The sequence below is a fragment of the Microbacterium sp. IO18 genome, from assembly GCF_049099505.1.
Classification (GTDB): domain Bacteria; phylum Actinomycetota; class Actinomycetes; order Actinomycetales; family Microbacteriaceae; genus Microbacterium; species Microbacterium aurugineum.
The window spans coordinates 305402-362269 of sequence record NZ_JBMJAF010000002.1 but is presented as its reverse complement, the minus strand read 5'-3'; the positions used below and the strand labels follow the sequence as shown (position 1 = coordinate 362269).

Genomic DNA, 56868 nt, shown 5'->3' with positions numbered 1-56868 from the left:
GCACGCGACGCGACATCCGCGATCGTGCTCATCGGTCCTCCTCGACCTGATCACGCGGTTTCGTGGGCGGCGGCGTAGCGCGCGCCGGGTGTCAGCGTAGCCCGCGGACGGGGAAAAAGGAACCGGTTCCAGGCCTGAAGTGAGGGAGCGCTCCCAAACTCGGAGGTTCCGTGCGCCGAATGGTTGCGAGCTTGTGACCCTTGCGTGTTGTGCGGGGGTGCACAGGGACAGTAGGTTGGCCTGGAATCGGTTCCCTAACGATGCCGCGGGGTGGCGTCGCACCAGGAGGGAACCTGTACTCGAAGAGGAGAATTCACATGGCTCTGTCACAGCGTTCCCGGCGTTACGCGCCGATCGCCCTGCTGGGGGTCGCGGGCATCGCGCTCGCAGGCTGCGGGGCTCCCGGCGGTGCGCCGGGCACAGACGGTGGTGATGGTGGCGACGCCACTGTCACGATCTACGGCACGATCGTCGACTCGGAGGCGGAGCTCCTCCAGGAGTCCTGGAAGGACTGGGCCGACGAGAACGGCATCACCATCAAGTACGAGGGCAGCCAGGACTTCGAGACGCAGCTCGGTACCCGCGCACAGGGCGGGAACCCGCCGGACATCGCGATCTTCCCGCAGCCCGGTCTGTTCGCCGACTTCGCCAAGCGCGACTTCCTCAAGCCTGCTCCCGAAGAGGTCGAGAAGAACGCCAACGAGTACTGGACCGAGGACTGGGTGAACTACGGCACCGTCGACGGCACCTTCTACGGGGCGCCGCTGATGGCCAACGTCAAGGGCTGGATCTGGTACTCGCCGGCGAAGTTCGCGGAGTGGGGCGTCGAGGTTCCGAAGACGCTCGACGAGATGTCCGCGCTGACCGAGACGATCCAGACGGCGACCGGTACTCCCGCGTGGTGCGCCGGTTTCGAGTCCGGAACGGCGACCGGCTGGCCGGGAACGGACTGGGTCGAGGACTACGTGCTGCGTCAGTCCGGCCCGGACGTCTACGACCAGTGGGTCACCAACGACGTCAAGTTCACCGACCCGCAGATCAAGTCGGCGTTCGACTCGGTCGGCGAGATCCTGCTGAACCCGGCGAACGTGAACGCCGGTTTCGGCGACGTGCGCTCGATCAACTCGACCGCATTCGGTGACGTCGCTCCCGCCCTCGCCGAGGGCACGTGCGCACTGACCCACCAGGCGTCCTTCCTCTCCGGCTTCTTCCCGGAGGGCACGGAGATCGCTGAGGACGGCGACATCTGGGCGTTCATGCTCCCGGGTGAGTCCGAGGGTGACACGGCCGTGACCGGTGCCGGTGAGATCGTCGGCGGGTTCAGCGACTCCGAGGCGACCCAGAAGGTGCTCGCGTACCTGTCCAGCCCCGAGTGGGCGAACAGCCGCGTCAGCCTCGGTGGCGTCACGTCCGCCAACAACGGACTCGACCCTGCGAACGCGAAGGACCCGATCCTCCAGGAGACCATCAAGATCCTGCAGGACCCGGACACGACCTTCCGCTTCGACGCGTCCGACCTGATGCCTGGTGCCGTCGGCGCCGGGACCTTCTGGAAGGGCATGGTCGCGTGGGTCAACGGCACCTCGACCGATGAGGTGCTCACGCAGATCGAGACCGGCTGGCCGAGCAGCTGATCCGGGGGAGGGGTCGTCCCGCACGGGGCGGCCCCTCAGCCCCCGCGGCGCGCACACCGACGTGCGCGCCGGTGATCCGGTCCGCGTGATGAAGGGGAATCCGTGAACGCGACTAATTTCTTCCGTTGGATCGGCTCGCTCCCGCCGGTCCTGCAGGCCGTCGCCGTGGTCATCGCTTTCGCGGTGGTCGTGGCGATCATCCTGCTCCTGGTGGACATCGCTCCGCGCAGGGGAAAGCTCTACACCTTCGTCCGATTGGCGATGTGCCTGCTCATCCCCCTCGTGGTGATGTTCTTCTTCAACTCCTATTACTGGGCGATGGGAGTGGCCGTCGCCGTCGGCGCTCTGTTCTTCTGGCTCGACTATCGCTCCCGCGATGGCGCGGGGTATCTGATCCAGCTCGTGGCCTTCATGGCTCCGGCGCTGCTGCTGCTGCTCGTCGGCCTCGTCCTGCCGTCGATCCAGACGATGTTCTCGTCGTTCATGAACTCCTCGGGCAACGAGTTCGTCGGTCTGAACAACTACCTGTGGATCTTCACGCAGTCCGACGGCATCACGGCCGTGATCAACACGATCGTCTGGGTGCTCCTGGTGCCGACGGTCTCCACGATCGTCGGCCTCGCCTACGCGGTGTTCATCGACCGCACCCGCGGCGAGAAGATCTACAAGGTCCTGGTCTTCATGCCGATGGCGATCTCCTTCGTCGGGGCGAGCATCATCTGGCGATTCATCTACGAGTACCGCGGGCCGCAGTACGAGCAGATTGGTCTCCTCAACCAGATCCTCGTGTGGCTCGGGGGCACGCCGCAGCAATGGCTGCTCAATGAGCCCTGGAACAACCTGTTCCTGATCGTCGTGCTCATCTGGGTGCAGACCGGTTTCGCGATGGTCGTGCTGTCGGCATCGATCAAGGGAGTGCCGGCGGAACTGCTGGAGGCGGCGGAGCTGGACGGCGCGAACGCCTGGCAGCGGTTCGTGTCGGTGACCGTCCCCGCGATCCGCCCCGCGCTCATCGTGGTCCTCACGACCATCTCGATCGCATCGCTGAAGGTGTTCGACATCGTGCGGACGATGACCGCCGGTAACTACGGCACCTCGACTCTCGCGAACGAGATGTACACGCAGTTCTCGAAGTTCGAGGCGGGGCGCAGTGCCGCGCTCTCCGTCATCCTGTTCATCCTGGTGCTGCCGATCGTGATCTACAACGCACGCCAGATCAAGAAGCAGCGGGAGATCCGATGACCGACACCGTGAAGTCAGACGCCGCCCTCAGCACGCGCGCGATCACCACCGGCGGCGGGTTCGAGGGCGCCGCAGGCCGCACTCGCAAGAAGCTGTCCCGGCCGTGGGCATCGGTGGCGTCCATCGTCATCGCGTTCCTGTGGACGATCCCGACGCTCGGACTGTTCATCTCGTCGTTCCGGCCGCGGGATCAGATCCAGACCACGGGATGGTGGACGTTCTTCGCCGATCCGCAGGTGACGATCGAGAACTACGTCGACGTGCTGCAGTCCGGCACGACGCAGCTCACCATCCTGGAGTCGTTCGTCAACTCGATCGCGATCACGATCCCGGCGACCATCGTGCCGCTGATGATCGCTTCCATGGCGGCCTACGCGTTCGCCTGGATCGACTTCAAGGGCCGCAACGCGCTGTTCATCTTCGTGTTCGCGCTGCAGATCGTGCCGATCCAGATGGCCCTGGTGCCGTTGCTGAGTTCGTTCTCCCGCGGGCTCAACCTCTTCGGGCTGCAGGTCACACTGCCGCTCGATGCGTCCCAGGGCTACGCGCAGGTGTGGATCGCGCACTCGATGTTCGCGCTTCCGCTGGCGATCTACCTGCTGCACAACTTCATGTCGGAGATCCCCGGCGAGATCATCGAGGCCGCACGCGTCGACGGTGCATCCCGCGGGCAGATCTTCTTCCGTGTGGTGCTTCCGCTGACGATGCCGGCGATCGCCTCGGTCGCGATCTTCCAGTTCCTCTGGGTCTGGAACGACCTGCTCGTGGCGCTGGTGTTCGCCGACGGAGCCGCGGCGCCGATCACGAAGCTGTTGGCCGAGATCACGGGCACGCGAGGAAACGACTGGTACCTGCTCACGGCAGGCGCCTTCGTCTCGATCATCGTGCCGCTGATCGTGTTCTTCGCCCTCCAGCGCTACTTCGTCCGCGGCCTGCTGGCCGGATCGACGAAGGGCTGACACACTTCGGAAGACAGAGGGGCCTTTCGTGAGAACGGATGCCGCGGTCGGGAGAAACACAACCCCGCCCGCGGCATCCGCGCGTCTACCCTGAAGGCATGAAGTACGCAGACTCCATCGTCGACCTCGTCGGCGACACGCCCCTCGTGAAGCTCCGTCACGTCACCGAGGGCGTCGCGTGCACGGTCCTCGTGAAGCTCGAGTACCTGAACCCGGGCGGCTCGTCGAAGGATCGGATCGCCGCGCGGATCATCGACGCCGCCGAAGCCGCCGGCGACCTGAAGCCGGGCGGGACGATCGTCGAACCGACCAGCGGCAACACCGGTGTGGGTCTGGCGCTCGTGGCCCAGCAGCGCGGCTATAAGTGCGTGTTCGTGCTGCCCGACAAGGTGGGCGAGGACAAGATCGACGTGCTGCGCGCGTACGGGGCGGAGGTCGTGGTGACGCCGACCTCGGTCGCGCCCGACAGCCCGGAGTCGTATTACAGCGTGAGCGATCGACTGGCGCGGGAGATCCCCGGCGCGTTCAAACCGAACCAGTACGAGAACCCGAACGGCCCGCGCAGCCACTACGAGACCACGGGTCCGGAGATCTGGCGCGACACCGACGGCGGGGTCACGCACTTCGTCGCGGGGGTCGGCACGGGCGGCACGATCACGGGCACCGGTCGCTACCTGCGGGAGATCTCGGAGGGCCGGGTGCGGATCGTCGGTGTCGACCCCGAGGGCAGCGTGTACAGCGGGGGTACCGGACGGCCGTACCTCGTCGAGGGCGTGGGGGAGGACATCTGGCCGGGCGCCTACGACCCCACCGTGCCGCACGAGATCGTCGCGGTCGGCGACGCCGACGCCTTCGCGATGACGCGGCGCCTCGCCCGCGAGGAGGGCATCCTCGTCGGCGGATCCAGCGGGATGGCGGTGGTCGGTGCGCTGCGCGTCGCACGGGACCTCCCGGCGGATGCCGTCATGGTCGTGCTGCTGCCCGACGGAGGCCGCGGTTACCTGGGCAAGATCTTCAACGACGGATGGATGCGCTCCTACGGGTTCAGCGAAGTGGAGGACGGGGAAACCGTCGCCGACGTGCTCGCGGCACGTCCGCACAGACGGGGAGCGGCGATCCCGGACCTCGTGCACGCCCACCCGACCGACACCGTGCTCGAAGCCATCGGCATGATGACCGAGTACGACGTCTCGCAGTTGGTCGTGCTCAGCGCCGAGCCGCCCGTCATGATGGGCGAGGTGCTCGGCACGGTCGACGAGAAGGGGCTGCTCGACCTGCTGTTCCGCGGCGAGGCGAACGCGACCGACGCCGTGGGGGCACACGTGGGGGAGCGGCTTCCGCTCGTCGGCATCCACGCCTCGGTCGCACAGGCGCGGGCCGCGCTCGCCGAGGCCGACGCGCTGCTGGTGACGGAGGACGGCAAGCCGCACACGGTGCTGACCCGTCAGGACCTGCTCGCGTACCTGTCCCGTTGACGTCTTCCGAGGAGCGGGGCGACCCGTGGCGTAACGGGACGTCCGCGGCTCCGGGCGCGGACGTAGGCTGAGGTCATGTCCGACCACGCCTTCGCCACCCGCGCCATCCACGCAGGACAAGCCGCCGACCCGACGACGGGGGCGATCATCCCGCCGATCTACCAGTCCTCCACGCACGTGCAGGACGGCATCGGCGGCTTCCGCGAGGGTTACGAGTACAACCGTGCGGGCAACCCCACGCGTTCCTCCCTGGAGACCCAGCTCGCGGCTCTCGAAGGCGGAGTGAGCGCGCTCTCCTTCGCCTCGGGGCTCGCGGCGGAGGACGCCCTGCTGCGGGCAATCCTGAAGCCGGGGGACCACGTCCTGCTCGGGAACGACGTGTACGGCGGCACCTACCGGCTGCTCACCCGGGTGCTGGCTCCCTGGGGTGTGGAGACGACGACGGTCGAGCTCTCGGACGTGGACCTGCTCCGTGCCGCGATCCGTCCGGAGACGAAGATCGTGTGGCTGGAGACGCCGAGCAACCCTCTGCTGAAGATCGTCGACATCGCCGTGATCACCGAGCTCGCGCACGCGGCCGGTGCGATCGTGGTCGTGGACAACACCTTCGCCTCTCCTGCGCTGCAGCAGCCCCTCGCGCTCGGTGCCGATCTGGTCGTGCACTCCACGACGAAGTACCTGGGCGGGCACTCCGACGTGCTCGGCGGTGTGGTCGTGTTCGGCGATGACCGCTACGTCGAGCAGGTCAAGTTCCAGCAGTTCGCCGTGGGTGCGGTGTCCGCGCCGATGGATGCGTGGCTGACGACCCGTGGCATCAAGACACTCGCGCTGCGCATGCGGCAGCATTCCGAGAACGCGCAGGCGATCGCGGAGTGGGCGGCGGCGAAGCCGGAGTTCTCGCAGGTGTACTTCCCGGGACTCGCCTCGCACCCCGGGCATGAGATCGCCGCCGCGCAGATGAGCGGTTTCGGCGGCATGCTGTCGCTCGGCCTCGCAGCCGGCGCCGACGCTGCCCGTGCCTTCGCCGAGAGCACCTCGGTGTTCCAGCTCGCCGAGTCGCTCGGCGGCGTGGAGTCGCTCATCGGCTATCCGTCGGACATGACGCATGCGTCGGTGCGCGGAACGGAGCTCGCCGTCCCGGAGAACGTCGTGCGGCTCTCCGTCGGCATCGAAGACCTCGGAGATCTGATCGCCGACCTGGACGAGGCGCTGGCGCGCGTGAGGCGCGTGCGGGAGCAATAACGCGCCTGCGGGGTCGTTGCGAGGGACGTATTTGATCCCGCGACGGGGGAGACGGACGCGCTAGCATGGGGGCTTCCCCTTGGCGAAACGATTCGACAAGGCCACCCCCTCGAACGCTGGAAGGACGTCGTGTCCGACGCGCCCCGCACTGACTCCATCCCCGTCGCACCGTCGGAGCAGCAGACCGAAGAGACTCCGCAGCCCGCCCGCACCGCGACCGGGAGCATCCGCACCTCCACGGCGACCGGGGCGATCCGCACCCTCGGCGCGAATCCCGCGACGGCACCGATCATGCTGCACCCGGGAGATGCGATCTCCCTCGGCAGGCGCACGCTCTACATCGTCCTGCTCGGAGCTCTGACCGCGCTCGGTCCGTTCACGATCGACCTCTATCTCCCGGCTTTCCCGGTGCTGGAGGAGGACTTCCAGACCACGGCTGCCGCGATCCAGCTGACCCTGACCGGAACGATGATCGGCTTCGCCCTCGGCCAGCTCGTCGTCGGGCCCCTCAGCGACAAGGTCGGGCGCCGGGTGCCGCTGATCGTGGTCACCGCCCTGCACGTCCTCGCGAGCGTGGGGGCGGCCCTCGCGCCGGACCTCGGCCTGCTCAGCGCGGCTCGGGTCCTGATGGGGGTGGGAGCGGCCGCCGGTGGAGTGGTGGCCATGGCGATCGTGCGCGACCTGTTCGGCGGGCGGCGACTGGTCATCATGCTCTCGCGTCTCGCGCTAGTGTCGGGTGTCGCACCGGTCATCGCACCGTTGATCGGCTCGTGGTTGCTGACCCTGATGCCCTGGCGGGGGATCTTCGGCGTGCTCGCGGCCTACGGCGTCGTGATGCTGCTGTCCACGCTCCTGTTCATCCCGGAGACGCTTCCGGTCGCGCGTCGGCAGGGCGGCGGCGCCACGATGGCGCAGCGCTACCGCTCGGTGCTCTCTGATCGCGTCTTCCTCGGCGTGCTCGTGATCGGCGGCATGACTTTCTCCGGATTGTTCTCGTACCTCTCGGCGTCGCCGTTCCTCTTCCAGGTGACCCACGGGCTGGACGCCCAGCAGTACGGTCTGCTGTTCGCCGTGAACTCGCTCGGTGTCGTCGCCGGGGTGCAGACGGCCTCACGGCTCGCCGCCCGCTTCGGACCGCAGTGGGTCATGGCCTACTCGACCGCTGTGCTGCTCCTGGCGGGGGTCGCGATCATCGTCACCGATCAGCTCGGACTCGGGCTGTGGGGCACGGTGATCCCGTTGTTCGTCTTCATGACGGCGTGCGGCTTCACGTTCCCCAACGTGCAGGTGCTGGCGCTCGACCGGCACGGCAAGGCTGCGGGGACGGCGGCATCCATCATCGGGGCGACGAACTTCGGCGTGGCGGGGCTCATCTCGCCGCTCGCGGGCTGGCTCTCGCACGACGCCGGGATCACGGCGACGACCATGGCCTCCGTGATGGTCGGCTGTGCGGCGATCGGCGTCCTGTCGCTGTGGTTCGTCGTCCGTCCGCGCACCGTGGGGATGCTCACTCCCTGAGTGCCCAGGCATCGTCCGACAGAATAGGACGATGGACAGGCGGATGCTGCTGTGGTGGGGAGTGGGCCTCCTCGCGCTCGCAACGGCGCTCGGTGTGCTGGTCGTGTTCGCGTATCCGGAGACGCCGGGGTTCGACCGGTGGTGGAACGAGATGATCGCCGCAGCCCGTGCCGACGGCATGGTCGACTTCGCCCTCGTCCTGAACTGGATCGGCGGCGGCTGGGTGGCGATCTTCGCGGTGCCGCTGCTGACCATCATCGCTCTCGTGCTCGCTCGCCGATGGCGGTCTGCGGCGTTCGCCGCCCTCTGTTTCGCCGCGAGTGCCGGTGCGGTGCAACTGCTCAAGCTGCTCTTCGGACGGGCCCGCCCCGACGACATGCTGGTGGCGAGCGACTACGGCTCCTTCCCCTCGGGCCACACGGCGAACGCCGCGACGATCGCGCTCGTGGTCTGGGTGCTGTTCCCGCGGGTCTGGACGGCGATTCTCGGCGTGCTGTGGGTGCTCGCGATGGCACTCTCGCGCACCTTCCTGTCGGTGCACTGGGCCAGCGACACGCTCGGCGGCGCGCTCGTCGGCGCCGGGGTGGTCCTGGTCCTGGCCGCGTGGCTGCTCCCGTGGGTGCGCCAACCGAGGTCCGAGGTCGCGGCGCCGATAAGCTGAACGGGCCCGTCGTCCAGAGGAGTCCTTCGTGTCGCGCATCCGTCCCTACCGCCCCACCGACCGCGCCGCGCTGTACGAGATCTGCGTGAAGACGGCTGACGCCGGCGTCGATGCGACCGGGGTGCTCTCCGACGATGCGCTCTGGGGAGACCTGTTCGCGGTCCCCTACGCCGAGCGGCATCCGGACCTCTCCTGGGTGGTCGAGAGCGACGACGGGCGCACGATCGGCTACATCGTGGCGACCGACGACACCGACGCCTTCTACACCTGGTTCCGCGAGGAGTGGTGGCCGACGCGTCAGGAGCGGTACCCCCGGTCGGCCGAGGTGGTCACCCGCGAGGATCGGATGGTCGACTACGGCTACAGTCGCGCGCCCGGCATCGAGCCGAATGCCGCAGACCACCCGGCCCACCTGCACATCGACCTTCTTCCGGAGACGCAGGGGCAAGGGCTCGGCCGTGCCCTCATCGAGACCCTGTTCGCCGAGCTGACGCGTCGGGGCATCCGGGGCTTGCATCTGGGCATCGACCCGAACAACGCGGGGGCCGCCGCGTTCTACGAACGCCTCGGAATGACGCGACTCCCGGCGGAACCGGGCGGACAGACCTACGGCGTGCGCTTCGACGCCTGAACGCCGCATCCGGCGGTGACGGCGGGACTCCGGTGCTCACTGCGCTCGCTCCTCTCCGAATCCCCGGTGCCGGTTAAACATGAAAGAGCCCCCGCTGGCGCGGAGGCTCTTTCATGTTTGGCGGTGACGGCGGGATTCGAACCCGCGGTTGCTTGCACAACACACGCTTTCCAAGCGTGCTCCTTCGGCCGCTCGGACACGTCACCAAGGAACAACCTGTCCATCCTATCCGATCGGCGGAGCGCGACGTGACAGAGCGCTGTGGCGAAGCCCGGCATGCGGTCCTCTCCTGACCAATATGACGCGTATGGAATATATTGCTAGTTGTGTGAGTGCTCAATAGCCTCAGATGAGGACGGATCAACGCCGTACCGCATCCGACGCTACTGGGGGAGACCATGCGCGCCAGCTCGACCACGGCACGACCGGACAGTCACCGCACGGTGGCGGCCTTCGAGCAGTACGTGACCGCGGAGCGCGCGATTCCGGGGTGCGCGGTGTTCTTCCTCGAGTCCTCGGTGCACCTCGACGAGGTGCGGGCGCTCGCCGAACGCGACGATGTGATCTTCGTCCCTGCGGGGTCCCTCCCGAAAGTGGATCCGCGGGTCGTCCCGTTCGCCGGGGCGCTTCACGCGCCCGGCGATGAGATGAGCTTCGGCGGGCGCCACGCGTTCCAGCTGCAGGACTACCTCGCCGGTCGCTTCCGCTTCCGCGGCGGGCTCACGGTCGTCCGACAGGGGTCTGCGGAAGGACTCGCTGCATTCCTCCGTGATGCCGACACGGCCCGGGCGACCGGCATCTTCGCCGAACGGCTCCTCGACGGTGCCCTGCTGCTGGATTCCGCCGCGTCGTTCACCCGCGCGTATCCGGTACCGGATTCTCTGGTGCGCGTGCACGTGACCGCAGACGGCGAGTACCGGGACGGCCCTGACGGACTCCTGCTCGGACGGGTGGGCGACGGGCGCGCAGACATCGAGGCCGTGGCCACCGAGAACGCCGGTCGTGGTCGAGCATTCGCGCGCATCGTGGACCCCCGGGTCCTCGAGGCGGATCTCGACGATCGGCCGTGGATCGAGTTGTACGTGTCGCTCGTGACGGCGAGTCGACGGGACCGCGTCTGATGCGCGACGCACACCGCGGGCCCGGGGCGGACCTGGTCGGAGCCCGGGCGCTCCGGGAGTGGATCACCGGGATGCCGGACCGGTACGCGCGGGTGTTCCTGGTCGAAAGCGGTGCCCTGGCGGATCGTGTCGCAGGCGCAGCAGGACGAGACGATGTGATTCTTCTGCCCGAGGGGAGCGGGCCCTGTGCCGGACCGGCCCGTGTCGTCCCGTACACCGGCGCGCTGCAGGACATCGGGGATGAGTTGTTCTTCGGTGAGCGCGGCGTCGAACTCCAGGACTACGTCGCTGCGGCATTCCTGCAGTTCACCGGGCCGACCGCTCTCAGCCTCTTCGACGCGGTCAGCTGGCAGGCTCTCCTCGACGATGCCGAGCTCGCGCGACGGACGGGCGTGTTCCCCTCGGCACTGATCGATCCGCGAGTCCTCCTGGCGGACCGCGGCGCACTCACGGAACCGGGCGAGCTCGCGACCCCGAGCGCGATCAGAGTGCGGGCGGACGGCGGCGTCAGCGTCGGGGTCCAGGGCGATCCCCTCGGAACCGTCGACGAGCTGCCCGCCGTGCTCGCCGTGCCGCGACCCCGGGCCGTGGCCTTGGGAGGATCGGTGCCTAGAGAGGCGTTCGTCGCCGATCGGACGCTGCGCGAGGGGACGACGCGATACCTCTGCGCGACGGACCTCGTGAAGATGCTCCGCCTGGCCAACGGCGACGCCCGCATCTCGGGGTTCGGGTGGGCGCTCGTCGACGACGGCCTCGCGGATGCCGACCCCTGGGCAGCGGATCCGTTCCTGATCGAGACCGCGGACGGCTTCGTCCTCGCAGACACGCGGACGTTGCGTCGACAGCTGCTGTCCCCGGTGGCCGCGCAGGTGGTCGCCGTCACGCAGACGTCCACGACGCCGGAGGTCGCGGCGGAGCGCGTGGCTCGGCGGCTGGGCGGCTCCGTGGCCGACGCGCGAGCCCTGTGCCTCGAGGCCGTCACCATCCTCAACATCCGCTTCGGTACCCGAGCGGGCCTCGCTCGCCCGGCGAACGGTATCCGGCGTTGAGCGTGCCGAACGCCGTGTGGAGCTCGATGCTCCCCGCGGATGCGACCTTCCCTCCTGATCGCGTCGCCGTCCGCGCCGCGGGACATCGCATCGAGTTCGCCGACGGATCCACACGCCTGTGCGTGACGAGCGGGCTCTGGAACGTTCCGCTCGGGTACGGGAATCCGGTCGTCGGCGACGCCGTGGCCAGAGCCACACACGATGCGTCATACCTGACCCTGTTCCGCGCGTCGCATCGGTATGCCGAAGCCGCCGCGGAAGGTCTTCTCGACCTCGCGGACCCGACCAGGTACAGCCGCGTCATCTTCTCCACCTCGGGCGGCGCCGCGAACGATGCCGCCATGAAGCTCGCACGACAGTACTGGGCGCAGAAGGGCGCAGGATCCCGATCGCTCATCGTCGGGCTGAAAGGCAGCTACCACGGCACGATGTACGGCAGCCACGCGCTCAGCGGAGACGACCTCCTGCAGTCCGTCTACTCGGTCGATCGCAGGTCGGTGCGGCACGTCTCGTCCCGCGATGACGGTGAAGAGCTCGCCACCCTGTTGAAGCGGGAAGGGTCCCGAGTCGCTTCGGTCGTCGTGGAGCCCGTCCTGGGCAGTGGTGCATATGCCCTGACCGAGGCCTTCATCGATCGCCTCGTGCTGCTGCGTGAGGAATACGGGTTCCTGCTCGTGGCCGACGAGGTCGCGACGGGATTCGGGCGCACCGGCGCGATGCTCGCCACCGACGAGTGGCCGGCCGCTCCCGACGTCCTCCTCCTCTCGAAAGCACTGACGAACGGCGCGACGGGTGCAGCCGCGATCCTCGTGGGTCCCCGTGTCGCCTCCGAGTTCGCGCGAGGCGGGTGGACCTTCGTCCACGGGGAGACGCAGGCGGGAACGCCGGTGTGCGCGGCGGCCATCAGCGCGGTGCTCGAGGAACTGCGTCGGATCGACGTGGAGACGACGACGAAGGCACTCGGGGCCGAGCTGTTCCGTCTGGCGACGGCGCTGAAGTCCGACGGATTGATCACGGAGGTCACGGGGCGGGGCTGCTTCGTGGGGATGGGGCTCCGCCACCACGACGAGCGCCGGCTGTCCTCCTCCGAGGTTCTCCGTGTGGTCTCCGCCATCGCCGACCACGGCGTCCTGGTGCAGCCCGGCCCCAGCTCCATCGAGCTGATCCCGGCCTACGGATTCACCTCGGAGGAGCTTCGCACGGTGGAAGCCGCCGTGCGCTCCGGTCTCGCGCGAGTGCAGGAAGCGGCAGCATGACCGCGCACTTCACCGGACGCGTCCCGACCCTGTGGCACGGCCCCGGCGTCGCGCATCACGTGATGACGCACCTCACCGCGGGACGAGAGGTCCTCGTGATCGCGGACTCGGCGGTCACGGTTCCCTTCCGGGCCGGGTCTGCGGTGAGGACCATCACGGTGGACGCGCCGTCGGTGGATGTCACGTCGGTCTCCAGGATCGCGCGGCACATCGTTCGTCGGTCGCCCGAGGTCATCGTGGCCGTCGGTGGGGGCAGCGTGCTCGACGCCAGCAAGATCGCCGCGCTCGCGCTCGCTCCGGGGAAGGTCTTCGACTATGCCATCGGTCATGCGGAGAGGTCCGCGCTGACCGTGCTGCCGGATGCGCCGCCGCCCGTGGAGATCATCGCCGTGCCGACGACTCTGGGCACCTCGTCGGAGACGAACAGCGTCGGCATCCTCAAGAACGGGAACGGCTATCGGCTCATCGTCGGACGCTCGCTCAGACCCCGTCATGCCGTCATCGATCCACGCAACCTGGAGTCCCTCACCTACGGCGCCGTCCGTGAGGGAGCGCTGGAGGCGTTCCTGCGTCTCGCCGGTACGTCGACGAGTTCGCGACGAAGCGCCCGGGGGAACAGCGAGGCCGTCATCCTCGGGAGAGCCCTCCTCGAGACCGCCACCCAGGACGCCGGCTCGCCTGCGGGGCGGTTGCGCCTCGCACGGTTGAGCGCAGCCACCCAACGCGGTGCGGCTCTGCGCGGACAGGATCCCTACAGCGCTCGCCATTGGTATGTCGCGAACGAAGTGGCCTTCGTGCTCAGGACTCGCAAGATGGTCGCCACGGCGGCGGTGATCGCCGCGGTCTGGCGTCGTATCTGCGCGGGTGACACCCGCTGGGGAGATCGGCAGAGTCTCGAAGACTTCTGGTCGCGGGTCGCGAGCGGGGTGGCATTGCCTCTCGAACCGGCCGCGGGTATCGCCGCCCTCCTCGAGCGCTGGGATATCCCGCTTCCGTCGCGACCGACCACGCGGGAGGTCGGCCGCATCTCGATGTCCACCGAGGCGTCGTGGGGAGATCGCCGCCCGATGCTCACTGGCCTCGTCGCCGACGACATCCGTGAGGTCCTCCGCGGTTCCCGGTGGAGCGATCCGTGTGCCGGCGCTCAACGCCGGCCCTCGACTGCCGTGCAGAGGAGGTGAAGAGATGATCAAGGACGTGGAAGAGCGACTCCGGTTCCAGGAGCTGGACGACATGGAGGCTCCCAGCTGGGAGAGCTTCTATCAGGGCGCCATCAGTGCGCTGATCCTCATCGGGATCGGCGCTGCCGCTGCGACGTGATCCCGTCGCCCGACGGAGATCGAGACGAGGAAGGAGAGAGGTATGAACACCGAAGTGCAGAGGCTCGAATTCACGGAACTCGAGGCGATGGACGCTCTGAACAACACCGATGATTTCGTGCGGGGCTTCGCCGTCGGCGTCATCATCGGAATCCTCGCGCTGACCTAGGAAGCGCATCGCCACGTGATGAAGGAGGTACGAAATGCAGACTGATCTGCTGGAGTTCCAGGAACTCGAACGAATCGACGCGCCACTCGAGTGGTGGGAGCACGTCAGCTACATCATCGCCATCGTCGGCGGTGCCGCGGCGATCGCGACGTGACCGGTCGGGGTGCGGGCGGTTCCGCGCGCCCGCACCCCCTCACTCCCGCGGAGAGGTGTGGTGAATGTCAGGAACGATAACCGAAGCCATCGCGGCGCGACTCGACCGGGCGGGTGCGGTCCCTCGGGAACAGGACCTGTACACGGGCGAGGGGACCGACTTCTACGAGCGACTGGTCGGCGCCGATGCCGCGGAGATCCGAGAGGTGCTGGCGCTCGCGAGAGAAGCCGCGGGTCCGGTCCTCGATGTGGCCGCCGGCAGCGGGAGGCTGACCATCCCGCTGGTGTGCTCCGGCCGATCGGTGACCGCGCTCGATCTCTCCGACGACATGCTCTCGCACCTTCGTCGTGCCCTGCCCGACCATCCGAGGCTCGACTGTGTGATCGCCGACATGCGCGACTTCAGCCTGCCGCGTCCGTACGACCTCGTGGTCCTCGGTGCGACCTCCATCACCTTGTTGGACGGGGAGGGGAGGGCGCGCCTGTACGCGAGCGTGCGACGCCACCTCGCGGCGGGAGGGGTCTTCGCCTTCTCCGTCGCGGGAGGCGCCGCAGCGGAGAGCCTGACGGTGCCGAGCGAGCAGGAGATCCGTGTCCCCGGGCCCGGCCCCGGGCCCGGCGGCGAGGAGACCTATCTGTTCTCGCAGCAGATGGAGGAGGACGGCGCGGCTCGCCTGGTCAACTGGGTGCGCCTCGCCGACATCGTGGCGGGCGGCGACGTGTGCGTGCTCACGAGTCGGCTGCGTGTGCTCAGCCACGAGCTCCTCTCCAGCGAGCTCGTGGACGCCGGTTTCGCTGAACCTGCCGTCTCGCCCGTGCGGACGCACCCCGGAGCGGACATCCTTCTCCTCACGACGACGTGGGCCGGAACCCGGGACCGGGCGCGTGACGATGACACCGCCTAGTTTCGCTCGGCGGCGAGACTCGCGCGCCCCGGTGCCGCTCACGGCCGATGATCGTCCGCTTCTCGCCCCCGGTGTCGTGTTCGAGGAAGTGGGGGAGGCCGGGGTGTGGATCGCGCTGCTGCAGGGGGTGCCCTCGTCGAGGGTCTCGCGGGCCGTCGTCGATCTGCTCACGGCGATGGACGGCGAGACCACGCTCCGCGACCTGCGCACGCGCTTCGCCGCATCCGAGCCGCGGGACGACTTCCTCCTGCTCGTCCAGCGCTTCCGCGCCAGCGGGCTCCTGGCCGGTGACACGAAGGCCCCGCCCGGCAGAGTGACCTATCGGCCCCCGTTCACGCTGCAGTTCGCGACGCTGAGTGCACCCGCGTTCTTCGACCGCTGGAATCGCCTGATCGTCCCGCTCTCACGCCGAGGGGTTCTGGCATCCCTTCTGGTGGTGCTCTGCCTCGGCCTCGGCGCTGCGGCCCTGCAGACAGGTGAGGTGTGGGACGTCCTGACCATGCCGGTGTCGTTGCCCGGACTCGTGGGCGTCGTCATCGCGTTGTCCGTCATGACGCTGCTCCACGAGAGCGCTCATGGGCTCGCGCTCACACGGTTCGGCGGCGAACCGCGCCGCGCGGGTTTCATGCTCTACTACCTCACCCCCGCCTTCTTCGTCGATGTGACCGACGGCTGGCGCCTCTCCGATCGGCGGCAGCGTGTCGCGGTCGCGCTCGCCGGGCCGGCCGTGCACGCCGTCGCCGCCGCGGTCGCCCTCCTCGCCGCGCTCGTCCTTCCGGACCCTCTGATCCACCAGGCGCTGTTGCTCCTCGCCGTGTCCTGCGTCGCGATCGTGCTGGTCAACCTGATTCCGTTCGTGCGATTCGACGGCTACATCGCGTTCATGAGTGCGCTCGACGAACCGAACCTCCGGGACCGGACGATTCGCGACGGAGTGGAGTTCCTGACCCGGATCCTGTTCGGCGGTCCGCGGACCGCACGGAGCCTTGATCGGTGGTGGAGCGTGCCGTTCGGTCTCGCCTGTCTCGTCGCCCCGATCGCGCTCGTGCTGTTCGCGGTCTCCCGCGTGGTGCGAGCGATCGCCGGAGGCGGACCGGTGCTGGGGGTTCTCGTCGTCGTCCTGGAAGCTGCTGTGGTGCTCGTCGGCATCGTGATCCTCTCGAGGGCGCTGCGCCGCGTCCTTCGGTCGGGCGTCTCCCGGCTCCGCTTCGTCGCCGTCGGTGCGACGCTGATCGCGAGCATCGTGGTCGTGGGCGCCGTGATCCCGCTGCCGGTGACGGCGACGTACGGTTTCGTCACCCGCGGTGACCGGGTGCTCCTCGTGCAGCCGGGCACCGCCGCCGAGGCGGAGGTGCCGGACGGCGCCCCGGTCGAGCTGATGAGCGCCGGGCTCCTCGCGAGCTCGCGGGTCGGCGGGGGGACTATCAGGCCGGAGCCGCCGATGCCGACGGAGGTCCCCTGGGCGGTGCTCGTCCCCGTCGCGGCGGACGGCGTGGACGTCCCCGCAACGGTCATCGCCGGCGTGGACGTGGACGACGGCGGCGGGAGCACGCCGCCGACCGGACGGGCGCAGGTCGCGCTCGGCACGAGGAGTCTGTGGCAGACGCTCTGGGCGACCGGCGTGGTGTCGCCGCTGTCCGCCCTTCTGGACCAGAAGCACGAGAGGCAGGAAGATGACTGAACACGCGATCGAGGTCCGGGGCCTCGCGAAGAGGTACGGCCGCCGGACCGCCGTGGAAGACCTGTCCTTCGTCGTGCCGCGCGGGACGATCGTCGGGCTCCTGGGGCCGAACGGCGCGGGCAAATCGACGACGCTGCGCACGATCGTCGGCTTGCTCCGGCCGACGAGCGGCGAGAGCCTCATCGACGGTGTTCCGTTCTCGGCGCTCGACAACCCCGCATCGCACGTCGGTGTGCACATGGACGGCTTCGGTTTCGAGGCGGGCATCACTGCACGGCGGCACCTGGAGATCTGTCGGCTCGCGGCCGGTGCGCCGCGCGGCCGGACCGACGAGGTCCTCGAGGAGGTCGGGCTCACCGCCGACGCGCGTCGCCGCGTGAAGACGTTCTCGACGGGGATGGCTCAGCGGCTCGGCCTGGCCGCCGCCCTCATCGGTGCGCCGCCCACGCTCATCCTCGACGAACCGGCGAACGGTCTGGACCCCGACGGGATCCGCTGGCTGCGCAGGTTCCTCCGCCGCTTCGCCGAACGCGGCGGCACCGTGCTGGTCGCCAGTCATCAGCTGTCAGAACTCGAACACATCGTGGATGAGGTCGTGGTCATCAAACGGCGAGCACTCTTCGCCGGACGACTCGGCGACCTGGTCACGAGCAACGGCGACTCCCTGGAGAGCAAGTACTTCGAACTCGTCGAGGAGGTGCCGGTATGAGGGGCGCGATCCAGAGCGAGGCCCTGCGCTCCGTGAGCGGGCTCTCCCTCCTCGCCGTCTACCTCGTCGCGTTCCTCCTGCCCGCCTTCGTGCTGTTCTCCGACGGATCGCGCCTCGACGTGGCCGGCCTCGATTCCGCCGCGGGGACCACTCGTCTCCTGGAACCTCTCGCCTGGTCGGCGGTCTCCGCGGCGTTCGTCGGCGCGTACGGCGTCACTCGTGAGTACTACTACGGCTCGATGGACCGGACCCTCACCAGCGTCGGATTCCGGCGTGCGTTCGCCGGAAAGCTCGTCGCGGGCGTCCTCGTCGCGCTCGCCCTGTCCGTCGGCCTCTTCGTCGTGTGGACCACCGGTGTCGCCGTCTTCTTGAGCCGGAGCGGTCTGTCGCTCACTCTGACGCCGGACGGGTGGCGCCTCTGCGCGGGAGCTCTGGTCGGCGGCGTGCTCGGTGCGCTCATCGGGGGCTCCATCGGCTGGATCACCCGCAACTATTACGCGACGGCCGTCCTCGTCCTCGTCCTGCCGATGGTGGGGGAACTCGCACTGCTGCGCACGGTGCCGGAGGTGGCGAAGTTCTCGCCCGGGTTGGCGCTCGCGGCCTTGGGTGTGCCCGGGTATCAGGGCCGCCTGCTCGAGTTCGGCCCGGCGCTCGTCGTCGCACTCGCGTGGACCGCGGGGCTGGTCGCGGTGGCGTGGACCGGTGGTCGCAGGAGGGCGGGATGATCGTCCGCGCGCTCCGAGCCCACGCGCGCGGTGTGACCGGCGACATCGTCCTCCTCTGGGTGGTCGCGGCCGCCTTCGTGTTGTCGACTTCGATGGCGACGAGCGTTCCTGTGGAGCTCGCCGAGGCACCGGCCGGGGTTCGCGCCGCACTCAGTGCGCCGTTCAGCGCGGTGCTCGCGACCTATGGCGCGGTGCTCGCGGCGGTCTACGCTTCCTTCCGCTACACCGTCGACCGGCGGGATGGCGTCATCGCGCAGCGGCTGATGCTGCAACCCCGGTGGGTGACGCTGCTCAGCCGGACACTCGGGTCTGCTCTCGGCGGCGCCGTCGTCGCTCTCGCGGGACTCGCCGGTGGCCACATCGCGCTGGCCGTCGCGATGGGCGGTGTCCCGGTGGGCTGGGCATCGGTGGGATCCGCACTGGCCGTCGGCGCAGGCGCCGGCCTCTGGGGGCTGGGGGTGGGCATCGTCGTCCAGAACCATCTCGTCGCGCTCTTCGTCGCGTCCATGTCTCTGGGCAGCGCCGTCCTCGTCGCGATGTTCTGGAGCGCCGCTGCCCACGGCTTCCCGCTGATCGCGCTGCTCGACGCTTTCGGGTTCGACGTCACGGCTGTGGGGGTGTCGCCAGCCGACGGACCCGGTAGCTCTGTGCCGGTCGCCGTCGGATGGATGCTGGCGGCTCTCGTCGCGGGGGGAGTCACCTTCGTGAAACGCGATGTGACGTAGCGGTCTCGAGCCGCATCGGGGTTCGGAACCGCTCGGGGTGACGACGTAGGATCCCTAGGTGGCAACCCCCAAGATCGTCCTCTTCTACGCGTTCACGCCCCTCGCCGATCCCGAGGCCGTCCGTGTCTGGCAACGCGACCTCGGCGAGGCGCTCGGCCTGCGTGGGCGCCTGCTCATCTCGAAGGACGGGATCAACGGCACCCTCGGTGGCGACATCGGCGTGTTGAAGAAGTGGCTGCGATCGTTCCGCTCCTACGGCCCGTTCGCCGATGCGGACATCAAGTGGAGTGAGGGGACGGGGCTGGACGCGGACGGGCGCAGCCTCGATTTCCCCAAGCTCAGCGTGAAGGTGCGCGACGAGATCGTCTCATTCGGTGCGCCCGGTGAACTGCGCGTCGATGAGCACGGGGTCGTCGGCGGAGGCACCCGACTGACGCCCGAAGAGCTGCACGGACTGATCGACGAGCGCGGAGACGAGGTGGTCTTCTTCGACGGCCGGAACGCCCTCGAGGCGCAGATCGGGAGGTTCCGCGGCGCGGTCGTGCCCGACACCGAGACGACCAGGGACTTCGTGAGACTGCTCGACTCCGGTGCCTACGACGATCTCAAGGGCAAACCCGTCGTCACCTACTGCACCGGCGGCATCCGCTGCGAGGTGCTGTCGAGCCTGATGACGGCGCGCGGCTTCGGCGAGGTGTACCAGCTCGAGGGCGGCATCGTCCGCTACGGCGAGAAGTACGGCGACGACGGGCTGTGGGACGGATCGCTCTACGTGTTCGACGGCCGCGGTTCGGTCGACTTCTCGGACCATGCGCGCGTCATCGGGGAGTGCGTCGGATGCGGGGTGCCGACCAAGCGCACCGCGAACTGCCCCGACCTGTCGTGCCGCTCGCAGTTCGTGGTGTGCGAGACCTGCGTGGCCGTGCCCTGCACGGCCCATGCCGCGTGACCGCGCAGGAGACGCGCCCGCGTGCGGGCATGCTCAGACGGCGACCCCGGGTTCCGCGGCGCGGGGAGCGTACAGTGACCGGGGCAGCAGCGTCGCCCGCACCCGCGTCGGCCCATCCACACTCCGGCGCAATGCCTGCAGCACCTCGCTGAGCGGTTCGGTGAGATCCGTCTGCAGCTCGGCCGATCGCGCGTAGTTCGTCTGCTCGACCGCATCCGTCAGTCGTCGCATCGTCTCCGCGTCCACATGACGGTCGCGCACCAGGCCGGCAGCACGGACCCGCGGGGTGTCGGCGTCGGAGACCGGCAGCTGCAGGTCGATCAGGGTGTCGCGGAGCTCTGCCCAGGCTGCCGCGGGATCGCCGCGCCTCGCCTGCGTGAATCGTCTGCGACGCTCGATGATGCGGATCAGTGCCGGTACCAGGAGCAGCGCCACGGCGCCGAAAGCGATGAGCACGACCGGCGTCGGATCGAGACGACGCTGCGCGGCGCCGTCGGCCGAGACGCCCCCGGCGTCCGCACGGTCGATCTCCGGTCCCGAGGTCTCCTCGCTCTGCGGGGCCGTGGTCGGTGCGGGGGTGGCGGGTGATCCGGACTCGCCGCCCTGCGTCACTCCCGCACGGAACGCGGTGGGCACTCCCAAGGATGCGGTGGGCTCGAACGGCACCCAGCCGATACCGGGGAAGAGCACCTCCGGCCAGGAATGCAGCTGATCGCTGGTCACGGAGAAGACCGATTCGCTGCCGCGCTTCTCGTCGGTGAGCGAGCCGGGAAGATAGCCGACGACGATGCGCACCTGCATCCCCAGGCTCTCCGCCATGAGCGCGAACGCCCCTGCGAAGTGCACGCAGTACCCCGATCGCACGTCGAGGAACTGCGCCACGGCTTCGGCGCCGGTGCCGTCGAAGCCTTCTTCCACCGGCGTCTCCAGCGAGTACGCGAACTGCGAGCGGAACCAGTTCTGCAGGGCGATCAGCCGGTCGTAGTCGGTGCTCGCGGCGGCCGTCACCTCGGCGGCACGCTCCGCGATGATCTCGGGCAGCTCCACCGGCTCGGCGTCGGGATCGACCACGGGCGATGCCGCATCGATCGCACGGATCTGCTCGAGCGTCGGAACGAGGCGGGAGGAGGTGACGGTGTAGTCGTTCCCCACCGCGTCGGCGCTGCGCGAGAAGAGGGTGCGGTTGAGGGGGGACACCCGCCACGAGCCGCTCAGCCCCTGCACGTCGGTCGCCGGGTAGGGGACCGGCAGCCACGAACTCGACATGCGGAGCACGCGGATGGACGTGTTCTCCTCCTCCGTCGCGATCTCCGGTCCCCACTCCGGAGTGCCGAACCCGTCGTCCTGCGACTGCAGATCGCCCCGGTCCGGCTGCCACACCCGGCCGTCGAATCGGGAGAGTGTCGTCAGCCGCAGATAGGGGGCCACGTCGGTCTTCGCCGCGATGGTCAGCACTTCGACCGGATTGGGCTGGCGCAGATCATCGCCCAGACGCAACGAGGCATCGACCGTGACCCCGACGCCGGTGCCCGCCATGCTCGTCGCGACCGGTAGTGCGGGAGCGATCACCAGGGTCGTCACCAGAGCGGCGGCTCCGACACCGACGGCGACTGAGAGCGAGGACCTGCGGGGGGATTCCGGATGCCGCCTCGCGGTGTATCGGAAGAGGAAGAGTGCGACGAGGGCGAACAGCACGAACCACACGACGTTCGTGTCGCCGAGGGTGATGATCATCGGCACGGCGCCGACGATCCCTGTCAGCAGGGTCGCCAGCACCGCGGAGCGATGCGCCACCAGATGATCGACCAGGATCGCGACGCCCGCGAAGCCGGAGGCCATGGCGGCGGTGAGAGCCGGCGAGGCATCCAACGGCGCGGAGCCGAACACGATCGCTTCGAGGGCCGCAGCGCCGAGGGTGCCGAACACGGCGACGGTCGTCGGTGTCGGGAACACGCCGAAGAGCGCGGTATCGCCGGCCACCAGCAGCGTGACCATCGCGACCGCGACGATGATCTGACCGAGGAACGTCCCGGCGTCCCGGAGCCAGGCTGTCCGTCGGCGCAGCAGTCGCCGCAGGAGCATGCCCCCACCCGCTGCGGCGAGGATCACGATGAGGACCGAAGACGACCACGCTCCAGGGGAGATCACCGAGGTGTAGGGCCACATCGCCACGATCGTCGCCGTCGCGGCCAGCACACCGGGACCGACGACACCGGTCGGCTCCTCCTCGTCGCGGTGCCACGTCGGCGCCGTGTGCGCGGGGGGCGCGGTCGCCTTCGGGCGCTGCTCAGCGCGGAACATCGCCGACTCCGATCCGCGCCGAGACGGCGTCCTCCCACGCGTCCGCGATGACGGGCCCGAGCGTCGCCACCGTCCAGCCGTGTGGCGTGGCCGCCTCCGCGGCGCCGGGGAGAAGCTCCGTGCTGAACAGCATCGGCGCGGCGGCTCCGGCCGGACGCAGCCGGGCGGCGTCCTCCTCATCGAGCCGACCGGTGATGAAGACCAGAGGCCCGGGCGGGGTGCCGCCGATGAGTGCCGCCAGATCACGGCCCTCACCCCTGGGGGCGACCATCGCGAGCGCCACCAGCAGTCCGTCGCGATCGTCCTCGTGCCCGCGGAGCGCACCGAGCAGCGTGCCGGCGCTGTCGATCACATCGACGCTGTACCCCTCGGAGGCGAGGTGCACGGCCGCGGAGGCGCAGAGCGACACGGCGGTTTCGAAGGCCGGGTCGGCATCGGCGCCGGGCGCATCCCAGCGGCCCGCACTGCGATCGAGGACGACGACCGCGTCGGGGCTGGATTCCTCCTCCTCCTGGCGCACCATGAGCTGTCCGCGGTGGGCGGTCGCACGCCAGTGGATGCGGCGCATCGAGTCTCCGGGGATGTACCCGCGCGGCGAGAGGTTGTCGCTGCCCTGCCCGAGGCGCGTCGACGAGGTGTGCGCGGTGCCGCCGGCGGCTCCGACGCGCACGGCCAGCGGGGCGAGGGCGAAGACCTCGGGGACCACGGTGATGCTCCGGGTCTCGCCGAACGCTTGCTCGCGCTGTGCCAGGCCGAACGGATCGACGGTGCGCAGCATCAGCGGGCCGAGCGGCCAGACGCCCCGTCGCACACCGGTGATCGGGTACGTCAGCTGACCCGACTCGGGGGGATACTCACCGCCGGAATCGCCGGCGACCGCCGCGGGGAGGATGTCGTGCCAGAGCCCGTGCGGCACCCGCAGTGCGCGGAGTGAGATCCGCACCGTCACGCGCGACGTCTCCGACACGGTGAGCAGGTCGGTGGAGATCTGACGCGTGACCGTCCCCGAGCGGCGGGGCAGGCGGACGGCGAGGAGCGAGAAGAGCGTGAGGGCGGCCAGGAGCAGCCCGATGTAGAGCAGGATGCGGGTGCCGAAGACGTTGGCGGCGATGACGCAGCACAGGGCGGCGATGAGCGCGCCGGCTCCACGGCCGGTGAGAGGTCGGCGTCTTCGCATGATCGACCCGATCAGGAACGCGTCGCGACGGGGACGCGCACCCGCTCGACGATCTGGGTGAGTGCGGCCTCGACGGGCTGTGCGCCTGCACGGTGGGCACCACGCGCCGGCAGCAGCCGGTGGGCGAGGACCGGGATGAGCAGGGCCGTGATGTCGTCGGGGATGACATAGTCGCGGCCGTCCAATGCCGCCCACACCTTCGCGGCGCGGATCAGCTGCAGGGTCGCCCGCGGACTGGCACCGAGGTGCAGGTTCGGGTCGGAGCGGGTCGCCTGTGCGAGGGCGACCGTGTACTCCTCCAGCGCGGGGGCGACATGGACCGAGCGCGCCCAGGCGATGAGCTGGGAGATGGCGGTCGCGTCGGCGACGGGTGACACCGCGGCGAGCGGGTTCACCACATCGCGCTGACGGAGCATGAGTGTCTCGGCCTCCGCGTCCGGGTACCCCATCGAGATGCGCATCATGAAGCGGTCGCGCTGCGCCTCGGGGAGCGCGTACGTCCCCTCCATCTCGAGCGGGTTCTGGGTCGCCACCACCAGGAACGGCGTCGGCAGCATGTGGGTCGACCCGTCGACGGTGACCTGCCCCTCCTCCATCGCTTCGAGCAGGGCCGACTGCGTCTTGGGGGAGGAGCGGTTGATCTCATCGGCGATCACGATGTGCGCGAAGACCGCGCCGCGCTTGAACTCGAACTCCTGGTCGACCGGGTTGTAGACCGAGACACCCGTGACGTCGCCGGGCAGCAGGTCGGGCGTGAACTGGATGCGGCGCACGGTCGCGTCCACGCTCGCGGCGAGGGCACGCGCGAGCATCGTCTTGCCCACACCGGGGACGTCTTCGATGAGCAGGTGCCCTTCGGCGAGGAGGCAGACGAGGGCGCTGCGCACGGCGTCCGGCTTCCCGTCGATGACCCGTCCGATGGAGCCGAGGATCGCAGAGGTCTGCGCGGCGAACCGTTCGGCATCGATCATCACCGGGATCAGGGGGGCGTTCTCTGGCATGCGTTCCCTCTCACATCGGCGCTGCGGTGCGCGTTACTCGATCGTAACCCGGCGGCGCGGTCCCCGCTCTGGAAGCTTCCCCTGAGAGGGCGGTCGGCGGCGTCCGTACCCACCCGGTCCGTCGAGCGCTCGAGCGGTGTCGTCGCACCCCACGTGCTCGGGTTAGGATGGTTGACGGCTCTCCGCGTGACAGCATCCAGGCCAATTCCCCCAGGGCGGAAACGCAGCAAGGGTAACCGGGCTCTGCTGGGTGCGCGGAGAGTCTTTTTCATGTGCGGGCGCCCTGTCGTGACGCCCACTCGAACGTCAGCTGCACCTGAGACAATCGTCCGGTGACCGTCTCCCCGCCTCCGAAGGCGCAGCATCCGCTCGGCCGATTCGCCTCGCCGGTGCTGCTCCTCGTCGCGATGTGGATCGTGCAGTTCGCCGATGCGGTCCTTCCGGGGTCGTTCACCGGTTTCGGCCTGAGGTCCTGGGATGTCTCGGGTCTGGGCGGCATCGTGCTCGGTCCGCTCCTGCATGCGAACTGGCAGCACCTCATCGCGAACTCCGTACCCTTCCTGGTGCTCGGATGCCTGGTCGCCGTCGAAGGTGCCCGTAGGTTCTGGGCCGTCACAGCCATCGTCGCGATCGTGGGCGGCATCGGGACCTGGGTCGTGAACGCTCCGGGGACGCTGACGGTCGGCGCCTCCGGGCTCGTGTTCGGCTACTTCGGCTACGTCGTGATGCGGGTGTTCGCCCCCGGACGCGTCGCCCACCGCATCCTCTACGCCGTGATCGCTCTGGTCGTGATCGCGCTGTACGGCGGCTCGATGGTGGCCGGAGTGTTCGGTGCCGCAGAGGGCATCTCCTGGCAGGGGCACCTGTTCGGCGCGATCGGCGGGGGTGTGGCTGCGTTCGCCGGTCGCCCCCGCACGGCGCGCGGCAGCGTGGCGACATGACCCCGGGGCGCACGGCGTCCCGGCCGAAAGGTCGAGCGGCGACGAAGAAGACCGCGAAGAGCCGCAGGAGCGCGACGCGGCGACGCAAGACCGGCGCGCGCAGACGTGCCGCGATCCGGGCGCGCCGGAGGAAGATCCTGCAACGGGTGCTGCTCTCCGCAGCGGCGGTCATCGTCCTCGGGGGACTGCTCGCGCTGATCCCGCTGGGACTCGCCCGCGATCCCGCCCCGATCTGCCTCGACGAACCCCGGACGTTCCCGGAGGCGGGCATCCGCGGCTGGGGCGGGGAACAGCTCGACAATGCCGCGACGATCATCCGGACGGCGGGCGACCTCGGGTTCCGCCGCGACGGGCAGATCCTCGGGGTGATGACGGCGATGGGCGAGAGCAGCCTGCGCAACATCGACTACGGCGACTGGGAGACGAGCGGGTTCACCAACCCCGACGGATCGCGCACGACCAGCATCGGGCTCTTCCAGCAGCAGGAGTGGTGGGGGAGCGTCGAGCAGCGTATGGATCCGCAGACCGCGGCGACGCTGTTCTACGACCGGCTGGGCCGCCTGCCCGGATGGCAGGAGCTGGAGCCCTCGCACGCGATCCACCGGGTGCAGATCAACACCGATCGCGACTACTACGCGCGCTTCCAGGAAGATGCCGCCGCCGTCGTCGACGCACTGTCCGGTCCGTGCGAGTGAGACCCCGCGTTTCTCCCGGTGGTTTCCCCGGCGGCTTCCCGAACGCCGCGCCTAAGCTGGGCTCGTGGCGCGGAGCATCTACATCACCTCGGCCGAAGGTCATACCGGCAAGTCGACGATCGCCCTCGGGGCGCTCGACGCCCTGATGCGCGTCTCGCCGCGGGTGGGGGTGTTCCGCCCGATCGCGCGGTCCACGACCGAGCGCGACGAGATCCTCGAACTGCTGCTCGCCCACGACGGCGTACACCTCGACTACGAGGACTGCATCGGCGTGACGTACGACGATGTGCGCTCCGACCCGGAGAGCGCGCTGTCGACGATCGTCGCGCGGTTCAAGTCCGTCGAGGCGCAGTGCGATTCCGTCGTCGTCATCGGCAGCGACTACACGGATGTCGCGAGCCCCGCCGAGCTCGGGTTCAACGCGCGGATCGCCGCCAACCTCGGTGTCCCCGTGCTGCTCGTGCTCAGCGGTCGCGATCAGCAGCGCCAGGCCGAACAGCTCGGCACCACGACCGCCCGTGAGGCCGCGGCGATCGGACAGATCGCCGCACTCGCGCTGTCCGAGCTCTCCGAGGAGCGTGCGGAGTTGTTCGCCGTCGCGGTGAACCGTGCCGACCCCGATGCGCTGGATGCCGTCATCGACGCGGTCCACGCCGTGCTCCCCGAGGACCGCACGCCGGTGTGGGCGATCCCCGAGGACCGTGCGCTCGTGGCCCCGTCGATCCGTGACATCCTCGCCGCCGTCGACGGCACGCTGTTCACGGGCGACGAGGACCGGTTGACCAGGGAGGCGCTGACGATCGTCGTCGCCGGCATGTCGATGGTCAACGTGCTGCCCCGGCTCACCGAGGAGGCGGTCGTGGTGATCCCGGCCGACCGCACCGAGGTGCTGCTGGCCGCCCTGCTCGCCGATGCGTCCGGCACCTTCCCCCGCATCGCCGGCATCATCCTGAACGGCCCGTTCCCTCTTCCCGAGCAGATCGTGCGCCTGCTCGACGGCTTCGCGTCGTCGGTGCCGATCATCACGACCGATCTGGGCACCTACGACACCGCCGTGCGTGTGATGAGCACCCGCGGGCGCCTCTCCGTGGATTCGCGCAGCCGCTACGACCGCGCGCTCGGCCTGTTCCAGGCGCACGTCGACATCGTGGAGCTGACCGAGCAGCTCGGGCTCGCCGAGGCACACGTGGTGACCCCGCTGATGTTCCAGTACGGCCTCATCGAGCGTGCACGCGCACATCGGCGTCGCATCGTCCTGCCCGAGGGCGACGACGACCGCATCCTGCGGGCCGCGGCGACGCTTCTCGCGAGGGAGGTCGCGGATCTGACGATCCTCGGCGACGAGGCGGCCGTCCGTGCCCGCGCCGTCGAGCTGGGCATCGACATCGCGGCGGCCCAGGTGCTGAGCCCCACCGACCCTGAACTTGTCGAGAGGTTCGCCGCCGAGTACGCACGGCTGCGGGCGCACAAGGGCATCACCCTCGCCCAAGCGGCGGACACGGTGACCGACGTGTCGTACTTCGGCACGATGATGGTGCATCTCGGTCTGGCCGACGGCATGGTCTCCGGCGCGGCGCACACCACGGCGCACACGATCCGTCCGTCGTTCGAGATCATCAAGACCAAGCCGGGCGTGAACGTGGTCTCCAGCGTGTTCCTCATGGCGCTCGCCGATCGCGTGCTCGTCTACGGAGACTGCGCGGTGATCCCCGATCCGACGAGCGCGCAGCTCGCGGACATCGCGATCTCCTCCGCCGAGACCGCCCGCCGGTTCGGCATCGATCCGCGCGTGGCCATGCTGTCGTACTCGACCGGGGAGTCCGGCTCCGGGGCCGACGTCGACAAGGTGCGCGCCGCGACCGCGCTCGTCCGCGAGCGTGCCCCCGAGCTCCCGGTCGAAGGGCCGATCCAGTACGACGCGGCGGCGGATGCGGCGGTGGCCAAGGCCAAGCTCCCGGACTCGGCGGTCGCCGGGCGGGCGACCGTGTTCGTGTTCCCCGACCTCAACACCGGCAACAACACGTACAAGGCCGTACAGCGCTCAGCAGGAGCCGTCGCCATCGGACCGGTGCTCCAGGGGCTCAACAAGCCCATCAACGACCTGTCCCGCGGCGCGCTCGTCGATGACATCGTCAACACGGTCGCGATCACGGCGATCCAGGCGCAGGGAGATGAGGCATGAGCGCGATCCTGGTGATCAACAGCGGGTCGTCGTCGCTGAAGTACAGCCTGATCGACATCGAACAGGAGGACCTGCTCGCGAGCGGACTGATCGAGCGCATCGGGCAGGAGTCCAGTCCCGTGGCGCACACCGTCCGCCCCGCCGTGGACGCCGACGCCGTGCCGACGATGCTCGACGCGACGTACCGCAGCGAGCAGCCGATCGCCGACCACGCCGCCGCCTTCGAGGTGATGCGGGAGCAGTTCGCCGCGCACGGGCCCTCGCTCGACGAGCGTCGCCCCGTCGCGGTCGGACACCGCGTGGTCCACGGCGGCGCGCGCTTCTACGCCCCGACCCTGATCGACGCCGACGTGGAGCGTGAGATCGACGAGCTCGCGGTGCTCGCCCCCCTGCACAACCCCGCGAACCTCGCCGGGATCCGGGCCGCACGCGCCGTGTTCGATCAGGTTCCGCACGTGGCCGTGTTCGACACCGCGTTCCATCAGACCCTTCCGCCCGCCGCGTACACCTATGCGATCGACGCAGCGCTCGCCGCCGAGCACCGGGTGCGGCGATACGGCTTCCACGGCACGAGTCACCAGTACGTGAGCGAGGCGGCGGCGGCGTTCCTCGGGCGCGACCTCGCCGAGCTCCGGCAGCTCGTCTTCCACCTCGGCAACGGCGCCTCCGTGACCGCGATCGAGGGCGGGCGCTCGGTGGAGACGTCGATGGGGCTCACCCCGCTCGAGGGCCTGGTGATGGGCACGCGGTCGGGAGACATCGATCCGGCGGCCCTCGTCCACCTCTCCCGCCGTGCCGGGTACTCGATCGACGACCTCGACTCGCTGCTCAACACCCGCAGCGGTCTCGCCGGACTCGCCGGCCGCAGCGACATGCGCGACATCCTCGCCGGTGTGGACGCCGGAGACGAGTCCGCCGTGCTCGCCTTCGACGTGTACGTGCACCGCCTGCGGGCTTACGCCGGGGCGTACATCGCACAGCTCGGGGGAGTGGACGTCATCTCGTTCACGGCCGGTGTGGGCGAGAACGCCGCGCCGGTGCGGGCCGCTGCGCTGGCGACGCTCGGTTTCGCGGGCGTCGAGATCGATCCGGCGAGGAACGAGGCTCGTGAGCGCGGCATCCGCCGGATCTCCACGGACGCCTCCGCGGTGACGGTGCTCGTCGTGCCGACCGATGAGGAACTGCAGATCGCCAGGCAGACGGCCGAGCTCCTCTGATCCGCTCGCGGGGGTTACCCCGTGACGTGATGCCGCATTACGCTTGAGCGGTGGCACGGAGAGGTGCCGGCCCGCTGATCGCCCTTCTCCTGGAGGCTCTGTGCCAGACGCACTGCCCGACCTGTTCCACGCCGACGGCGTGCTCTTCGACCTCGACGGCGTCCTCACCCCGACCGCCGAGGTCCACATGCGCGCCTGGCAGGCCGTGTTCGACGATGTGTTCGCCCGGTGGAGCATCACCCCGCCGTACACGGATGCCGATTACTACGACTACGTCGACGGCAAGAAGCGCTACGACGGCGTCGCGAGCCTGCTGCGCAGCCGCAACGTCGAAGTCCCCTGGGGACACGTCGACGACGACCCCTCCGCCGAGACGATCTGCGGCATCGGCAACCGCAAGAACGCCGCCTTCGCGGCGTCTCTGCGCGCGCAGGGCATCGTTGCGTACCCGGGGTCGCTCGCGCTCGTCGGGAGCCTGCGTGACGCCGGAATCCCGCTCGGGGTCGTGTCGAGCTCGAAGAACGCCGAGGAGGTGCTGGCCGCCGCCGGCATCCGCTCCCTCTTCCGGGTCGTGGTCGACGGCGTCGTGGCGGAGCGCGATGGTCTCGCCTCCAAGCCGGCCGCCGACATGTTCGCCGCCGGCGCCGCGGCCCTCGGGGTCGACCCGAGCCGCTCCGTCGCCGTCGAGGATGCCACCTCCGGTGCCGCCTCCGCCTCCGCAGCCGGCTACCGCACCGTGATCGGCGTCGATCGCGGGGCTGGTGCCGACGCCCTGCGAGCCGCCGGCGCCACGATCGTCGTCGACGATCTCGCCGTCTTCGTCCCCGCCACCCGCACCGACATCCCGGAGACCGCATGATCGACCGCGACCGCTTCCCCGTCGACGCGTGGCGTCTGATCGACACGCACTACTCGGAGGAGGGCGTCAGCGAGACGCTGTTCTCCGTGGGCAACGGCTACCTCGGCCTCCGCGGCAACCACATCGAAGGTCGGGGTGCCCAGGAGCACGGGACCTTCATCAACGGACTGCACGAGACCTGGACGATCCGGCACGCCGAGCAGGCCTATGGATTCGCGGAAGTCGGGCAGACGATCGTCAACGCCCCCGACGCGAAGGTCATGCGTGTGTACGTCGACGACGAGCCGATCTCGCTCGACGACGCCGACGTGCGCGAGTACCGGCGCACCCTCGACATGCGCACCGGTGTCCTGGAGCGCCTGGTGGTGTGGGAGACCCCGTCGGGCAAGCGCGTGCGCATGCGTGACGAGCGCATCGTGAGTTTCGAGGAGCGCCACCTCGCCGTCCTCCGGCTCGAGGTCGTCGTCGAGAACGCCGATGCCCCGGTCACGATCAGCTGCCAGTTGCTGAACCGCCAGGACGGAGCCGGTGTGTACGCCGGGACGCCGATCGGCACGAAGGCGGCCGCTTTCGACCCGCGCAAGGCCGAGAAGATCGCCGACCGCGTGCTGGAGCCGGCCGAGCACTGGCAGGACGGACTGCGTTCGGCGCTGTCGTACCGGGTCGCAGACTCCGGGATGACCGTCGCCGTGGTCGCCGACCACATCGTCGAGACCGAGAACGAGTACAACGCACGCACGCTCGTCGAGCCCGACATCGCGAAGAACGTGTTCCGCGTGCAGGCCAAGGCCGGCGTCCCGATCACGGTCACGAAGCTCGTCAGCTACCACACCTCACGCGGGGTGCCGCCGCGGGAACTCGTCGACCGCTGCCGTCGTTCGCTCGACCGTGCGGCGGATGAGGGCGTCGAGACGGTGTTCCGGCGTCAGCGGGAGTGGCTCGACGCGTTCTGGGAGCGCAGCGACGTGCAGATCGGCGGGCGCGACGACCTGCAGCAGGCCACTCGCTGGTGCCTGTTCCAACTCGCGCAGGCATCGGCGCGCGCCGACGGCGCCGGGGTCCCCGCCAAGGGCGTCTCCGGGTCGGGGTACAGCGGTCACTACTTCTGGGACACGGAGATCTACGTGCTCCCATTCCTGACCTACACGACGCCGCGGTGGGCGTACAACGCGTTGCGCGCCCGCGCGGGCATGCTCCCCGCTGCGCGTCGTCGTGCGGCACAGCTCAACGAGGCGGGAGCGCTCTTCCCCTGGCGCACCATCAACGGCGAGGAAGCCTCCGCCTATTACGCCGCCGGCACCGCGCAGTACCACATCAACGCCGACATCAGCTTCGCGCTGGGCAAGTACGTGCGGGCCACGGGGGACGAGGAGTTCCTGCGGCGTGAGGGCGCCGACATCGCGATCGAGACCGCACGGCTGTGGGCGACCCTCGGGTTCTGGCGCGCCTCGCGTCTGGTGGACGAGGTGGACACCGGGGACGGCATCGAGACCTTCCACATCCACGGCGTCACGGGCCCGGACGAGTACACGACGGTCGTCAACGACAACCTGTACACGAACGTGATGGCGCGCTACAACCTCCGCTATGCGGCCAAGGTGGTGCGCGAGATCAAGGAGAGCCACCCGGAGGACTACGTCAAGCTCGTCGACCGTACGGGGCTCGGTCCCGGTGAGGCCGAGGCGTGGGAGCGGGCGGCGTCGGCGATGTTCATCCCGTACAGCGAGGGGCTCGGCATCCATCCGCAGGACTCGCTCTTCCTCGAGCGCGAGGTCTGGGATCTCGCCAACACCCCCTCCGAGCAGCGGCCGCTGCTGCTGCACTTCCACCCCCTGGTGATCTACCGGTTCCAGGTGCTCAAGCAGGCGGACGTCGTGCTCGCGCTGTTCCTGCAGGGCAACCACTTCACGCCCGAGGAGAAGAAGGCCGACTTCGACTACTACGACCCGCTGACCACGGGCGACTCCACCCTGTCGGCGGTCGTGCAGTCGATCATGGCCGCCGAGGTGGGCTACCAGGACCTCGCCAGGAAGTACTTCGAGCAGTCGCTGTTCGTCGACCTGCACGATCTGCACCACAACGCCGCGGATGGTGTGCACGTGGCCTCCGCCGGTGGGGTGTGGACCGCGCTGGTGTGCGGCTTCGGCGGCATGCGCGACTACGCGGGCGACCTCAGCTTCGATCCGCGGCTTCCGGTGGACTGGCCCTCCCTCTCGTTCCCGCTGCAGTGGCAGGGGTCCACGATGCAGGTGACCGTGACCAGGGACGAGCTCCGCGTGGAGGTGCGCAGTGGTCCGCCGGTGCCGTTCAGCGTGCGCGACACCGCCTACTTCGCCACCGCGGAGGATGCGGCCGTCGTGCCCCTCGCTGATCAGGGGCCGATGCTCCCGGGGCGTCCGACCCTGAGGCAGTTCGCCGATGCACGACGCGAGGACGGCACGCGCATGTCGGCATCCGTTCCGGTGATCACGACCGCGGTCCCGGTGATCGAACCGATCGACTGACCCTCCCTCCTCCTCTCCTTTCTCCTTTGTGCCGAGACCCCCGCTGGTCGTCGGCGCCCCCGCTGGCGCGCGCCGAAGCGAGGGGGCGCGGACGCTCAGCGGGGGTCTCAGCGGCGTGTGTGGACGGATCGGGCCGGGATGCCGGTCTCCCGAAGCGAAGGTCGGTGGCACGCCGTAGGCTGTTGAGGTGACCACAGCCCTCTACCGCCGCTACCGACCCGAGACCTTCGGCGAGATGATCGGGCAGTCCCAGGTGACCGATCCGCTGATGACGGCTCTGCGCGGCGATCGAGTCGGCCATGCGTACCTGTTCTCCGGTCCTCGCGGCTGTGGCAAGACGACCTCTGCCCGCATCCTCGCGCGCTGCCTGAACTGCGCTGAGGGGCCGACCGATGTTCCCTGCGGCGTGTGCCCGAGCTGCGTCGAGCTGTCGCGTGCCGGCGGAGGATCCCTCGACGTCGTCGAGATCGACGCGGCGAGCCACAACGGTGTCGACGACGCACGAGATCTGCGTGAACGGGCGACGTTTGCCCCCAGCCGCGACCGGTACAAGATCTTCATCCTCGACGAGGCGCACATGGTGACGCCGCAGGGCTTCAACGCGCTGCTCAAGCTCGTCGAAGAACCGCCGGAGCACGTCAAGTTCATCTTCGCGACCACCGAGCCCGAGAAGGTCCTCGGCACGATCCGCTCCCGCACGCATCACTACCCGTTCCGGCTCGTGCCGCCCGCCGCCATGCTCGAATACGTGGCCAAGCTGTGCGCCGAAGAGGGCGTGATCGTCGAACAGGGCGTCCTCCCGCTCGTGGTCCGCGCCGGTGGTGGCTCGCCTCGAGACACGCTGTCGCTGCTCGACCAGCTGATCGCCGGATCCGACGCCCCGGCCGACTCCGAGACGGTGACGGTGGGATACGCGCGTGCCGTGTCGCTGCTCGGCTATACACATGCCGCCCTCCTCGACGAGATCGTCGACGCGCTCGCCGCAGGAGACGCGGCCGCCGCCTTCCCGGCGATCGACCGTGTGGTGCAGACGGGTCAGGATCCGCGCCGCTTCGTCGACGACCTGCTCGAACGCCTGCGAGACCTCATCGTCATCGCGGCGGTCGGAGCCGGCGCCTCGGCGGTCCTCCGCGGCATCGCCGAAGACGATCTGGAGCGCATGCGTGCCCAGGCGGCCACCTTCGGGTCGGCGCGGCTCTCGCGCACGGCCGATGTGGTCAGCGCCGCCCTCGACGACATGTCGGGTGCGACCTCTCCGCGCCTTCACCTCGAACTCATGGTGGCTCGCGTGCTCGCCGCTGCGGCGGAGGCGTCGACGTCGGATCCGGCCCCCGCGGCCGCGCCCGAGCGTGCGGCCGCACCGGCCCGCTCGACTCCCGCGGCTGTCTCGACTCCTACGGCTGTCTCGACTCCTGCCGCCGTCTCGACCCCCGCGCCTGCCACGGGCTCCCCGGCTGCTGCCCCGGTGGCGACGCCGGCCGCTACCCCCGCTGTTGCGCAGACCGCCCCCGCCGAGGAGCCGGCCGCCGCGCGCACCGAGAACGAAGCGCCGAGCCCCGCACCCGCACCCGAGGCAGCACCCGCACCCGAGGCGGCACCCGCACCGGAGCCCGCCGTCGCGCAGGGTCCCGTCACCCTCGAACGCATCACCGCCTCGTGGCCCGCCGTGCTGACCCGGCTCGAGAGCATCAGCCGCACGTCCTGGTTGCTGGCGACCGCGGTGCAACCGCTCGCCTACGCCACCGATACCGAGGTCCTGACGCTCGGCTTCACGAGCCAGCATGATGTCGCGAAGTTCAAGGGCACCACTCCGGGCTCCGGACCCTCGGACCATCTGCGGTCGGCGATCGAGAGCGAGCTGGGCGTGCGGGTCAAGTACCTTCCTGCACCGATGCCCACCGGAGGAGCTCCGCGGCAGTCCGCGGCGTCCGGCCCGTCGGCACCCGCCGATCCTGCTCCCGCATCGGAGCCTGCGTCAGCGGGGTCGTCCCGTCCGCAGGTCCGCAGCGCGTCGGCCTCCACCGTGACGGAGTGGGCCGTCGCGCCGATCCCGTCCGCCGTGGAGCAGCCGAGCGTGCCGACCGCAGCCGCCGCTCCGCTTCCGGTCGACGACGAGCCCGAAGAGATCGAAGCGGCGGCATCCGCACCCCTGCCGCCGTCCGACGGTGCTGTCGATCGCGACGCACCGCCGCTTCCCGGTGATGACGAGGCCCCGGCATATGACGATGAGCCGCCCTACGACCCGTCGTACGAACCGCCGGTGGCGCGCCAGGCTCCGCCCGAACGGTCGGCACCGGCGCAGCGCACGGCGACAGCCCCTCCGGTCGTCATCGAGCGCGCTCCCACTGCCGGGGGAGTGCAGCGCTACGGTGAGGCCGTGATCCGCCAGGTGCTCGGCGCGACGTTCCTGCGCGAAGAGCCCTACGAGCCCCCGACGAGGTTCTCCTGATGTATGACGGCATCGTTCAGGAGCTGATCGACGAGTTCGGTCGGCTCCCCGGCATCGGCCCGAAGTCCGCACAGCGGATCGCGTTCCACATCCTCCAGACGCCGACGTTCGACGTCGCGCGTCTCGCCGAGCTGTTGAGCGAGATCCGACTCCGCGTGCGGTTCTGTGAGATCTGCGGCAACGTGGCCGAGCAGGAGCGATGCGGGATCTGCCGTGATCCGCGTCGCAGCCAGGCGCTGATCTGCGTGGTCGAAGACGCGAAGGATGTCGCCGCGATCGAGCGCACCCGGGAGTTCCGCGGGCTCTATCACGTCCTCGGCGGGGCCATCAGCCCCATCGCCGGCATCGGTCCCGACGACCTCCGGATCGCGCAGCTCATGACGCGTCTCGCCGATGGCACGGTGCAGGAGGTGATCCTCGCCACCAACCCGAACCTCGAGGGGGAGGCGACGGCGAGCTACCTGAGCCGACTGCTGACCACCATGCAGATCACCGTGTCCCGTCTCGCCTCCGGCCTGCCCGTCGGCGGCGACCTGGAATACGCCGACGAGGTCACGCTCGGGCGCGCGTTCGAGGGCCGGCGCGTCCTGTGACGCCGAGCGCGGGTATCTCGCGTCGCGGCTGGCTGCTCTTCGGGGCCATGGCCCTGCTGTGGGGCGTGCCGTACCTGTTCATCAGTGTCGCGGTCGAGTCGATCTCCCCGCCGGCGATCGTGGCCGGACGCACGCTGATCGCCGCGGTGCTGCTGCTGCCGTTCGCGATCCGGAGCGGCGCGCTGCGGGCCGCTCTGAAGCACTGGCCCTGGGTCCTCGCCTTCGGCGCGGTCGAGATGGCGGGTCCCTTCCTCCTGCTCGGCCATGCCGAGATGACGCTGACCTCCGGGATGACCGGGCTGCTGGTGGCAACGGTGCCGCTGTTCGCCGCTCTGATCGCTCTCGGCGGGGGCGACCGCGGGGTGCTCCGGCCCGCCCGCGCAATCGGCCTGCTCGTCGGATTCCTCGGTGTCGCCGTCGTGGTCGCGGGCCCGGGACTCTTCGGGGGCGAAGTGAGCCTTCTCGCTGCGGGGGAGGTGCTCCTGGTGGCCGTGCTGTACGCAACGGCTCCCTTCATCGTCGCTCGCAAGCTCAACGCCGTCCCGTCTCTGGGCACCATCACGCTGTCGCTGCTCATGATCGGGATCTTCTACCTCCCGATCGGCCTGCTCACGCAGCATCAGGTGCCCACGCTGCCGTCGATCGGGGCGCTGCTCGCGCTGGCCGTGATCTGCACGGCGGTGGCGTTCCTCGCGTTCTTCGCGCTCATCCGCGAAGTGGGGCCGGTACGCGCTCCGCTGTTCACGTACGTCAACCCGGTGGTCGCGATCGTCCTCGGGGCGATCGTCCTCGCCGAACCGTTGACGCCGGGTCTGCTCCTCGGGTTCCCGCTGATCATCGTCGGGTGCTGGTTCGCCGCCACGGGCGGTCGCCTGCGCCCCGTGTCTGCGCAGGCGCTCCCACCGACGCTCTGATCGTCGAGGCGCCGTTCCTCGCCGTCGGAAGCGATGACACATGCGCAGCAGGGCATACGCGCCGATCATAGAATGAGCGTGGGCGGATCCGCCCGACATCCCAGGGAGTGATCGTGGCCCTCATCGTGCAGAAGTACGGCGGCTCGTCCGTCGCCGACGCAGAGAGCATCAAGCGCGTCGCCAAGCGCATCGTCGACACGCGTCGTGCCGGTCATGACGTGGTCGTGGCGGTCAGCGCCATGGGTGACACGACCGATGAGCTGTTGGAGCTCGCGGACGAGGTCGCCCCGATCCCCGCACCGCGTGAGCTCGACATGCTGCTCTCCAGCGGAGAACGCATCTCGATGGCGCTGCTGGCCATGGCGATCCACTCGATGGGATTCGAGGCGCGGTCGTTCACCGGCAGCCAGGCGGGCATGATCACGGACTCCCAGCACGGTGCCGCACGCATCGTCGACGTGACGCCGATTCGTCTGCGCGAAGCCCTCGATGAGGGGGCGATCGTGATCGTCGCCGGGTTCCAGGGCTTCAACCGCGACACCAGGGACATCACGACGCTCGGCCGTGGAGGATCCGACACCACGGCCGTCGCTCTCGCCGCCGCGCTCGACGCCGACGTGTGCGAGATCTACAGTGACGTGGACGGCATCTTCACCGCGGACCCGCGCGTCATCCCGAAGGCGCAGAAGCTCGATCACGTCTCCAGCGAGGAGATGCTCGAGCTGGCCGCCAACGGCGCCAAGGTGCTGTACATCCGCGCCGTCGAGTACGCACGCCGTCACGGCGTCCTCATTCATGCTCGGTCGACCTTCTCGTCGGCCGAGGGCACATACGTTCTGGGCGAGGGCATGAAGAACCCGCGCGAAGCCGAGGGAGCAGTCATGGAAGAACCGATCGTCGCCGGTGTCGCCACCGACTTCAGCCAGGCCAAGATCACGGTCGCGGGCGTGCCCGACGTGCCGGGCAAGGCCGCGGAGATCTTCAAGATCGTCGCGAAGTCGGGCGCGAACGTCGACATGATCGTGCAGAACGTCTCTGCGACCGGACGCACCGACATCTCCTTCACGGTTCCCAAGGCGGATGCGGCGGCTGCGCTCAAGGCGCTCGCCGGCGATCAGACCGAAGTCGGGTTCCAGAACCTGATCCACGACGATCAGATCGGCAAGCTCTCGGTCGTCGGCGCGGGAATGCGCACGCACTCGGGGGTCTCGGCGACCCTCTTCGAGGCGCTGTCGGCCGGCGGCATCAACATCGAAATGATCTCCACCTCCGAGATCCGCATCTCGGTGGTGCTGCGCGACACCGACCTGACCGAGGCAGCGCGGACGGTGCACACCGCCTACGGACTCGACGGCGACGCCGAAGCCACGGTCCACGCCGGCACCGGCCGCTGATCTCTGCCGATCGTCGCCGTTTTCCTGACACAGGTGAGTGCTCTCGGAGCGCAGAGCCGACGGTCCGTCGCGGCACGGTAGACTCACCGAAACCCTGACACCGGCGCCAGGCGCAGCATCCACATCCCGACGCCGCGCCCGAAGCCTCGTACGCAGTACCGCACGACGCCAAGGAACATCATGACCCGCATCTCCGAATCAGGACTCTCCGTCGCCATCGTCGGCGCCACCGGCCAGGTGGGCACCGTGATGCGCGAGATTCTCGCCGAGCGGTCGTTCCCGATCCGCGACCTGCGGCTGTTCTCATCCGCACGCTCCGCGGGCACAGCCATCGAGTTCGGCGGCGCGACCGTCATCGTCGAAGACGTCGAGACGGCGGATGCCTCGGGCATCGACATCGCCCTGTTCTCGGCAGGAGCCACCGCGAGCCGTGCCTATGCGCCGCGTTTCGCCGCCGCCGGCGCCGTGGTCGTCGACAACTCCAGCGCCTGGCGGATGGACCCCGAGGTTCCCCTCGTGGTCAGCGAGGTCAACCCGCACGCGATCGACGATCGCCCCAAGGGCATCATCGCGAACCCGAACTGCACCACCATGGCGGCCATGCCGGTACTGAAGGCCCTCGACGCCGAGGCCGGCCTCGAGCGTCTCATCGTGTCCACCTACCAGGCGGTCTCCGGCTCCGGGCTCGCCGGCGCCCAGGAGCTCCTCGGCCAGGTCGAGGGAGTGCTCGCGCAGGGCGACACCCTCCGCCTCGTGCACGACGGTTCGTCCGTCGATTTCCCGGAGCCCGAGAAGTACATCGCTCCGATCGCCTTCGACGTGATCCCGTTCGCCGGCAATCTGGTCGAAGACGGGGACAACGAGACGGACGAGGAGAAGAAGCTCCGCAACGAAAGCCGCAAGATCCTCGAACTCCCCGATCTCCGGGTCGCGGGCACCTGCGTGCGTGTCCCGGTCTTCACCGGTCACTCCCTCTCGATCAACGTCGAGTTCGCCCGTGCTATCTCGCCCGAGCGTGCGCGCGAGGTCTTGAGCGCGGCTCCCGGCGTGGTCCTCGACGAGGTCCCCACGCCGCTGCAGGCTGCCGGCAAGGACCCCAGCTTCGTCGGTCGCATCCGGGCCGATCAGTCCGCGCCGGAGGGCAAGGGGCTCGTGCTGTTCCTCAGCAACGACAACCTCCGCAAGGGAGCCGCACTGAATGCGGTGCAGATCGCCGAGGTCCTCGCGGAGCGTCTCGCCGTCGTGCGCTGATCTCTTCGCCGCGGACACCGTCGCATGGTCCGCGGTGGCGTGCCCGCGAACTAGACTGGTTCGGTGACTGAAAACGTCGATGTCGTCCTGATCGGCGGTGGCATCATGAGCGCCACCCTGGGTACTCTGCTGCACGAATTGCAGCCGGAGTGGAAGATCGTCGCCTTCGAGCGACTCTCCGATGTGGCCCAGGAGAGCTCGAACCCGTGGAACAACGCCGGCACGGGTCACGCCGCCCTGTGTGAGCTGAACTACATGCCGCAGCAGGGGGATGCCCCGCTGGACCCCGCCAAGGCGGTGTCGATCAACGAGCAGTTCCAGCAGAGTCGCCAGTTCTGGTCGTCGCTCGTGGACCGCGGTGTGCTCGATGCGCCGTCGACGTTCATCAACGCGACTCCGCACATGACGTTCGTCCGCGGTGAGAAGGATGTCGCCTACCTCAAGGCACGCTACGAGGTGCTCAAGGAGCAGCCGCTGTTCGCGGGCATCGAGTACAGCGAGGACTCGCGCGTCATCAACACCTGGGCGCCTCTGCTGATGCAGCAGCGCCGCAAGGGCGAGCCGTTCGCCGCGACCCGCGTTCCCGCAGGAACCGACGTCGACTTCGGCGCGCTCACCCACCAGCTCTTCGACCACCTCACCGAGTCGGGCGTCACGCTGCGCACCAACCACGAGGTGCGCAGCCTGAAGAAGCAGAAGGACGGGACCTGGCTGGTCAAGTACCGCAACAGCATCGGCCACACGCCGAACGAGGTCAAGGCGCGCTTCGTGTTCGTCGGCGCCGGCGGCTGGGCCCTCAAGCTCCTGCAGAACTCCGGGATTCCCGAGATCAAGGGATACGGTGTCTTCCCGATCGGCGGACAGTTCCTCAAGACCACGAACCCGAAGATCGTGGCGCAGCACAAGGCGAAGGTGTATTCGCAGGCCTCGGTCGGTGCGCCGCCGATGTCGGTCCCGCACCTCGACACCCGCGTCGTCGATGGGGAGTCCTCGCTCATGTTCGGGCCGTTCGCGACGTTCAGTCCGAAGTTCCTGAAGAACGGATCGATGCTCGACATCGTGTCGCAGGTGCGGGCGCACAATCTGCTCCCGATGCTGCAGGTGGCGGTGAAGAACCCCGACCTCATCACCTACCTGGTGGGCGAGCTGCTGAAGAACCACGCCAAGAAGGTCGACAGTCTGCGGACCTTCATGCCGACGGCGAAGGATGAGGACTGGACCCTCATCGACGCCGGGCAGCGTGCGCAGGTCATGAAGAAGGACCCGCAGAAGGGCGGCATCCTGCAGTTCGGCACGGAAGTGGTCTCGTCTACGGATGGCTCGATCGCCGGGCTCCTCGGTGCCTCGCCCGGCGCGTCCACGGCGGTCCCGATCATGCTGGGTCTGTTGAAGACCTGCTTCCCGTCGGAGTACCCCGGTTGGGAGCCCGAGCTTCGCGCCCTGATCCCCACGTTCGGCCAGAAGCTGAACACGGATCCGGCGCTCGCGGAGGAATCCACGGAGGCGACCGCCGCCACCCTCGGCATCAACGCCTGAGTCCGACCCGTGGCGAAGCTCTACTTCCGCTACGGCGCGATGAACTCCGGCAAGTCGACCGCCCTGCTCCAAGCCGCGTACAACTACGAGGAGCGCGGACAGCACGTGCTGCTCGCGAAGCCGGAGATCGACACCAAGGGTGCGGCCGAGATCGAGAGTCGGCTCGGCGTCACCCGTCAGGTCGACTTCCTCGTCGGGCAGGCTGACGACGCCCGCGAGCTGTTCACCCAGCATCGTGACCGCCTCCGTCGTTCCACGGATGAAGAACTGCTCCCCGGCGGGCCCGTGGATGTGGCATGCCTCCTCGTCGACGAGGCACAGTTCCTCACTCCGTCGCAGGTCGACGATCTTTTCCGGATCGCTGTGGAGGACGGCGTGCCGGTGATGGCATACGGCATCCGGAACGACTTCCTCACGCACGCTTTCCCCGGATCCGCGCGGCTGCTCGCGATCGCGCACTCGCTCGAGGAGCTCAAGACCATCTGCCGGTGCGGGCGGAAGGCCGTGTTCAACGGCCGGGTGGTCGGCGGGCGCTTCGTCTTCGACGGCGATCAGGTCGCGATCGACGAGGGCGCGGTCGGAACGGCTTCCCCCGAGCTGACGACCTACGAGTCGCTGTGCGGGACGTGCTACCTCGACGAATCGGGTGGGCGCCTGGGCTGAGCCCCCTCCCGGGCCTGCTCCCGCGGTGGTTTCGCCGCCTCGTCGCGTTCACAACTCCGCAGATCCTCGACCGGATCCTGCGGTGACGCCGCTCCGCAGGGTGTTCCGTGAATTCTTTGCGGAGTTGTGAACCTGAACGAACCCGAGGCTGCCTGTGTTGCGTGGTCTGACCACAGGAGGATACGCTGTGGTCAGACCACAGGAGGATCGATGAGTGAACAGCCGGCGCGCGCCTGGCAGCTCGTACTCGAACACATCGAGCGCGACCTCCTCGACGCTCGTCTGGGCCCGGGGGACAGGCTCCCTTCGGAGCGTGACCTCGCGAGCGAGCTCGGTGTCGGGCGCTCCAGCGTCCGTGAGGCGTTCCGTGTGCTCGAGGTGATGGGTCTCATCCGCACCGCGACAGGCTCGGGTCCGCAGTCCGGTGCCATCGTCATCGCGACCCCGACCGGAGGGATGTCCGCGCTCCTCCGGCTGCAGGTCGCCGCACAGGGCTTCCCGTTGGACGACGTGGTGCGCACGCGCCTGGTGCTCGAAGACGCGGTGGTGACGGCTCTCGCCGCATCCGCAGATCGCGACACGACACGCGCGCACCAGCTGCTCGAGGCGATGGACGCGGCAGGTCTCGCTGCCGCGGAGTTCCTCGCCCTCGACGCCCAATTGCATCTCTCCCTCGCCGAAGCCAGCGGCAACACGGTCATCGCCGCGATGATGGCGGGCCTGCGTTCATCCATCGAGTCCTACGTGCAGGCGGGCGTCGCCGCGATCCCCGACTGGGACGCGATGGCGGAGCGGCTGCGATCCGAACACCGGGCCCTGGTCGCCGCGATCGACGAGGGCGATGGCGATGCCGCTCGCACTCTCGTCCATTCGCACATCACCGGCTACTACACGTCCGCGGGGCTGACCCGCGACCTCCATCCCCTGAACTGAGAGGCACACCATGGTGCAGCGCCAGCTCCCGAATCCCGTCGAACTCCTCGACCTCATGAAGTTCAAGAAGCCGGAGTTCGACGGCCGCAAGCGCCGTCTCGATGCCGCGCTCACGATCGACGATCTTCGTCTGATCGCCAAGCGCCGCACGCCCAAGGCGGCTTTCGACTACACCGATGGCGCCGCCGAGGGCGAACTCTCGCTCTCGCGCGCCCGGCAGGCGTTCCAGGACGTGGAGTTCCACCCGGGCATCCTGCGGCCCGCTCCCGACGTCGACACGAGCGTCGAGATCCTCGGCGGCCCCTCCGCGCTGCCCTTCGGGATCGCGCCCACGGGCTTCACCCGGTTGATGCAGACCGAGGGCGAGGTCGCCGGTGCCGGAGCCGCCGGCGCTGCGGGCATCCCGTTCACGCTGTCCACCCTCGGCACCACGTCGATCGAGGGCGTCACGGTCGCCAACCCGCATGGGCGCAACTGGTTCCAGCTCTACGTCATGCGCGACCGGGAGATCTCGTACGAGCTCACCCGCCGCGCCGCCGCGTCCGGCTTCGACACCCTCCAGTTCACAGTGGACACCCCGGTCGCGGGTGCCCGTCTGCGGGACAAGCGGAACGGCTTCAGCATCCCGCCGCAGCTCACGCTCGGCACGATCATCAACGCGATCCCGCGGCCGTGGTGGTGGTTCGACTTCCTGACGACTCCGAAGCTGGAGTTCGCCTCCTTGAGCACCACGGGCGGAACGGTCGGTGAGCTGCTGGACGCCGCGATGGACCCGACGATCAGCTACGACGATCTCGACGTGATCCGTGACATCTGGCCAGGGAAGATCGTGATCAAGGGCGTGCAGAACGTCGAGGACTCGGTGCGCCTGCGTGATGCGGGAGTCGACGGCATCGTGCTCTCGAACCACGGCGGACGACAGCTCGATCGCGCGCCGATTCCGTTCCATCTCCTGCCCGAGGTGCGACGGGCCGTCGGCGACGACTTCACGGTCATGATCGACACCGGCATCATGAACGGTGCCGACATCGTCGCCGCCGTGGCGCTCGGGGCGGACTTCACCCTGATTGGGCGCGCGTACCTCTACGGCTTGATGGCCGGCGGGCGCCAGGGGGTCGACCGGACGATCGCGATCCTGCGCAGTGAGATCGAGCGCACGATGCGTCTGCTGGGGGTCTCCTCACTTGCGGAGCTCGAACCGGGACACGTCACTCAGCTCACGCGCCTGGTGCCCGTGGCGAGGGCGGCTGCGGACGCGCGCACGCGCTGAGCGGGAGTGGCGGGGCGCCCCCCCGGACAGGCTCAGGCCTGCGGGGCGACGGCCCTGCGGTGCGGCGGCCACGGCACCAGCATCGACGTCGTACGGCGATACTCGGCGTAGGCCGGATACTTCGACGCGGTGATCGACTCGGTGAAGACCGTCGAGCCGATGAAGAGCACCGTCAGCAGGGCAGGGCCGATGATCGTCGGATTCAGGACGCCACCGAGCACACCCGCGCCCGCCGCAGTGGCGGCCGTCGCACCGATCGCGTAGAGGGCCCACCACTGTGCCTGCTCGAAGAAGAAGTTCGGGTGTCGGCTGTAGCGGAACAGCCCGGTGGTCGCGAAGCCGGGGGAGAGGGAGCCGCCCGCCTGCTTCTTGCGCTGATGGAAGGCCCACTGCTGCTGGTCGGCGATGGTCTCGCCGACCAGGAAGGCGAGGAACGCCGCGATGAAGAGCGCGTCCCACCCCGTGAGCGCCGAGGGCTTCTGCGCGGCGACGAGGGCCGGCAAGGTGATGAGGACGAGCAGTGTCATCTGATAGCCGATGATGAACAGCAGGTTGAAGATCTGGAACTGCCAGGGCCGCATGCGTGCGCGAAGAATCGCCCAGCGGTAGTCCTCCATGCCCGTGTAGCCGCCCTTGCGCGCGAAGTTGAAGGTCAGGCGGGCTCCCCAGGCGGTCACGAGCACCCCCATCAGCACGACGCGCGCCGATCCGTCGCCCTGTGCGAAGGCACCGGCGACGAAGATCCACACGTAGGCCACGGGCACGATCGACCAGGCACGGTCGACCCACGAGGTGTCGCGGGTGGCCAGGGACAGGATCCAGCAGGCCGCGCTGGTGGCCGCGGCGACGATGATCACGATCAGCAAGGCGTCCATGTCGCCATGCTAGGGCCACGCGGTGACGTCGCGCCGTGCGACACCGCGGCGGCTCAGAGCGAGCGCAGGAGCTCGTCGAGCTTGTCGGCGGTGTCTTCCCAGCCGTCGACGGCGACAGACGGCACGCCGATGGCCAGCACCGGGTAGTCGTTCCCGCCCTCGTCGAGCCGGTCGCCGTAGAACAGCATGTCCGTGAGAGGGATCCCGGTGTGAGCGGCGAGCTGCGTCATCCCGAAGGCCTTGTCGATGCCGGCGCGGGTGATGTCGATCGAGGTCGATCCGCCAGAGCGCACCTCGAGGCCGGGGAGGCGGGCGGCGACCGCATCCCGCAGAGCCGCGCGCTTCGCCCCGGTCGGATCCCAGTCGTGCTTGGCTTCGCGCGGGGCGCGCTGGCCCAGCGCGGAGAAGGTGATCTGAGATCCGCGGTCCTCGAGGATCTCGCCCCAGGGGTCCGCCTCCCAGAGCCCGAGACGCTCGGCCTCTTCGCGCAGAGCGGTCAGGGCCGCCTGCTTCTCCTCGTCGCTGAGGTCGTGCGCGTAGACGGGCACGAAGTCCGCCCCGTCGTGGCGCAGATACCGCGTGCCGCAGGTGGGCAGCAGATGGAGTCGTGCGAGCGCCGCAGGGTCCGCGTCACCGAGGCGGGCGACGACCTGCGAGCGGAACTGCGCCTCGTTGCCGCCCGAGATGATCGCGACGTCCACGGTGCGCAGCAGAGCCCGCAGCTGTTCGGCGATGCGCGGGTCGATCACTCCCTTGGACGGCGCGAGCGTGTCGTCGAGATCGAAGGCGACGAGGACAGGCGTGGTCATGGTGTCTCCAGCCTAGAAGGTGGGCGCGGGGAGGCTCGCGGCGCGAACAGCAGGGTGCACATGACAGCGAGGGCCACGCCGAACACGGCGCCCGTGGAGTTCGCCAGGACATCGGTGAGGGTCGCTGCACGATGGGGGAGTGCGAGGCGCTGAACTGTCTCGATCGCCAGGGAGAGCGCCGGTCCGACCAGCAGTGCGAGAGGCCAGACACGGCGGGGGAGCAGCACGAAGGCGAGTATGCCGACCGGGATGAAGACGAGGATGTTCGCCAGGATCTCGAGGCGGGTGAAGTCGAGCGACGCCCAGCCGAGGCGATGGGCCATGCCGAGGATCACGTCGAGCAGATTGGGCATCGTGTGTTCGACGCGGGAGGGCGTCAGCGTGAGCGCCGCGAGGACGAGGAGGAACGGGATGCCGAGGGCGAGAGCCCAGGCGCGGGTGAACCGGCGCGGCGGCGGGAGCAGAGACCCCATGCGTTCCCTTCGTGCGCGAAGCCGATACAGAGAAGGCCGCCCCTGAGGGCGGCCTTCCGGTGTCACTGGTCGGGGTGACAGGATTTGAACCTGCGACCTCTTCGTCCCGAACGAAGCGCGCTACCAAGCTGCGCCACACCCCGTTTGCAACCCTCCGAGTCTACAGGGAAATGCTCCGTGCGCCGAATCGAGACCGGGATCAGTTCCGGGCCGTGAGGGTGAGCAGCGTCGCCTCGGGGCGGCACGCGAAGCGGACCGGGGCGTAGATCGAGTGACCGCACCCCGCGCTGACGTTGAGCGGGACCGTGCGCCCGCCGTGCGACCAGGTGCTGAGGCCCTTGGCCTGTTTGAGCGGGATATCGCAGTTCGCGACGAGTGCACCGTATCCGGGCAGGCAGACCTGACCGCCGTGTGTGTGGCCGCCGAGGATCGCATCGGCGCCGAGGTCGGTGAATCCGTTGAGCACGCGCTGGTAGGGGGCGTGGGTGACGCCCAGCAACGGTGTCGCTGCGTTGCGCGGACCGAGGGCACCGATCGCATCGGGGAGCACGTCGAGGCGGTCCCAGTCCCGGTGCGCGTCATTCACACCGAAGGCGTCGACCACCGTGCCGGCGACCGCGAGGCGCGCTGCGGAGTTGTTGAGGTCGGTCCACCCCAGCTCGTCGGTGAAGTACCGGTCCATCGCCGCAGTGTCCAGCGGCGTCGGCTCATGATGCTTCTTCGACGGACCGAGGAAGTAACGCAGCGGGTTGCGCGGGGAGGGAGCGGTGACGTCGTTCGACCCGTGCACGAAGACGCCGGGGATACCGGCGAGCGGATCGAACGCCCGGCGGATGCCGGCGAGGCCGTCGAGGTGGCCGAGGTTGTCGCCGGTGTTGACGATCAGATCGGGCTTCAACTCCGCGAGCGATGCCAGCCAATCCTGCTTCCGATGCTGCCACGGCGCCATGTGCGCATCCGAGAGGTGCAGGATGCGGATCGGAGCTGAACCGGCGGGGAGGGCGGGGGCGGTGACCTCGCGCACCGTGAACAGGTAGCGCTCGATGCCGATGCCCCAGACGGCGGCAGCAGCACCGACGGCCCCCACCGCGCCGAGCGCGATGAGGGCCGGGTGGGCCGTGCGGCGCGAGGCTACTCGCACGTCACTCGCACGGCGGTGGACTTGCTCGTGGCGGAGCCGGGTGCCGGATCCGTGGAGCTCACGACAGCGTTCGGCGGGTTGCACGAGTTGTCGAAGTCGATCGACGTGAAGCCGGCGGCACCCAGCGCGGCCGCCGCGTCCGCACGGGACATCCCGGCCAGGTTCCCCGGAACCGTGGTCCCCTGCCCGTTGCTGGGGGAGATCGTCACGGTCGCGCCTCCTGCGGCCTGCCCGGAGGGATCCTGGGCGACGACGATGTTCGTCGGCTGGTCACTGTCGACAGCCGGCCCGTCGGTGACCGAGAAGCCCCGGCTCTCCAGCGTCGACCGCGCTTCGTCCATCGTCATCCCGACGACGTTCGGCACCTCGGTGAGCACCCGCCGGGTCAGGTTGTTGTCGGGGCGGGGGAAGGCGTCTCCGCCGTAGGCACCGTTGGCCGCAGCCTGCGCAGCCAACGCCAGCGGGTACCGCATGTTGTTGAGCTGGTAGTTCCCGGCCCACTTCTGGTAGATGTCGGACTGGCCCTTCCAGCGCCCGGCCCACACCGCAGTCGTGACCTTGGTGCTGGACTCGATCATCATGGTTGACCAGCGGTCGTGCGTTCCGGTCTTGCCGATGAGCGGCGTGCCGTCGAACGGGTTGGCGCGGGCACCGGTGCCGCCGCCGGACATCACACCCTGAAGTGCGTAGGCCGCGGTCGCCGCGACCTCCTTCGAGATGACGCCGTCGGTGCAGGACGACTTCGGGAGCTCGCGGTCCTTGCCGTCGGGGCCGACCACGCGGTCGATCGCGCGCGGCGTGCAGTACTTCCCGCCGCTGGCGACCGTGGCGTAGGCGTTGGCCATGGCGATCGGGGAGATGTTCTTCGGGCCGAGCACGTCGTACGGCACGTTCTCGTCCGTGACCTTCTTTCCGCTGGCGAGGGTGACGCCCATGCGGTCGGCGACCTGGTTGATCTCGCAGATGTCCAGCTTCGAGGCCATCGCGAAGTAGCCGCTGTTCAGGGACTGCCGGGTGAAGTCCATGACGCTCGCGGTGTAGCCGCCGCCGCCGCCGAAGTTGCCGATCTCCTTGGTGTTGGCGGTCTGCGGGCTCTCGCACACGGGGATCTTCAGGTTCGTCTGCACCCGGCCGTTGAGGACCTCGTTGACGGAGTGGCCCTTCTCGAGCCAATCGATCAAGGTGAAGAGCTTGTAGACCGAACCGACCTGGAACCCGCCCGAGTTGCCGTGCGTCGCGTCGCCGGCGAAGACGAGCGAGCTCTTCGCCAGGTCATCCGTGCTCGTCTCATCGAACTGCGTGTTCTGCGTGATCGACAGGATGCGTCCGGTGCCCACCTCGATCGACACTCCGGCAGCACCGAAGTAGTCGTTGTCGTAGTTGGCCGGCACGATGTCCTTCATCGCCTGCGCGGCGGGGTCCTGGATGCGGTAGTCCAGCGAGGTGTAGATCTTGAGGCCTCCGCGACGGAGCAGGTCTGCCCGGTCCTGCGGCTCCTTGCCGAACGCCTCGTCGTTCAGCACGATCGACTTCACGTACTGGCAGAAGTAGGCATTGGCGCCCGCGGAGGCGCAACCCTGCGTGGGCGGGTTGAGCGAGGGAGTGATCTCGGAGGCGTCGGCCTCGTCATACTGCGCTTGAGTGATCTTGCCATCCGCGAGCATGCGGCCGAGCACGTAGTGACGCCGATCCTTCGTGAGGGCGTAGCCGCTCTCGGCGGTGTTGAGCGCCTCGCCCTTCGAATTTGTGACGGTGCCCTCGGGCTTGTCGATGCGGTACGTGTTGGGGTTCTGCACGATGCCCGCCAGCGTCGCCGCCTGCGCGACCGTGAGCTTCGCCGAGGTCGTGTTGAAGTAGTAGTTGGCCGCGGCCTCGATGCCGTAGACCGTTCCGCCGAAGTTCGCGATGTTCAGGTAGCCGAGGAGGATGTCGTTCTTCGAGAAGTCCTTCTCGATCTGGATCGCATAGCGCATCTCCTGGAGCTTGCGCTCGATGCCGTCGGCGCCCGTCGCGTTGGTCGCGTCCTTCCAGCACTGCTGCAGATCCTCGTTGTGCGTCTCCGAGGTCGTGTCGACCTTCTGCTCGCACTCCTGGATCAGCACGTTCTTCACGTACTGCTGGCTGATGGTCGATGCACCGCGGCTGGAGGTGCCGCGGACGTTGTCGATCAGCGCCTTCACCGTCGCGCCGACGTTGACGCCGCCGTGGCTGTAGAAGCTCTTGTCCTCACTGGACAGGATCGCGTCGTAGAGCACCGGGGAGACCTGCTCGTAGGTCACGGGCACACGATTCTGCTCGTAGAACGACGCGAGGGCGACGTTCTTGCCGTCGGGCGTCGTGGCGTAGATCGTGGACTGCTCCATCGGCGTACCCGGGTTGAGGTTCTCGGGCAGCTGGTCGAAGAGCGTGAGGGCCTGGGTGCCGGCGAGGCCGGTCATCGTGAGGACGGGCGTGACGCTCGCTGCGACCAGGAGTCCGGCGACGGCACTCAGCCCGACGAGCCCGACGAGTCCGCCGAGCACGCCTCTCACCGTGCGATTCTTTTGGGGCATACGCTTGATCGTAGGGGAGTTCCCTGAATACCGCCTTTGACGAGCCCGACGCGGAATCACGGCGTCGCGCCCCGATCGACAGGAGTGCCATGACCACGTGGGAGTACCTCACCACGCCGCTGCTCATCCACAACACCGCCGCGATCCTCAACAACTGGGGCAAGCAGGGCTGGGAGCTCGTCCAGGTCGTGCAGGGCCCCGAGGGTGGGCTCGTCGCCTACCTCAAGCGCCCTGTCACGGCCGAGGCTTCTGCCAACGCCGGCCTCGCGGCGGCGGAACAGGCCGCCCGCCAGTTCGAGGGGGAGCAGGCATGACCGTCGCTTCCCGCCTGGCCGAGCTCGGCATCGAGCTGCCCGCGGTCGCCGCACCGGTGGCCGCCTACGTGCCCGCGGTCGTGCACGGCGGGCTCGTGTACACCTCGGGCCAGCTGCCGTTCATCGAAGGCGCGCTCCCCGCTGTGGGCAAGGTCGGTGCGGAGGTCTCCGCCGAGGATGCGAAGACCTACGCGCGGACTTGTGCGCTGAACGCCCTCGCCGCGGCAGCGGATGCCGCGGGTGGACTCGACCGCATCGCCGGTGTGCTGCGCGTGGGCGGATTCGTCGCCTCCGCCGAAGGCTTCACCGGGCAGCCCGGGGTCATCAACGGTGCCAGCGATGTGCTCGGCGAGATCTTCGGGGATGCTGGACGCCACGCCCGCGCAGCCGTCGGCGTCGCGGAGCTTCCCCTCGGCAGCCCGGTCGAGGTCGAGGTGGCCTTCCGCCTCGCTTGACCCGCCGCCCCTCCCGCGTGCGGGATCGAAAACGCGCCTCCCGGAAGCCCGGGAGGCGCGTTTTCGATCTTTCAGGGGGCTTACTTCACCTGGGCCGAGATGATGCTCATCACTGCGGTGTCGGCGAGGGTCGTCGTGTCACCGACCTCGCGGCCTTCGGCCACATCGCGCAGCAGACGGCGCATGATCTTGCCGGATCGCGTCTTGGGGAGTTCGCCGACGATGTAGACGTCACGCGGACGCGCGATGGCGCCGATCTGCTCGCCGACCCACAGCCGCAGCAGCTGGGCGAGTCCTGCGGGCTCATGCGCCGCGAGGTAGCTCTCCTTGATGATGACGAACGCCACGACGGCCTGCCCGGTGGTCTCATCCGATGCCCCGACCACGGCGGCCTCGGCGGTGGCTTCGTGCGCGACCAGCGACGATTCGATCTCGGCGGTGGACAGGCGGTGGCCCGACACGTTCATGACGTCGTCGACGCGCCCCAGCAGCCACAGGTCGCCGTCCTCGTCGAGGCGGGCCCCGTCTCCGGCGAAGTAGTAGCCCTGGTCCTCGAACTTCTCCCAGTAGGTTTCGCGGTAGCGCTCCGGGTCGCCCCAGATTCCGCGCAGCATGCTCGGCCAGGGCTCCGTGATGACGAGCAGGCCGCCGTTGCCGTTGCCGACTTCGACACCGCTCTCGTCGACCACATCGATCGAGATCCCGGGCAGCGGCACCTGGGCGGACCCGGGCTTGGTCTCGGTGACGCCGGGGAGGGCGGAGACCATGATCGCTCCGGTCTCGGTCTGCCACCAGGTGTCGACGATCGGGGTCTTGCCTGCGCCGATGACGTCGCGGTACCACATCCACGCCTCGGGGTTGATGGGTTCGCCGACCGAGCCGAGCAGGCGCAGCGACGACAGGTCGAACTTCTGCGGGACGCTGCGGCCGATCTTCATGAAGGAGCGGATCGCGGTCGGCGCGGTGTAGAAGATGGAGACCTTGTACTTCTCGATGATCTCCCACCAGCGGCCGGGGTGCGGGGTGTCCGGCGTGCCTTCGTAGAGCACCTGGGTCGCACCGTTCGCGAGCGGGCCGTAGGCCACGTAGCTGTGCCCGGTGATCCAGCCGATGTCGGCCGTGCACCAGAAGACATCGGTCTCGGGGTGCAGGTCGAAGACATACTTGTGCGAGTACGCCGCCTGGGTGAGGTAGCCGCCGGAGGTGTGCAGGATGCCCTTCGGCTTCCCGGTGGTGCCCGAGGTGTACAGGATGAAGAGGGGGTTCTCCGCCGGGAACGCCGATGCGGTGTGCTCGGACGACGCTGCGGGGACGACGTCGTGCCACCAGACGTCGCGGCCCTCGACCCAGTCGACGTCGTTCTCGCCGCGCTTGACGACCAGCACGTGCTCGACGGTCTGCTGCTCACCGTCGCCCCGATCGGCCAGTGCCTGGTCGACCGCGGGCTTGAGCGCCGAGACACGGCCTTTGCGGTATCCGCCGTCCGCCGTGATCACCAGCTTCGCCCCGGCGTCGTCGATGCGTGAGCGCAGGCTGTCAGCGCTGAATCCGCCGAAGACGACCGAGTGGATGGCACCGAGACGCGCGACCGCGAGCATCGAGGCGATCGCCTCGGGGATCATGGGCAGGTAGATCGCGACGCGGTCGCCCTGCCCCACTCCCAACCCTTCGAGCACGTTGGCGACACGCTTGACCTCGTCGGTCAGCTCGGCGTAGGTGATCCGGCGGGAGTCGCCGGGCTCTCCCTCCCAGTGCAGCGCGACGCGGTCGCCGTTGCCGGCCTCGACGTGACGGTCGAGGCAGTTGTACGCCACATTCAGCTCGCCGTCGTCGAACCACTTCGCGAACGGCGGATTCGTCCAATCGAGCACCTGCGTGAACGGCTTGTGCCAGTGCACGAGTTCGCGGGACTGCTCCCCCCAGAAGGCCTCGCGATCAGCCGCGGCGCGCTCGTACAGCTCCGGCGAGGAGATGGTCTGGGCGATGAATTCCTCCGACGGCGGGAATCGCCGGGTCTCATCGAGAAGGTGGTCGATCTGGCTGCTCATCGGCAGGCGCTCCTTTGCGGCATTCGGTCGTTCGAGCATGGTCGTGGGGTGGACGACCAGGTCAGGGTGAATCTATCCCCGCGGACTCCCCTCGCATACTGCCGAAAGTCGGTAGTGGTTTCGGTTTTGTGAGGACGGTTGCCTTGCGTACACTCGACGACAGCCGAAATCTCATTCCGGCCTTGGTGCGCCCGATTCCCCCGATCGTGGCCCACCGTGGGCGGCATCTCATTCCCCCCGTGAGGTGTCGCCCATTTCGTTTGGGAGCGCTCCCGCGTGATGGCTCCCGCGATGCCCGATCGACTCCTGCACGGGCGGTGGCGGATGGCACTTCTACACAGGCCTCGCTCCGCCCGTACTGGACCACGTTCTCGTGCCGGGGGCGCCGCCTAGCGTCGCTGTATGCCCGATTCGTTCGTCATCCAGCCCCGGGGAGCGGCCTCCGCCCGGACGGACTCCCTCCTCGACCCTCTGCACCTCGATCCCGCGTTCGGTCCCCTTCTCGCCCACATCGACGACACCGTGACCGATGTCTTCGTGAACGGCACGGCCGGGCTGTTCGTCGACCGCGGCAGCGGCGCGGAACCGGCGACGCAGTGGCGGGCCTCCGAGCGAGAGGTCAGGGATCTGGCGGTCGCTCTCGTCGGTCTTGGCGGACGACACCTCGATGATCAAGCGCCGTGCGTCGACGTCCGTCTCGCTTCCGGCATCCGCGTGCATGCCGTGCTCGCGCCGGTCTCGACGACGGGAACGGCGCTCTCGATCCGCATCCCGAGGGTGCGCGCGGCGGACCTCGCGGCGCTCGCCGCCCTCGGCGCCTTCGACGCGCGCCAGCAGGCCTGGCTGCTCGGGCTCGTCGCCGACCGGGCGAACATCCTCATCACCGGGGGCACCGGAACGGGAAAGACGACGTTGCTGTCCGCGCTGCTCTCCGAGGTCCCGCCGACCGAGCGCATCGTCACGATCGAGGATGTGGCGGAGTTGCGTCCCCGGCACCCGCACCACGTCGCGCTCGAAGCCCGCCAGGCGAATCTGGAGGGGGCGGGCGGGATCACCCTTGCTCGCCTGGTGCGGGAGTCCCTGCGTATGCGGCCCGATCGGCTGGTGGTCGGGGAGTGTCGAGGGGAGGAGGTGCGTGAGTTGCTCAGCGCGCTCAACACCGGGCACGACGGGGGAGCGGGCACGATGCACGCCAGCGGTCTGCGCGACGTGCCCGCCCGACTCGAGGCGCTCGGTGCGCTCGCGGGAATGGATGCCACCGCGCTCGCACGGCAGGCGGTGAGCGCGTTCTCCGTGGTTCTCCATCTCGATCGAACCCCGGATGGCGTCCGTCGGATACGCCAGGCCGGTCGCCTCGTGCTCGTGGCCGATCGCCTGGATATCGAGGAGGTGTCCCCGTGGTGATCCGACTCAGGCAAGCGCACCGCAATGAGTCGGCAGGCGCCGCGGAAGCCGCGACATCGGTGCAGACGCTGGCGGTGCTGTTGCAGGCGGGCGCGGTTCCTCTCACTGCGTGGCGACATCTCGCAGGCACCGGCGACCCGCATGCGGTGGCCGTGGTCGGGCGGGTCGACGAGGGCGTCCCTCTCCTCTCGGCGATCGAAGCCGAGCGGGGGGCGTGGACCGATCTCGCAGCCGCGTGGGAGATCGCGACGACCGTCGGCGCACCTCTCGCGGAGGTGCTCCGGATCATCGCGGAGTCGCTGCGCGATGCCGCCTCGGCAGCCGACGACGTCCGCATCGCCCTCGCGGAACCCGCCGGAACAGCCCGTCTGCTGCTGTGGATGCCGCTCGCGGGGCTCCTTCTCGGATTCGCGCTCGGCTTCGACACCCTCGGCGTCATCGTCGGCAACCCCCTCGGCGCCGGGTGCGTGGTCGTGGGCCTGCTCCTGGTGCTGGCGGCGCGACAGTGGACGAAGGGACTTCTGCGGCAGGCGAAGCCAGCGCCGGGCACGCCAGGGATGCGCGCGGAACTCGTGGCCGTCGCGCTCGCCGGAGGAGCGTCCATCGACCGGGCGCTTGCACTCGTGGACGACAGCTCCGCTTCCGGAGGGAGTGACGAGCGGATCCGCGCCGTGCTCGATCTGTCCCGAGCGGCGGGGGTGCCCGCGGTGGAACTGCTCCGCGCGTCCGCGGCGCAGGACCGCCATGCCGCTCGGGTCGGAGGCCGTCTCCGCGCGGCGAAGCTCTCGACACGACTCCTGATCCCTCTCGGAGTGTGCACTTTGCCGGCGTTCCTCCTGCTCGGTGTGGCCCCGATGCTCCTGAGCGTCCTGTCATCGACACCCTTGCCGTTGTGATCGCCCGCGTGGCGATCCGTCCTCCATGCGAAACATCTCAGAGAAAGAAGGAACACCATGACGACCATTCCCCGACTCGACCGGCGCAGGGCGGCGATGCTGTTCGGCGACGACACCGGTGCGGCCACAGCGGAGTACGCGATCACGACCATGGCGGCTGTCGCGTTCGCCGGTCTCCTCGTCGTGATCATGAGATCCGATGAAGTCCGCGGCATCCTGACGGATCTCGTGCGGCGCGCCCTGACCGTGTCGTGAGGAGCCTGCGGATCATGGCCCGGCGGCGACGACGGACGACATCGCTCATCGCCATCGGGGGAGAGCGGGGATCGGTCGCGGCAGAGCTCGCGCTCGCCGTGCCCGCTGTGGTGCTGGCGCTGCTGCTGGGCGCTGGTGCGCTCGGAGCGGCGTCGCGTCAGGTCGCGCTGCAGGATGCGTCGGCCGATGCCGCTCGCCTGCTCGGTCGGGGAGAAGGACTCGGCGCCGCGGAGGGGGTTGTGCGTGCGGCGGTCCCCGGCGCCGGGGTATCCGCGTCGCGCCGCGGTGAGCTCGTGTGCGTCACCTCGTCGGTGGAGGTCTCGTGGGGTGCGGCGGTGCGGGTGCCCCTGCGGGCGTCGAGCTGCGCGCTCGACGGAGGACTCTGATGGCGGGCACGGCGCTCGCTGCGGGTGTCCTCGCCGTGGCGGCCGCGCTGTCCCTCGGCTTGGCGGCGGTGGCCGGTGCTTCGGTGACGGCGCAGCGGGCGGCGGGCGCTGCGGATGCCGCGGCACTCGCTGCGGCCGATGCCGCCAGCGGTGCCGTGCCGACCTCGGCGGAGCCGTGCGCCCTCGCCGCGACGGTCGCGGAGGCCGCCGGTGCCGACCTCACCGGATGCGTTCTGGAGGGCTTCGTGGCGACCGTGGAGGTGCAGGCGGCGTACGCTGGACTCGCAGCCGTCTCCCGAGCCCGTGCCGGGCCACCCGAGGGACAGTGACGGCCGCGCGACCTCGCTCACTGTGAATGACCCCACACAGTGGTGTGTATGGTGTGCTTCGAAGAAAGGACGCACCCTTGGCTGAAGGCAAGAAGCTCGTCATCGTCGAGTCCCCGACGAAGATGCGGTCTATTCAGGGATACCTCGGCGACGGCTACGAGGTGCTCAGCTCCGTCGGCCACATCCGCGACCTCGCCGACAAGAAGGACATTCCGGCGGAGGACAAGCAGGCCTACGGGAAGTACTCGATCGACATCGACAACGGGTTCGACCCGTACTACGTCGTGTCCGATCGCAAGACCAAGACGGTCGCCGAGCTCAAGCGCGCCCTCAAGAGTGCCGACGAACTCCTGCTCGCGACAGATGAGGACCGCGAAGGCGAGGCGATCGCCTGGCACCTTCTGGAGACCCTCAAGCCCAAGGTCCCGGTCAAGCGCATGGTCTTCCATGAGATCACCAAGGATGCGATCCAGGCGGCCGTCGGCAACACCCGCGAGCTCGACCACGACCTCGTCGATGCCCAGGAGACCCGTCGCATCCTCGACCGTCTGTACGGCTGGGACGTCTCCCCGGTGCTCTGGTACAAGGTCAAGACCGGAATCTCCGCAGGACGCGTCCAGTCGGCGGCGACCCGACTCATCGTCGACCGGGAGCGTGAGCGCATGGCGTTCACCTCCGCCGAGTACTGGGACGTCGACGCCGCAGCCGCGGCGACCGGCACGTCCTTCAAGATCCGCCTCGTCCGCGTCGACGGCGGCCAGCTCGCACGAGGCGCCGACTTCGACGACGACGGGAAGCTCAAGAAGGCCGTCGTCGTCCTCGATGAAGCCGCGGCTTCCGCTCTCGCCGAGGCGATCGACGCGGTCGGCTCCGGCTCCGTCACCAAGGTCGAGGCCAAGCCGGGAACGCGCAGCCCCTACGCGCCCTT

General features: G+C 69.1%; 54 protein-coding genes, 2 tRNA genes and 1 other RNA gene (2 of these 57 only partly in view). 45 read left to right on the top strand and 12 right to left on the bottom strand.

Going from position 1 to position 56868, the window contains the following annotated elements; translation table 11 throughout:
- Positions 1-32: the 5' end (the start) of a LacI family DNA-binding transcriptional regulator gene (locus ACLF6J_RS13385; RefSeq protein WP_134352041.1), read on the bottom strand. The gene continues 973 nt to the left of window position 1, outside the view; the window shows 32 of its 1005 coding nt (coding positions 1-32); the start codon lies at positions 30-32; its stop codon lies beyond the left edge, outside the window.
- A 285-nt stretch (positions 33-317) separates the two neighbouring features.
- Between ACLF6J_RS13385 and ACLF6J_RS13380 the strand changes: the two genes are divergently transcribed.
- The 8 genes from ACLF6J_RS13380 (at position 318) to ACLF6J_RS13345 (ending at position 9362) form a co-directional block, all read left to right on the top strand.
- Positions 318-1634 (top strand): ABC transporter substrate-binding protein, encoded by a 1317-nt coding sequence (locus ACLF6J_RS13380; protein ID WP_047522129.1) that lies wholly within the window; start codon positions 318-320, stop codon positions 1632-1634.
- A 102-nt stretch (positions 1635-1736) separates the two neighbouring features.
- Positions 1737-2876 carry a carbohydrate ABC transporter permease gene (locus tag ACLF6J_RS13375; protein ID WP_131491375.1) on the top strand — a complete coding sequence of 380 codons (1140 nt, stop codon included), beginning with the start codon at positions 1737-1739 and terminating at the stop codon, positions 2874-2876.
- Complete coding sequence (locus tag ACLF6J_RS13370; protein WP_134352039.1) at positions 2873-3835, top strand: carbohydrate ABC transporter permease; 963 nt, start codon at positions 2873-2875, stop codon at positions 3833-3835. The genes ACLF6J_RS13375 and ACLF6J_RS13370 overlap by 4 nt, the downstream gene beginning before the upstream one ends.
- Positions 3836-3933: 98 nt before the next feature.
- On the top strand, positions 3934-5310 hold the full coding sequence (locus ACLF6J_RS13365) for a cystathionine beta-synthase (RefSeq protein WP_134352037.1): 1377 nt from the start codon (positions 3934-3936) through the stop codon (positions 5308-5310).
- Positions 5311-5385: 75 nt separating this feature from the next.
- A complete protein-coding gene (locus ACLF6J_RS13360; RefSeq protein WP_134352035.1) occupies positions 5386-6552 on the top strand; it encodes a cystathionine gamma-synthase in 1167 nt (388 codons plus the stop codon).
- Between the two features lie 129 nt (positions 6553-6681).
- Positions 6682-8070, top strand: a complete 1389-nt coding sequence (locus tag ACLF6J_RS13355) for a multidrug effflux MFS transporter (protein ID WP_194239283.1) — start codon at positions 6682-6684, stop codon at positions 8068-8070.
- A 31-nt stretch (positions 8071-8101) separates the two neighbouring features.
- Positions 8102-8731, top strand: coding sequence for a phosphatase PAP2 family protein (locus ACLF6J_RS13350; RefSeq protein ID WP_244093487.1), 630 nt, complete (start codon positions 8102-8104; stop codon positions 8729-8731).
- 28 nt (positions 8732-8759) lie between these two features.
- Positions 8760-9362 carry a GNAT family N-acetyltransferase gene (locus tag ACLF6J_RS13345; RefSeq protein ID WP_134352033.1) on the top strand — a complete coding sequence of 201 codons (603 nt, stop codon included), beginning with the start codon at positions 8760-8762 and terminating at the stop codon, positions 9360-9362.
- A gap of 118 nt (positions 9363-9480) precedes the next feature.
- Here the strand turns inward: ACLF6J_RS13345 and ACLF6J_RS13340 are convergent.
- Positions 9481-9568 (bottom strand) — tRNA-Ser (locus ACLF6J_RS13340).
- A gap of 192 nt (positions 9569-9760) precedes the next feature.
- On the opposite strand from ACLF6J_RS13340, the gene ACLF6J_RS13335 reads away from it, so the two are divergent.
- The 13 genes from ACLF6J_RS13335 to ACLF6J_RS13275 all read left to right on the top strand — a co-directional run bounded on the left by ACLF6J_RS13335 (position 9761) and on the right by ACLF6J_RS13275 (position 20123).
- On the top strand, positions 9761-10483 hold the full coding sequence (locus ACLF6J_RS13335; protein WP_134352031.1) for a hypothetical protein: 723 nt from the start codon (positions 9761-9763) through the stop codon (positions 10481-10483).
- Entirely contained in the window at positions 10483-11532 is a 1050-nt protein-coding gene (mpaB, locus tag ACLF6J_RS13330; RefSeq protein WP_134352029.1) for a daptide biosynthesis RiPP recognition protein, read from the top strand. Before ACLF6J_RS13335 ends, mpaB begins: the two co-directional genes overlap by 1 nt.
- Before the next feature lie 2 nt (positions 11533-11534).
- Positions 11535-12788 (top strand): daptide-type RiPP biosynthesis aminotransferase, encoded by a 1254-nt coding sequence (gene mpaD, locus ACLF6J_RS13325; RefSeq protein ID WP_244093666.1) that lies wholly within the window; start codon positions 11535-11537, stop codon positions 12786-12788.
- Entirely contained in the window at positions 12785-13969 is a 1185-nt protein-coding gene (mpaC, locus tag ACLF6J_RS13320; protein ID WP_134352025.1) for a daptide-type RiPP biosynthesis dehydogenase, read from the top strand. Before mpaD ends, mpaC begins: the two co-directional genes overlap by 4 nt.
- A gap of 4 nt (positions 13970-13973) precedes the next feature.
- Positions 13974-14108, top strand: a complete 135-nt coding sequence (gene mpaA1, locus ACLF6J_RS13315; RefSeq protein WP_261812217.1) for an MpaA1 family daptide-type RiPP — start codon at positions 13974-13976, stop codon at positions 14106-14108.
- 42 nt (positions 14109-14150) lie between these two features.
- Entirely contained in the window at positions 14151-14276 is a 126-nt protein-coding gene (gene mpaA2 / locus ACLF6J_RS13310; protein ID WP_261812218.1) for an MpaA2 family daptide-type RiPP, read from the top strand.
- A 34-nt stretch (positions 14277-14310) separates the two neighbouring features.
- Entirely contained in the window at positions 14311-14430 is a 120-nt protein-coding gene (mpaA3, locus tag ACLF6J_RS13305) for an MpaA3 family daptide-type RiPP (protein WP_308191516.1), read from the top strand.
- 64 nt (positions 14431-14494) lie between these two features.
- The gene (mpaM, locus tag ACLF6J_RS13300; RefSeq protein ID WP_134352023.1) at positions 14495-15334 is read left to right on the top strand and encodes a daptide-type RiPP biosynthesis methyltransferase; all 840 of its coding nucleotides are present in this window, start codon (positions 14495-14497) and stop codon (positions 15332-15334) included.
- A 31-nt stretch (positions 15335-15365) separates the two neighbouring features.
- Complete coding sequence (mpaP, locus tag ACLF6J_RS13295) at positions 15366-17015, top strand: daptide biosynthesis intramembrane metalloprotease (RefSeq protein ID WP_421076906.1); 1650 nt, start codon at positions 15366-15368, stop codon at positions 17013-17015.
- Positions 17008-17724 carry an ATP-binding cassette domain-containing protein gene (locus ACLF6J_RS13290; protein WP_134352019.1) on the top strand — a complete coding sequence of 239 codons (717 nt, stop codon included), beginning with the start codon at positions 17008-17010 and terminating at the stop codon, positions 17722-17724. Before mpaP ends, ACLF6J_RS13290 begins: the two co-directional genes overlap by 8 nt.
- The gene (locus ACLF6J_RS13285; RefSeq protein WP_134352017.1) at positions 17721-18449 is read left to right on the top strand and encodes an ABC transporter permease; all 729 of its coding nucleotides are present in this window, start codon (positions 17721-17723) and stop codon (positions 18447-18449) included. The genes ACLF6J_RS13290 and ACLF6J_RS13285 overlap by 4 nt, the downstream gene beginning before the upstream one ends.
- A complete protein-coding gene (locus ACLF6J_RS13280; RefSeq protein WP_134352015.1) occupies positions 18446-19174 on the top strand; it encodes a hypothetical protein in 729 nt (242 codons plus the stop codon). Before ACLF6J_RS13285 ends, ACLF6J_RS13280 begins: the two co-directional genes overlap by 4 nt.
- Positions 19175-19232: 58 nt before the next feature.
- Positions 19233-20123: a rhodanese-related sulfurtransferase gene (locus ACLF6J_RS13275; protein ID WP_131491387.1), complete on the top strand. Its 891-nt coding sequence runs from the start codon at positions 19233-19235 to the stop codon at positions 20121-20123.
- 33 nt (positions 20124-20156) lie between these two features.
- Here ACLF6J_RS13275 and ACLF6J_RS13270 read toward each other — a convergent pair whose 3' ends face one another.
- From ACLF6J_RS13270 to ACLF6J_RS13260, 3 genes are read right to left on the bottom strand one after another with little or no spacing between them, the layout of a single operon-like run.
- Positions 20157-22424, bottom strand: a complete 2268-nt coding sequence (locus ACLF6J_RS13270; protein ID WP_134352013.1) for a transglutaminaseTgpA domain-containing protein — start codon at positions 22422-22424, stop codon at positions 20157-20159.
- The gene (locus tag ACLF6J_RS13265; RefSeq protein WP_134352011.1) at positions 22411-23601 is read right to left on the bottom strand and encodes a DUF58 domain-containing protein; all 1191 of its coding nucleotides are present in this window, start codon (positions 23599-23601) and stop codon (positions 22411-22413) included. Before ACLF6J_RS13265 ends, ACLF6J_RS13270 begins: the two co-directional genes overlap by 14 nt.
- 11 nt (positions 23602-23612) lie before the next feature.
- Entirely contained in the window at positions 23613-24602 is a 990-nt protein-coding gene (locus tag ACLF6J_RS13260) for an AAA family ATPase (protein ID WP_047522165.1), read from the bottom strand.
- A gap of 173 nt (positions 24603-24775) precedes the next feature.
- Here ACLF6J_RS13260 and ffs point away from each other — a divergent pair.
- From ffs to ACLF6J_RS13180, 16 genes are all read left to right on the top strand, one after another.
- Positions 24776-24872: signal recognition particle sRNA small type (gene ffs / locus ACLF6J_RS13255), an RNA gene on the top strand.
- A gap of 62 nt (positions 24873-24934) precedes the next feature.
- On the top strand, positions 24935-25543 hold the full coding sequence (locus tag ACLF6J_RS13250) for a rhomboid family intramembrane serine protease (RefSeq protein ID WP_047522167.1): 609 nt from the start codon (positions 24935-24937) through the stop codon (positions 25541-25543).
- The gene (locus ACLF6J_RS13245) at positions 25540-26238 is read left to right on the top strand and encodes a hypothetical protein (RefSeq protein ID WP_166804655.1); all 699 of its coding nucleotides are present in this window, start codon (positions 25540-25542) and stop codon (positions 26236-26238) included. The genes ACLF6J_RS13250 and ACLF6J_RS13245 overlap by 4 nt, the downstream gene beginning before the upstream one ends.
- A 64-nt stretch (positions 26239-26302) precedes the next feature.
- Positions 26303-28420, top strand: a complete 2118-nt coding sequence (gene pta, locus ACLF6J_RS13240; RefSeq protein ID WP_134352009.1) for a phosphate acetyltransferase — start codon at positions 26303-26305, stop codon at positions 28418-28420.
- Positions 28417-29637 (top strand): acetate/propionate family kinase, encoded by a 1221-nt coding sequence (locus ACLF6J_RS13235; protein WP_134352007.1) that lies wholly within the window; start codon positions 28417-28419, stop codon positions 29635-29637. Before pta ends, ACLF6J_RS13235 begins: the two co-directional genes overlap by 4 nt.
- Positions 29638-29737: 100 nt before the next feature.
- Positions 29738-30496: an HAD-IA family hydrolase gene (locus tag ACLF6J_RS13230; RefSeq protein WP_134352005.1), complete on the top strand. Its 759-nt coding sequence runs from the start codon at positions 29738-29740 to the stop codon at positions 30494-30496.
- Positions 30493-33000 carry a glycoside hydrolase family 65 protein gene (locus ACLF6J_RS13225; RefSeq protein WP_131491393.1) on the top strand — a complete coding sequence of 836 codons (2508 nt, stop codon included), beginning with the start codon at positions 30493-30495 and terminating at the stop codon, positions 32998-33000. Before ACLF6J_RS13230 ends, ACLF6J_RS13225 begins: the two co-directional genes overlap by 4 nt.
- A gap of 187 nt (positions 33001-33187) precedes the next feature.
- Entirely contained in the window at positions 33188-35449 is a 2262-nt protein-coding gene (locus ACLF6J_RS13220; RefSeq protein ID WP_134352003.1) for a DNA polymerase III subunit gamma and tau, read from the top strand.
- Positions 35449-36042: a recombination mediator RecR gene (gene recR / locus ACLF6J_RS13215; protein ID WP_047521806.1), complete on the top strand. Its 594-nt coding sequence runs from the start codon at positions 35449-35451 to the stop codon at positions 36040-36042. The genes ACLF6J_RS13220 and recR overlap by 1 nt, the downstream gene beginning before the upstream one ends.
- The gene (locus tag ACLF6J_RS13210) at positions 36039-36956 is read left to right on the top strand and encodes a DMT family transporter (protein WP_134352001.1); all 918 of its coding nucleotides are present in this window, start codon (positions 36039-36041) and stop codon (positions 36954-36956) included. Before recR ends, ACLF6J_RS13210 begins: the two co-directional genes overlap by 4 nt.
- A 113-nt stretch (positions 36957-37069) precedes the next feature.
- Entirely contained in the window at positions 37070-38350 is a 1281-nt protein-coding gene (locus tag ACLF6J_RS13205) for an aspartate kinase (RefSeq protein ID WP_047521813.1), read from the top strand.
- 180 nt (positions 38351-38530) lie between these two features.
- The gene (locus tag ACLF6J_RS13200; protein WP_047521803.1) at positions 38531-39601 is read left to right on the top strand and encodes an aspartate-semialdehyde dehydrogenase; all 1071 of its coding nucleotides are present in this window, start codon (positions 38531-38533) and stop codon (positions 39599-39601) included.
- A gap of 63 nt (positions 39602-39664) precedes the next feature.
- The gene (locus ACLF6J_RS13195; protein ID WP_134351999.1) at positions 39665-41137 is read left to right on the top strand and encodes a malate:quinone oxidoreductase; all 1473 of its coding nucleotides are present in this window, start codon (positions 39665-39667) and stop codon (positions 41135-41137) included.
- 9 nt (positions 41138-41146) lie between these two features.
- The gene (locus tag ACLF6J_RS13190) at positions 41147-41800 is read left to right on the top strand and encodes a thymidine kinase (protein ID WP_047521800.1); all 654 of its coding nucleotides are present in this window, start codon (positions 41147-41149) and stop codon (positions 41798-41800) included.
- Between the two features lie 210 nt (positions 41801-42010).
- Positions 42011-42733, top strand: coding sequence for a FadR/GntR family transcriptional regulator (locus ACLF6J_RS13185; RefSeq protein WP_134351997.1), 723 nt, complete (start codon positions 42011-42013; stop codon positions 42731-42733).
- Positions 42734-42743: 10 nt separating this feature from the next.
- Entirely contained in the window at positions 42744-44003 is a 1260-nt protein-coding gene (locus ACLF6J_RS13180) for an alpha-hydroxy acid oxidase (protein WP_134351995.1), read from the top strand.
- Positions 44004-44035: 32 nt separating this feature from the next.
- Here the strand turns inward: ACLF6J_RS13180 and ACLF6J_RS13175 are convergent, their stop codons facing one another.
- The 6 genes from ACLF6J_RS13175 to ACLF6J_RS13150 form a co-directional block, all read right to left on the bottom strand.
- Positions 44036-44878 (bottom strand): DUF1295 domain-containing protein, encoded by an 843-nt coding sequence (locus tag ACLF6J_RS13175; RefSeq protein WP_134351993.1) that lies wholly within the window; start codon positions 44876-44878, stop codon positions 44036-44038.
- A gap of 53 nt (positions 44879-44931) precedes the next feature.
- Positions 44932-45687 carry an HAD-IIB family hydrolase gene (locus ACLF6J_RS13170; RefSeq protein WP_134351991.1) on the bottom strand — a complete coding sequence of 252 codons (756 nt, stop codon included), beginning with the start codon at positions 45685-45687 and terminating at the stop codon, positions 44932-44934.
- A complete protein-coding gene (locus ACLF6J_RS13165) occupies positions 45684-46160 on the bottom strand; it encodes a VanZ family protein (RefSeq protein WP_134351989.1) in 477 nt (158 codons plus the stop codon). Before ACLF6J_RS13165 ends, ACLF6J_RS13170 begins: the two co-directional genes overlap by 4 nt.
- Before the next feature lie 66 nt (positions 46161-46226).
- Positions 46227-46303: transfer RNA gene (locus ACLF6J_RS13160), tRNA-Pro, on the bottom strand.
- Positions 46304-46359: 56 nt separating this feature from the next.
- Positions 46360-47301: a metallophosphoesterase gene (locus tag ACLF6J_RS13155; protein ID WP_134351987.1), complete on the bottom strand. Its 942-nt coding sequence runs from the start codon at positions 47299-47301 to the stop codon at positions 46360-46362.
- Complete coding sequence (locus ACLF6J_RS13150) at positions 47292-49853, bottom strand: transglycosylase domain-containing protein (RefSeq protein ID WP_244093484.1); 2562 nt, start codon at positions 49851-49853, stop codon at positions 47292-47294. The genes ACLF6J_RS13155 and ACLF6J_RS13150 overlap by 10 nt, the downstream gene beginning before the upstream one ends.
- A gap of 89 nt (positions 49854-49942) precedes the next feature.
- Here ACLF6J_RS13150 and ACLF6J_RS13145 point away from each other — a divergent pair, with 89 nt between their 5' ends.
- Positions 49943-50167: a hypothetical protein gene (locus tag ACLF6J_RS13145; RefSeq protein WP_047521785.1), complete on the top strand. Its 225-nt coding sequence runs from the start codon at positions 49943-49945 to the stop codon at positions 50165-50167.
- Positions 50164-50622, top strand: coding sequence for a RidA family protein (locus ACLF6J_RS13140; RefSeq protein ID WP_134351985.1), 459 nt, complete (start codon positions 50164-50166; stop codon positions 50620-50622). Before ACLF6J_RS13145 ends, ACLF6J_RS13140 begins: the two co-directional genes overlap by 4 nt.
- An 80-nt stretch (positions 50623-50702) precedes the next feature.
- On the opposite strand, the gene acs is transcribed toward ACLF6J_RS13140, so the two are convergent.
- Positions 50703-52670 (bottom strand): acetate--CoA ligase, encoded by a 1968-nt coding sequence (gene acs / locus ACLF6J_RS13135; protein WP_131491406.1) that lies wholly within the window; start codon positions 52668-52670, stop codon positions 50703-50705.
- A gap of 402 nt (positions 52671-53072) precedes the next feature.
- Here acs and ACLF6J_RS13130 point away from each other — a divergent pair, with 402 nt between their 5' ends.
- The 6 genes from ACLF6J_RS13130 to topA form a co-directional block, all read left to right on the top strand.
- Positions 53073-54074, top strand: a complete 1002-nt coding sequence (locus ACLF6J_RS13130; RefSeq protein WP_134351983.1) for a TadA family conjugal transfer-associated ATPase — start codon at positions 53073-53075, stop codon at positions 54072-54074.
- A complete protein-coding gene (locus ACLF6J_RS13125; RefSeq protein WP_208526475.1) occupies positions 54068-54970 on the top strand; it encodes a type II secretion system F family protein in 903 nt (300 codons plus the stop codon). The genes ACLF6J_RS13130 and ACLF6J_RS13125 overlap by 7 nt, the downstream gene beginning before the upstream one ends.
- A gap of 57 nt (positions 54971-55027) precedes the next feature.
- A complete protein-coding gene (locus ACLF6J_RS13120) occupies positions 55028-55225 on the top strand; it encodes a DUF4244 domain-containing protein (RefSeq protein ID WP_047521780.1) in 198 nt (65 codons plus the stop codon).
- A gap of 14 nt (positions 55226-55239) precedes the next feature.
- Positions 55240-55611 (top strand): TadE family type IV pilus minor pilin, encoded by a 372-nt coding sequence (locus ACLF6J_RS13115; RefSeq protein WP_134351981.1) that lies wholly within the window; start codon positions 55240-55242, stop codon positions 55609-55611.
- Entirely contained in the window at positions 55611-55940 is a 330-nt protein-coding gene (locus tag ACLF6J_RS13110; protein ID WP_134351979.1) for a helicase, read from the top strand. The genes ACLF6J_RS13115 and ACLF6J_RS13110 overlap by 1 nt, the downstream gene beginning before the upstream one ends.
- 77 nt (positions 55941-56017) lie before the next feature.
- On the top strand, positions 56018-56868 hold the start of the coding sequence (topA, locus tag ACLF6J_RS13105) for a type I DNA topoisomerase (protein WP_134351977.1). The gene runs 2011 nt beyond the window's last position; only the first 851 of its 2862 coding nucleotides appear in the window; the start codon lies at positions 56018-56020; the stop codon falls past the right edge of the window.

Bases quoted from the DNA above. Each gene is read 5' to 3' on its own strand.
- ACLF6J_RS13380 (WP_047522129.1), top strand. From the start codon at position 318: ATGGCTCTGTCACAGCGTTCCCGGCGTTACGCGCCGATCGCCCTGCTG.
- ACLF6J_RS13370 (WP_134352039.1), top strand. From the start codon at position 2,873: ATGACCGACACCGTGAAGTCAGACGCCGCCCTCAGCACGCGCGCGATC.
- ACLF6J_RS13365 (WP_134352037.1), top strand. From the start codon at position 3,934: ATGAAGTACGCAGACTCCATCGTCGACCTCGTCGGCGACACGCCCCTC.
- ACLF6J_RS13360 (WP_134352035.1), top strand. From the start codon at position 5,386: ATGTCCGACCACGCCTTCGCCACCCGCGCCATCCACGCAGGACAAGCC.
- ACLF6J_RS13350 (WP_244093487.1), top strand. From the start codon at position 8,102: ATGGACAGGCGGATGCTGCTGTGGTGGGGAGTGGGCCTCCTCGCGCTC.
- ACLF6J_RS13335 (WP_134352031.1), top strand. From the start codon at position 9,761: ATGCGCGCCAGCTCGACCACGGCACGACCGGACAGTCACCGCACGGTG.
- mpaB (WP_134352029.1), top strand. From the start codon at position 10,483: ATGCGCGACGCACACCGCGGGCCCGGGGCGGACCTGGTCGGAGCCCGG.
- mpaC (WP_134352025.1), top strand. From the start codon at position 12,785: ATGACCGCGCACTTCACCGGACGCGTCCCGACCCTGTGGCACGGCCCC.
- mpaA1 (WP_261812217.1), top strand. From the start codon at position 13,974: ATGATCAAGGACGTGGAAGAGCGACTCCGGTTCCAGGAGCTGGACGAC.
- mpaA2 (WP_261812218.1), top strand. From the start codon at position 14,151: ATGAACACCGAAGTGCAGAGGCTCGAATTCACGGAACTCGAGGCGATG.
- mpaA3 (WP_308191516.1), top strand. From the start codon at position 14,311: ATGCAGACTGATCTGCTGGAGTTCCAGGAACTCGAACGAATCGACGCG.
- mpaM (WP_134352023.1), top strand. From the start codon at position 14,495: ATGTCAGGAACGATAACCGAAGCCATCGCGGCGCGACTCGACCGGGCG.
- ACLF6J_RS13290 (WP_134352019.1), top strand. From the start codon at position 17,008: ATGACTGAACACGCGATCGAGGTCCGGGGCCTCGCGAAGAGGTACGGC.
- ACLF6J_RS13285 (WP_134352017.1), top strand. From the start codon at position 17,721: ATGAGGGGCGCGATCCAGAGCGAGGCCCTGCGCTCCGTGAGCGGGCTC.
- ACLF6J_RS13280 (WP_134352015.1), top strand. From the start codon at position 18,446: ATGATCGTCCGCGCGCTCCGAGCCCACGCGCGCGGTGTGACCGGCGAC.
- ACLF6J_RS13270 (WP_134352013.1), bottom strand. From the start codon at position 22,424: ATGTTCCGCGCTGAGCAGCGCCCGAAGGCGACCGCGCCCCCCGCGCAC.
- ACLF6J_RS13265 (WP_134352011.1), bottom strand. From the start codon at position 23,601: ATGCGAAGACGCCGACCTCTCACCGGCCGTGGAGCCGGCGCGCTCATC.
- ACLF6J_RS13260 (WP_047522165.1), bottom strand. From the start codon at position 24,602: ATGCCAGAGAACGCCCCCCTGATCCCGGTGATGATCGATGCCGAACGG.
- ACLF6J_RS13245 (WP_166804655.1), top strand. From the start codon at position 25,540: ATGACCCCGGGGCGCACGGCGTCCCGGCCGAAAGGTCGAGCGGCGACG.
- ACLF6J_RS13235 (WP_134352007.1), top strand. From the start codon at position 28,417: ATGAGCGCGATCCTGGTGATCAACAGCGGGTCGTCGTCGCTGAAGTAC.
- ACLF6J_RS13225 (WP_131491393.1), top strand. From the start codon at position 30,493: ATGATCGACCGCGACCGCTTCCCCGTCGACGCGTGGCGTCTGATCGAC.
- recR (WP_047521806.1), top strand. From the start codon at position 35,449: ATGTATGACGGCATCGTTCAGGAGCTGATCGACGAGTTCGGTCGGCTC.
- ACLF6J_RS13200 (WP_047521803.1), top strand. From the start codon at position 38,531: ATGACCCGCATCTCCGAATCAGGACTCTCCGTCGCCATCGTCGGCGCC.
- ACLF6J_RS13185 (WP_134351997.1), top strand. From the start codon at position 42,011: ATGAGTGAACAGCCGGCGCGCGCCTGGCAGCTCGTACTCGAACACATC.
- ACLF6J_RS13180 (WP_134351995.1), top strand. From the start codon at position 42,744: ATGGTGCAGCGCCAGCTCCCGAATCCCGTCGAACTCCTCGACCTCATG.
- ACLF6J_RS13175 (WP_134351993.1), bottom strand. From the start codon at position 44,878: ATGGACGCCTTGCTGATCGTGATCATCGTCGCCGCGGCCACCAGCGCG.
- ACLF6J_RS13170 (WP_134351991.1), bottom strand. From the start codon at position 45,687: ATGACCACGCCTGTCCTCGTCGCCTTCGATCTCGACGACACGCTCGCG.
- ACLF6J_RS13165 (WP_134351989.1), bottom strand. From the start codon at position 46,160: ATGGGGTCTCTGCTCCCGCCGCCGCGCCGGTTCACCCGCGCCTGGGCT.
- ACLF6J_RS13150 (WP_244093484.1), bottom strand. From the start codon at position 49,853: ATGCCCCAAAAGAATCGCACGGTGAGAGGCGTGCTCGGCGGACTCGTC.
- ACLF6J_RS13145 (WP_047521785.1), top strand. From the start codon at position 49,943: ATGACCACGTGGGAGTACCTCACCACGCCGCTGCTCATCCACAACACC.
- ACLF6J_RS13140 (WP_134351985.1), top strand. From the start codon at position 50,164: ATGACCGTCGCTTCCCGCCTGGCCGAGCTCGGCATCGAGCTGCCCGCG.
- acs (WP_131491406.1), bottom strand. From the start codon at position 52,670: ATGAGCAGCCAGATCGACCACCTTCTCGATGAGACCCGGCGATTCCCG.
- ACLF6J_RS13130 (WP_134351983.1), top strand. From the start codon at position 53,073: ATGCCCGATTCGTTCGTCATCCAGCCCCGGGGAGCGGCCTCCGCCCGG.
- ACLF6J_RS13120 (WP_047521780.1), top strand. From the start codon at position 55,028: ATGACGACCATTCCCCGACTCGACCGGCGCAGGGCGGCGATGCTGTTC.
- ACLF6J_RS13115 (WP_134351981.1), top strand. From the start codon at position 55,240: ATGGCCCGGCGGCGACGACGGACGACATCGCTCATCGCCATCGGGGGA.
- ACLF6J_RS13110 (WP_134351979.1), top strand. From the start codon at position 55,611: ATGGCGGGCACGGCGCTCGCTGCGGGTGTCCTCGCCGTGGCGGCCGCG.